This window comes from Streptomyces sp. NPDC043870 (assembly GCF_056435785.1).
Map to the genome: position 1 here is coordinate 1 of NZ_JBWKDT010000034.1, position 47,409 is coordinate 47,409.

Annotated in this window: 43 protein-coding genes; 19 read left to right on the top strand and 24 right to left on the bottom strand. The window is 71.6% G+C overall.

All coding sequences use genetic code 11. The features are described from left to right. Positions 1-172 precede the first annotated feature (172 nt). Entirely contained in the window at positions 173-1,750 is a 1,578-nt protein-coding gene (locus AC0699_RS30430; protein ID WP_478666764.1) for a FadD3 family acyl-CoA ligase, read from the bottom strand. 72 nt (positions 1,751-1,822) lie between these two features. Between AC0699_RS30430 and AC0699_RS30435 the strand changes: the two genes are divergently transcribed. Genes AC0699_RS30435 through AC0699_RS30445 form a run of 3 tightly spaced genes read left to right on the top strand, consistent with a single transcriptional unit; the run spans position 1,823 to position 4,252 of the window. Further along, positions 1,823-2,980 carry a lipid-transfer protein gene (locus AC0699_RS30435; RefSeq protein ID WP_478666768.1) on the top strand — a complete coding sequence of 386 codons (1,158 nt, stop codon included), beginning with the start codon at positions 1,823-1,825 and terminating at the stop codon, positions 2,978-2,980. A 1-nt stretch (position 2,981) separates the two neighbouring features. Further along, positions 2,982-3,413, top strand: a complete 432-nt coding sequence (locus tag AC0699_RS30440; RefSeq protein WP_478666772.1) for a Zn-ribbon domain-containing OB-fold protein — start codon at positions 2,982-2,984, stop codon at positions 3,411-3,413. Further along, the gene (locus AC0699_RS30445) at positions 3,410-4,252 is read left to right on the top strand and encodes an enoyl-CoA hydratase/isomerase family protein (RefSeq protein ID WP_478666775.1); all 843 of its coding nucleotides are present in this window, start codon (positions 3,410-3,412) and stop codon (positions 4,250-4,252) included. The genes AC0699_RS30440 and AC0699_RS30445 overlap by 4 nt, the downstream gene beginning before the upstream one ends. Positions 4,253-4,331: 79 nt before the next feature. Here AC0699_RS30445 and AC0699_RS30450 read toward each other — a convergent pair whose 3' ends face one another. Next, positions 4,332-4,895 (bottom strand): hypothetical protein, encoded by a 564-nt coding sequence (locus AC0699_RS30450; protein WP_478666780.1) that lies wholly within the window; start codon positions 4,893-4,895, stop codon positions 4,332-4,334. Positions 4,896-5,207: 312 nt separating this feature from the next. On the opposite strand from AC0699_RS30450, the gene AC0699_RS30455 reads away from it, so the two are divergent. Further along, entirely contained in the window at positions 5,208-5,831 is a 624-nt protein-coding gene (locus AC0699_RS30455; protein ID WP_478666783.1) for a hypothetical protein, read from the top strand. A gap of 178 nt (positions 5,832-6,009) precedes the next feature. Here the strand turns inward: AC0699_RS30455 and afsK are convergent, their stop codons facing one another. After that, on the bottom strand, positions 6,010-8,436 hold the full coding sequence (gene afsK / locus AC0699_RS30460; protein ID WP_478666786.1) for a protein serine/threonine kinase AfsK: 2,427 nt from the start codon (positions 8,434-8,436) through the stop codon (positions 6,010-6,012). 160 nt (positions 8,437-8,596) lie between these two features. Further along, positions 8,597-9,484, bottom strand: a complete 888-nt coding sequence (gene kbpA, locus AC0699_RS30465; protein ID WP_478666789.1) for an AfsK-binding protein KbpA — start codon at positions 9,482-9,484, stop codon at positions 8,597-8,599. A gap of 249 nt (positions 9,485-9,733) precedes the next feature. Here kbpA and AC0699_RS30470 point away from each other — a divergent pair, with 249 nt between their 5' ends. After that, a complete protein-coding gene (locus AC0699_RS30470; protein ID WP_453664246.1) occupies positions 9,734-10,381 on the top strand; it encodes a TetR family transcriptional regulator in 648 nt (215 codons plus the stop codon). 173 nt (positions 10,382-10,554) lie between these two features. On the opposite strand, the gene AC0699_RS30475 is transcribed toward AC0699_RS30470, so the two are convergent. The 3 genes from AC0699_RS30475 to AC0699_RS30485 all read right to left on the bottom strand — a co-directional run bounded on the left by AC0699_RS30475 (position 10,555) and on the right by AC0699_RS30485 (position 12,810). Continuing rightward, positions 10,555-11,037 (bottom strand): nitroreductase family deazaflavin-dependent oxidoreductase, encoded by a 483-nt coding sequence (locus tag AC0699_RS30475; RefSeq protein WP_453664244.1) that lies wholly within the window; start codon positions 11,035-11,037, stop codon positions 10,555-10,557. Continuing rightward, positions 11,037-12,326 carry an acyl-CoA dehydrogenase family protein gene (locus AC0699_RS30480; RefSeq protein ID WP_478666794.1) on the bottom strand — a complete coding sequence of 430 codons (1,290 nt, stop codon included), beginning with the start codon at positions 12,324-12,326 and terminating at the stop codon, positions 11,037-11,039. Before AC0699_RS30480 ends, AC0699_RS30475 begins: the two co-directional genes overlap by 1 nt. A gap of 109 nt (positions 12,327-12,435) precedes the next feature. Beyond that, positions 12,436-12,810, bottom strand: a complete 375-nt coding sequence (locus tag AC0699_RS30485) for an iron chaperone (protein WP_478666798.1) — start codon at positions 12,808-12,810, stop codon at positions 12,436-12,438. 48 nt (positions 12,811-12,858) lie between these two features. On the opposite strand from AC0699_RS30485, the gene AC0699_RS30490 reads away from it, so the two are divergent. From AC0699_RS30490 to AC0699_RS30510, 5 genes are all read left to right on the top strand, one after another. Then, positions 12,859-14,034: a thiolase C-terminal domain-containing protein gene (locus AC0699_RS30490; protein ID WP_478666801.1), complete on the top strand. Its 1,176-nt coding sequence runs from the start codon at positions 12,859-12,861 to the stop codon at positions 14,032-14,034. A 125-nt stretch (positions 14,035-14,159) separates the two neighbouring features. Then, positions 14,160-15,395, top strand: a complete 1,236-nt coding sequence (locus tag AC0699_RS30495; protein ID WP_478666804.1) for an FAD-dependent monooxygenase — start codon at positions 14,160-14,162, stop codon at positions 15,393-15,395. Positions 15,396-15,677: 282 nt separating this feature from the next. Beyond that, complete coding sequence (locus AC0699_RS30500) at positions 15,678-16,103, top strand: pyridoxamine 5'-phosphate oxidase family protein (protein ID WP_478666807.1); 426 nt, start codon at positions 15,678-15,680, stop codon at positions 16,101-16,103. 10 nt (positions 16,104-16,113) lie between these two features. Next, positions 16,114-16,800, top strand: coding sequence for a pyridoxine/pyridoxamine 5'-phosphate oxidase (locus AC0699_RS30505; protein WP_478666809.1), 687 nt, complete (start codon positions 16,114-16,116; stop codon positions 16,798-16,800). 194 nt (positions 16,801-16,994) lie between these two features. Further along, positions 16,995-18,599, top strand: coding sequence for an alpha/beta hydrolase (locus tag AC0699_RS30510; protein ID WP_478666810.1), 1,605 nt, complete (start codon positions 16,995-16,997; stop codon positions 18,597-18,599). Positions 18,600-18,781: 182 nt separating this feature from the next. Here the strand turns inward: AC0699_RS30510 and AC0699_RS30515 are convergent, their stop codons facing one another. Further along, positions 18,782-19,636 carry an endonuclease/exonuclease/phosphatase family protein gene (locus AC0699_RS30515; protein WP_478666812.1) on the bottom strand — a complete coding sequence of 285 codons (855 nt, stop codon included), beginning with the start codon at positions 19,634-19,636 and terminating at the stop codon, positions 18,782-18,784. A gap of 32 nt (positions 19,637-19,668) precedes the next feature. Next, a complete protein-coding gene (locus AC0699_RS30520) occupies positions 19,669-20,907 on the bottom strand; it encodes an FAD-dependent monooxygenase (RefSeq protein WP_478666816.1) in 1,239 nt (412 codons plus the stop codon). Positions 20,908-21,012: 105 nt separating this feature from the next. Between AC0699_RS30520 and AC0699_RS30525 the strand changes: the two genes are divergently transcribed. Both AC0699_RS30525 and AC0699_RS30530 read left to right on the top strand, forming a co-directional pair. Continuing rightward, entirely contained in the window at positions 21,013-21,783 is a 771-nt protein-coding gene (locus AC0699_RS30525; protein WP_478666819.1) for a TetR/AcrR family transcriptional regulator, read from the top strand. Between the two features lie 1,107 nt (positions 21,784-22,890). Further along, positions 22,891-23,034 carry a hypothetical protein gene (locus AC0699_RS30530; protein WP_478666822.1) on the top strand — a complete coding sequence of 48 codons (144 nt, stop codon included), beginning with the start codon at positions 22,891-22,893 and terminating at the stop codon, positions 23,032-23,034. On the opposite strand, the gene AC0699_RS30535 is transcribed toward AC0699_RS30530, so the two are convergent. Then, positions 23,006-23,488, bottom strand: coding sequence for a Zn-ribbon domain-containing OB-fold protein (locus tag AC0699_RS30535; protein ID WP_478666827.1), 483 nt, complete (start codon positions 23,486-23,488; stop codon positions 23,006-23,008). The two genes, AC0699_RS30530 and AC0699_RS30535, sit on opposite strands and share 29 nt — an antisense overlap. Next, positions 23,488-23,937 carry a DoxX family protein gene (locus AC0699_RS30540; protein WP_478666828.1) on the bottom strand — a complete coding sequence of 150 codons (450 nt, stop codon included), beginning with the start codon at positions 23,935-23,937 and terminating at the stop codon, positions 23,488-23,490. The genes AC0699_RS30535 and AC0699_RS30540 overlap by 1 nt, the downstream gene beginning before the upstream one ends. 130 nt (positions 23,938-24,067) lie before the next feature. Between AC0699_RS30540 and AC0699_RS30545 the strand changes: the two genes are divergently transcribed. The 3 genes from AC0699_RS30545 (at position 24,068) to AC0699_RS30555 (ending at position 28,525) form a co-directional block, all read left to right on the top strand. Further along, positions 24,068-25,216 (top strand): flavin-containing monooxygenase, encoded by a 1,149-nt coding sequence (locus AC0699_RS30545; RefSeq protein WP_478666832.1) that lies wholly within the window; start codon positions 24,068-24,070, stop codon positions 25,214-25,216. Between the two features lie 167 nt (positions 25,217-25,383). Continuing rightward, positions 25,384-27,615 carry an acetate--CoA ligase family protein gene (locus tag AC0699_RS30550; protein ID WP_478666834.1) on the top strand — a complete coding sequence of 744 codons (2,232 nt, stop codon included), beginning with the start codon at positions 25,384-25,386 and terminating at the stop codon, positions 27,613-27,615. Positions 27,616-27,712: 97 nt separating this feature from the next. Beyond that, positions 27,713-28,525: an enoyl-CoA hydratase/isomerase family protein gene (locus AC0699_RS30555; RefSeq protein WP_478666836.1), complete on the top strand. Its 813-nt coding sequence runs from the start codon at positions 27,713-27,715 to the stop codon at positions 28,523-28,525. 99 nt (positions 28,526-28,624) lie between these two features. On the opposite strand, the gene AC0699_RS30560 is transcribed toward AC0699_RS30555, so the two are convergent. Then, on the bottom strand, positions 28,625-30,034 hold the full coding sequence (locus AC0699_RS30560) for an RICIN domain-containing protein (protein WP_478666840.1): 1,410 nt from the start codon (positions 30,032-30,034) through the stop codon (positions 28,625-28,627). 116 nt (positions 30,035-30,150) lie between these two features. Next, a complete protein-coding gene (locus AC0699_RS30565; protein WP_478666843.1) occupies positions 30,151-31,095 on the bottom strand; it encodes a C40 family peptidase in 945 nt (314 codons plus the stop codon). 414 nt (positions 31,096-31,509) lie between these two features. Here AC0699_RS30565 and AC0699_RS30570 point away from each other — a divergent pair, with 414 nt between their 5' ends. Further along, positions 31,510-31,956, top strand: coding sequence for a hypothetical protein (locus AC0699_RS30570; protein WP_478666847.1), 447 nt, complete (start codon positions 31,510-31,512; stop codon positions 31,954-31,956). Positions 31,957-32,173: 217 nt separating this feature from the next. Beyond that, entirely contained in the window at positions 32,174-32,758 is a 585-nt protein-coding gene (locus AC0699_RS30575; RefSeq protein ID WP_478666851.1) for a hypothetical protein, read from the top strand. Between the two features lie 82 nt (positions 32,759-32,840). Here AC0699_RS30575 and AC0699_RS30580 read toward each other — a convergent pair whose 3' ends face one another. Beyond that, positions 32,841-33,074, bottom strand: a complete 234-nt coding sequence (locus AC0699_RS30580) for a hypothetical protein (RefSeq protein ID WP_478666854.1) — start codon at positions 33,072-33,074, stop codon at positions 32,841-32,843. A gap of 191 nt (positions 33,075-33,265) precedes the next feature. Continuing rightward, positions 33,266-33,892 (bottom strand): phosphoribosylanthranilate isomerase, encoded by a 627-nt coding sequence (locus AC0699_RS30585; RefSeq protein WP_478667005.1) that lies wholly within the window; start codon positions 33,890-33,892, stop codon positions 33,266-33,268. A 400-nt stretch (positions 33,893-34,292) separates the two neighbouring features. On the opposite strand from AC0699_RS30585, the gene AC0699_RS30590 reads away from it, so the two are divergent. Continuing rightward, positions 34,293-36,269, top strand: coding sequence for a YncE family protein (locus tag AC0699_RS30590; protein ID WP_478666858.1), 1,977 nt, complete (start codon positions 34,293-34,295; stop codon positions 36,267-36,269). 269 nt (positions 36,270-36,538) lie between these two features. Then, positions 36,539-37,135 (top strand): flavin reductase family protein, encoded by a 597-nt coding sequence (locus AC0699_RS30595; protein WP_478667009.1) that lies wholly within the window; start codon positions 36,539-36,541, stop codon positions 37,133-37,135. Positions 37,136-37,301: 166 nt separating this feature from the next. Here the strand turns inward: AC0699_RS30595 and AC0699_RS30600 are convergent, their stop codons facing one another. The 9 genes from AC0699_RS30600 to AC0699_RS30640 all read right to left on the bottom strand — a co-directional run bounded on the left by AC0699_RS30600 (position 37,302) and on the right by AC0699_RS30640 (position 47,004). Beyond that, positions 37,302-38,300 (bottom strand): hypothetical protein, encoded by a 999-nt coding sequence (locus AC0699_RS30600; protein WP_478666861.1) that lies wholly within the window; start codon positions 38,298-38,300, stop codon positions 37,302-37,304. Then, a complete protein-coding gene (locus tag AC0699_RS30605; RefSeq protein WP_478666865.1) occupies positions 38,297-39,964 on the bottom strand; it encodes a class I tRNA ligase family protein in 1,668 nt (555 codons plus the stop codon). The genes AC0699_RS30600 and AC0699_RS30605 overlap by 4 nt, the downstream gene beginning before the upstream one ends. Continuing rightward, positions 39,961-40,629: a serine O-acetyltransferase EpsC gene (gene epsC, locus AC0699_RS30610; protein ID WP_478666868.1), complete on the bottom strand. Its 669-nt coding sequence runs from the start codon at positions 40,627-40,629 to the stop codon at positions 39,961-39,963. Before epsC ends, AC0699_RS30605 begins: the two co-directional genes overlap by 4 nt. 49 nt (positions 40,630-40,678) lie before the next feature. Further along, complete coding sequence (locus tag AC0699_RS30615) at positions 40,679-41,881, bottom strand: NAD(P)/FAD-dependent oxidoreductase (RefSeq protein WP_478666872.1); 1,203 nt, start codon at positions 41,879-41,881, stop codon at positions 40,679-40,681. After that, the gene (locus tag AC0699_RS30620) at positions 41,878-42,297 is read right to left on the bottom strand and encodes a cupin domain-containing protein (RefSeq protein ID WP_478666876.1); all 420 of its coding nucleotides are present in this window, start codon (positions 42,295-42,297) and stop codon (positions 41,878-41,880) included. Before AC0699_RS30620 ends, AC0699_RS30615 begins: the two co-directional genes overlap by 4 nt. 27 nt (positions 42,298-42,324) lie before the next feature. After that, positions 42,325-43,650: a SidA/IucD/PvdA family monooxygenase gene (locus AC0699_RS30625; RefSeq protein ID WP_478666880.1), complete on the bottom strand. Its 1,326-nt coding sequence runs from the start codon at positions 43,648-43,650 to the stop codon at positions 42,325-42,327. 41 nt (positions 43,651-43,691) lie between these two features. Further along, positions 43,692-45,032 carry a SidA/IucD/PvdA family monooxygenase gene (locus AC0699_RS30630; protein WP_478666883.1) on the bottom strand — a complete coding sequence of 447 codons (1,341 nt, stop codon included), beginning with the start codon at positions 45,030-45,032 and terminating at the stop codon, positions 43,692-43,694. A 66-nt stretch (positions 45,033-45,098) separates the two neighbouring features. Next, positions 45,099-46,379 (bottom strand): MFS transporter, encoded by a 1,281-nt coding sequence (locus AC0699_RS30635; protein ID WP_478666885.1) that lies wholly within the window; start codon positions 46,377-46,379, stop codon positions 45,099-45,101. A gap of 52 nt (positions 46,380-46,431) precedes the next feature. Beyond that, on the bottom strand, positions 46,432-47,004 hold the full coding sequence (locus AC0699_RS30640) for a DUF3291 domain-containing protein (protein ID WP_478666888.1): 573 nt from the start codon (positions 47,002-47,004) through the stop codon (positions 46,432-46,434). Positions 47,005-47,409: the final 405 nt, after the last annotated feature.

Here is a 47,409-nt window from a genome sequence, read left to right on the forward strand (position 1 = left end):
CCCACCCCGAGCAACACCCCCCCCCCCCCCCCCCAGAAACCCCCGGGACCCGCCCTTAGACGGGGTATGGCCCCGGCGGGGGGGAGGGGGCCCCCCCCCCCCCGCGGCATGTTGTGGCAACGCGAAGGAGCCGGGCATCCAGCCCGGCTCCTTCGCGTCCTGGGAGCGGCGATCAGGTCGCCGCACTCCTCGACGCGCACCGCTCCCTGAGCTCCGTCTTGAGTACCTTCCCGCTCGCGTTCCGCGGCAGTTCCGGCACGAACTCCACCTCCCGCGGCACCTTGTAGTTCGCCATCTCCCTGCGCGACCAGGCGATGAGGTCGTCCGCCGTCAGTGTCGAGTCCGGCCGCCGCACCGCGTACGCCTTGCCGACCTCGCCGAGGCGGCCGTCCGGGACGCCGATGACGGCGACGTCCGCGATGTCCGGGTGCAGGCCGAGGAGTTGTTCGATCTCCGCCGGGTACGCGTTGAAGCCGCCGACGATGAACATGTCCTTGATCCGGTCGGTGATCCGGAGATTGCCGGCCGCGTCCAGGACGCCCACGTCGCCCGTGCGGAGCCAGCCGTCCGCGTCGAGGACCTCGGACGTCTCGTCCGGGTCCTCGAAGTAGCCCTGCATGACGTTGTGGCCGCGGACCAGGACCTCGCCGGGTTCGCCGGGGGCGGCCAGGACGCGGACCTCGGTGTCGGGGATGGCGCGGCCCGAGGTGGACGCGATCGTCGAGGGGGCGTCGCCGCGGCGGCACATGGTGACGATGCCGGACGCCTCGGAGAGGCCGTACGCCGTGAGGACCGTGGCTATGTGGAGTTCGTTGCGGAGGCGCTCCACGAGCTGGAGCGGGACGACGGCGGCACCGGTGACGACGAGCCGGAGCGCGGAGAGATCGTGGGTGTCGCGTGCCGGGTGGTCCAGGAGGGACTGGTGGAGGGTCGGCGGGCCGGGGAGGACGGAGATGCGTTCGGCCGCGATGTTCGCGAGCACCGTGTCCACGTTGAACACCGGCTGCGGCACCATCGTCGCGCCCCGCATCAGGCACGCGATGATGCCCGCCTTGTAGCCGAAGGTGTGGAAGAAGGGGTTCACGATCAGGTAGCGGTCGCCCTCCCGGAGGCCCGCCAGGTCGGACCAGATCGCGTAGCAGCGCAGGGTCTGGGCGTGTGTGATCATCGCGCCCTTGGGAGCGCCCGTCGTACCCGAGGTGAAGATGATGTCGGAGAGTGCGGACGAGGCCACGGAGTCGGCACGGGAGCGCACCTCGTCGGCGGTGACGGTGTCGCCGCCCGCCAGGAAGTCCTTCCACGTCCGGTAGTCCTCGGGCGCGCTGTCCCCCAGCACCACCACCTGCTCCAGATGCGGAAGCTCCACCTCCGCGCGTCGCAGCGACGCCACGTACGACGTCCCCAGGAACGTGCCCGTGATGAAGAGCAGTCTGGCGCGGGAGCGTTCCAGGACGTACGCCGCTTCCGTGCCCTTGAAGCGGGTGTTCAGCGGGACGAGCACGGCGCCCGCAGACACCGCACCGAGTGCGGAGACGATCCAGTCGAGGGTGTTCGGCGCCCAGACGGCGACGCGGTCGCCCGGCTCGACGCCTGCGGCCATGCAGGCCGCGGCCGCGCGTTCGACACGTTCGCCGAGCTCGGCGTACGAGACGCGCGTACGGCCCTCGACGACGGCTTCCCGCTCCCCGTACCGTTCCGCGGCACTCCGTACCAGCCTCGGGATGGAGCCCCACTCCAGGTCGCCGCGCATCGCTGAACCTCCCGCCGTCCGTCCCCGCCGCAGTAGCTGACTGTCCGTCAGATTAGCTGTACGCTCGCCCCCATGGCGAGCCTCAAGAGCCTCAAGGACGCGACCGCGATAGCCGGGATAGGACAGACCCCCTTCGCGAAACATCTCCCCGAATCCGAGAAGACCCTGGCCTGCCGGGCCATCCTCGCCGCGCTCGACGACGCGGGTCTGGCACCCGCCGAGGTCGACGGCTTCGCCTCGTACACGATGGAGGAGACCGACGAGGTCGAGGTGGCCAAGGCCATCGGTGCGGGCGATGTCACCTTCTTCAGCAAGGTGGGATACGGCGGCGGCGGCTCGTGCGCCACCCTCGCCCATCTCGCCGCCGCCATCGCGACCGGTCAGGCGAGTGTGGGGGTCGCCTGGCGGTCGCGCAAACGCGGCTCCGGGCCGAGGCCCTGGAAGAACACCGCCGTTCAGCTGCCCACCCCCGGCCAGTGGACCCGGCCCTCCGGGCTGCTGCGCCCCGCCGACGAGATCGGCATGCTGGCGCGGCGCTACATGCACGAGTACGGCGCCACCCGCGACCACCTCTTCAACGTCGCCCTGGCCTGCCGGAACCGCGCCAACCAGAACCCGGCCGCCATGATGTACGAGCGGCCGCTGACCCGCGAGATGTACATGACCTCCCGCTGGATCAGCGAGCCCCTCTGCCTCTTCGACAACTGCCTGGAGACGGACGGGGCGCTGGCCTGCGTGCTGGTCTCCGCCGAGCGGGCCCGGGACCTGCGCCACAAGCCGGTGTACGTGCACTCCGTCGCCCAGGGCCTGCCCGCCCAGCACCACGGCATGGTCAACTACTGGAACGACGACCCGCTCACCGGTCCCGCCTGGACGGCCGCCCGGCAGCTGTGGAAGTCCGCCGACTTCGGGCCGCAGGACATCGACGTCGCCCAGATCTACGACGCGTTCACCCCGCTCATCCCGCTGTCGCTCGAAGGCTACGGCTTCTGCGGAAGGGGCGAAGGAGCCGCGTTCACCGAAGGGGGCGCGCTGGAGATCGGCGGCCGGCTGCCCCTCAACACCGGTGGCGGCGGGCTCAGCGAGGCGTACGTCCACGGCTTCAACCTCATCAACGAGGGTGTGAAGCAGCTGCGCGGCACGAGCACCGCGCAGGTGCCCGATGCCGCGACCTGTCTCGTCACGGCGGGCGAAGGCGTTCCCACATCGGCCGTACTGCTCAGGAGTTGAGATGCTGACACCGGTTGTCGACGAGGACGGCGCCCCCTTCTGGGAGTACGCCGCCCAGCGGGAGCTGCGCATACAGGCCTGCACCGGCTGTGGCGAACTGCGGTTTCCGCCCCGCCCCTGCTGCCCGCACTGCCAGTCGTTCGACAGCGAGTGGCGCCGGATGAGCGGACGTGGCCGGATCTGGTCGTACGTACTCCCGCATCCGCCGCTGCTGCCGGCGTACGCCGAGCAGGCCCCGTACAACGCGGTCGTCGTCGAGCTCGCCGAAGCCCCGCGCATCAGGCTCGTCGGGAATGTGGTGGCTGCCCCCGACGCGCCGCTGAACTCGGTCGATCCGGCGCGGCTGCGTATCGGGGCTGCCGTGAGGGTGGCTTTCACCGAGCTCGGGGACGGCGGCCCGACCGTGCCGCGCTGGCTGCTGGAGCGCTCATGAGCGCACCCCGCACACCCGGCACACCCGGCGTACCTGGTGCACCCGACGCACCCCGTGTACCCGGCGCACCCGGCATCCGCGTCGAGCGGGACAAGGAGACCGGCGTCGCCGTCGTCACCCTCGACCGGCCCGCCAGGCACAACGCCGTCGACCTCGCCGCGGCTACGGAACTCTCCGCCGCGTGGCGGGAGTTCCGCTTCGACGACACCGTACGGGCCGTCGTCGTCACCGGCGCCGGCGGGAAGGCGTTCTGCACGGGCATCGACCGGACCGTGGAGGTGCCGCAGCCGTCGTCGCCGTACTCGATCGACGATCCGCTGATCGCGATCGGCCCGAAGACCAACGACCTGTGGAAACCGGTGATCGCGGCGGTGCGCGGGCTTGCCTGCGGCGGGGCGTTCTACCTGCTGGGTGAGGCGGAGTTCGTGATCGCGGCCGAGGACGCGCAATTCTTCGATCCGCATACGACGTACGGCATGGTCAGCGCGTACGAGTCGGTCCACATGGCGATGCGGATGCCGTTCGGGGAGGTGGCCCGGATGGCGCTGATGGGCACGGCCGAGCGGGTCTCGGCCCGGCGCGCGTACGAGACCGGGCTGGTCAGTGAGGTGACGCCGCCCGGCGAAGAGGTCGCTGCCGCGGTGCGGTGCGCGACGGTGATCGCGTCGTATCCGACGGAGGCGGTGCAGGGGACGGTACGGGCGGTCTGGTCGGCGAAGGAGGCGGCGCGCTCACAGGCGCTCGCGCACGCGCCGCAGCTGATCACGCTCGGCAATCTGCCGCCGGAGCGCCAGGCGGAGCTGTTCTCCGCCCGCCGTCCGGACTTCCGGGTGCGCTGACGCCCGCTGCCGCGAGGCGAGCACGCCGTGCGTACCCGGTCCGGTCCGGGCCGGGTACGCACGGGGGAGCGAAGCGGCGTTACGACGCGACGGTGCGGCTGACCTTGGTGAGCCGGCACTTGCCGCCGCTGCCGTCGCCCGAGGTGGGGACGTAGGAGGCGGCGACGTCGAGGGTGTCGGTGGTGCCGGGGCCGACCCACGGGATGGTGGAGTTGCTCTCCCGCACCAGAGTGCCCTGGGGGTCGGTGAACCGGACACTGAACTTGTAGTCGTAGCGCTCGGAGTCGCTCTTGTTGGTCGCACTGACCCGGGCGACCATGCCGCGCGACGGGTCGAAGACGCAGGACTCGATCTTGACGTCGTCCTCGGCGCGACCCTTGGCCTTGCTGCCTCCGCTGCTGCTGCCGGTGATCGAGCCCGAGCTGGAGCTGCTGCTGGAGTCGCCCGTGGTGGAGCCGGTCGACGAACTGCCGTCGTAGTCGCCGCTGGTGGAGCCGCTGCTGCTGGAACCGCCACTGCTGCTGGAGGAAGAGGACGAGTGCGAGCCGCTGGAACAGCCGCCGCCGTGGGAGCCGCGGGCTCCGGTGAGAGCGACGACGGCGATGCCGAAGACGGCGACAGCGCGGACATGACGAATCTTCACTTTGCAACCCCCGTTGAAAGTGTGGGAAGACGAAGCCCGACTTGACGGGCGCACGTCACCCTAACAGTGCTGCGAGACCGCTCAGAACTCCACGCTGACGTCGCTGATCAGGCACTCACCGACCCGCGAGGTGAGACGCAGGGTCGCGGCGGGCTTGTCGTTCCTGGACGTGGACGTGGACTTGGCGCCGGTACGGCCACACGCCGGCGAAACCTCGCCGCCCCCTTTGGCAAACTTGATGAACGCGCGACAATTTAGCAGTCGCGAACCACGACCCGCGGGCGTACCGTCTGCCCCGAGAGGAGGCCGGCCATGGTCCGCAATGTCGTCGGCTCGGTCATCGCTCTCGCCGGAGCGACGGCCGCCGTCTGGAGCCCCTTCCGTGCTTGGTACGGCGGCCGTCACGGCAGCGACTACCGGATTCAGGATCTGTTCGGGGGGATCACCGACGCGTCGGCGGGATCGGCCACGGCGTCGATCCTGCTGCCGTTCGCATTCGCCGCACTGGTGACCCTGGTCGGGGTGGTGCTGCGGTCGCGGATGCTGGTGGCGCTGGCCGGGCTCATCGTCCTCGGCTTCGTCGTCCTGTGGACGGTGCGCCAGGGGCAGGCCGCCGGCAGCATCACGGTCGGCGGTACCGGCCCCGCTCTCGGTGACGGTGTCGCGGCCGCGTTCGGCGGCGGCGTCCTCCTGCTGCTGGCCGCGGTGGTGATGAGCGGACGCGCCCCGAGGGTCGAATGGGTCGAGGAGCCCGAGCCCGCGTACCCGTCGCCGGCCGACGAGGCGCCTTACTACAGCCGGGCGCCGGCGCCCGATGACACCCGGCCGCTGCCGACGTACCCATCCGACCCCTCGGCCCCGCGCCGCCCGCGCCCCGACCCGTACGGAGCAGGCCCCGGCCAGGATCCGTTCCGCGACGAGTGGCGGCAGCCGTAGGACGCCTGCGGGGAGCCCACGCGGCGGAGCCGCACTGTGGATGCTGCCCCGCCTCGCCCCTTCCCGGCTGTGTCGATGTGCGGCTCCGCCGCGTGGGGGCGAGCCCCACCCCGTACGGCCTTCGGCCGTGTCCTCAATCTCCCCCGGAGCTTCGCCTGGGGGGGATCCCCGGACGGGCTCATTTCGAGCCCCGCCCCGTCGCCGTTCCCTTGACCGCGTCGAGCGCGTACACACAGCGGTCCTTGGAACAGGCGTACACGACGCCGCCCCGCGCGACCGGGGAGCCGGTGATCTCGCCGCCGGTCGCGAGCTTCCAGCGGAGCTGCCCGCCGCTCGCGTCCAGCGTGTACAGCACATGGTCGGCGGAGCCGAAGTGCACCCGGCCATCGGCGACGACCGGCGCGCCGATGACCTCGCCACCCGCGGCGAACCGCCACTTGGGCGTGCCGGTGACCGCGTCCAGCGTGTAGAGCGCGCTGCCGCTGCCGACATGGACGTTGCCGTCGGCGACGAGGACCGGCTCGATCGACTGGCGGGACTCGGTGGCGATGCGCCAGCGGTCCTTGCCGGTCGTGGCGTCGATCGCGTACACCGTGCCGAGATAGTCCGCGAGATAGACCCCGCCACCGGTCACGGCGGGCCCGGGCACGTAGGCCGGCGGGGAGAGGAAGACCGCGGGCGCCTCGAAGTGCCAGCGCACCTGGCCGCTCGCGGTGTCCACGCACAGGACGCGGGTGCCGGCCGCGACGTACGTACAGCCGTCGGGCGCCTGCGTCACCCGGACGGGCACACCGCCGCAGGACGCGGCGTCGCCCACGGGATACGACCAGCGCTCCGAGCCGGTCCGGGCGTCGAGGGCCTGGAGCCGGGCGTTGCGCCATACGTACACGGTGTCGTCGAACAGCGCGGGCCCGGCCTCGGGGGTCTCGAAGTCGGTCTGCGCTCCGGTGAGCTCCCACAGCTTCTCGCCGCTGGAGGCCTCCCGGCCCTGGACGCCGCCGCCCCGGGTGCCGGTGACGACCGTGCCACGGGCGGCCTTGAGGGAGTACACCCAGGCGTCGGTCTGCAGCCGCCACCGCTCGCTGCCGTCCGCCGCGTCCAGCGCGTAGAGCGTCGGCCCGTCGGAGCCGTGGATACGGCCGCCCGCGACGGCCATCGCCCAGGCGACGTCGCGGGTCTTGAACTGGCGGCGGCCGGTGCCCACGTCCAGGGCGTGGACCTCGAAGGAGGTGACGTACAGGAGGTCCCCGTCGACGACCGGGGTGCCCCAGACGTCGTTCGACATCCGGAACCGCCACGGCCGCCAGCGCGCCGGGCCGCCGTCCGGGGACGGCGTCGGCGCGGGGACGGGCTGGGACGCGGGGGCGGGCACGGCGCTGGTGGCGGCCTCGCCGCCGGGCGGGCGGACCCAGCCGGTGGCAGGACCGGCGTCCACGCCGACGGCACTGCGCCCCGCCGCCACACGCGGGCCGGGACCGATCGGGACCTTGGCTCCGGCCAGCCGTACGGGGCCGTCGGGCACGGGCTGCGCGCCCGGGCCGGGTGCAGGGCGGGCGTGTCCGGTACGGGGGTCGTTGCCGCCGCGCCAGGCCGCGTCCCAGTCGGCGCGGTCGGAGGCACGGTCAGGAACGCGGTCGGGCCGGGGCGGCACGGGAGGCGGCTCCGGCGCACGCGCACCAGCACCGGCACCCGCGCCACCGCCGCTCGACGGGCGGCCGCCGCGGCGCTGCTCGATCATCGACACGGCCCTGCCCGGCAGCCACGCCGACGCCGTACCGCTGTCGTCACTGCCGGACGAGAACAGGTGCGGCGCGAGCTGCGCCTGCAGATCCTCCGGAGAGGGCCGCAGCCCCGCCTCCATCTGCATGCAGGACTCGATCAGCGGCCGCAGCTCGTCGGGCAGCCCCGCCAGGTCCGGGCCCTCGCGCAGCAGCATGAAGACCGTCTCCACGGGGTTCGCACCGTGGAAGGGGGCGTGCCCGGTCGCCGCGAAGACCAGTGTCGAACCGAGCGAGAAGACATCACTCGCGCCGGTCACGCTCCGCGAGTCGCGGGCCTGCTCGGGCGACATGTAGGCGGGGGTGCCAACGGCGACGTTCGTCATGGTCAGACGGGTGTTGGAGACGCCCGACGCGATGCCGAAGTCGATCACGCGCGGCCCGTCCTCGACGACGAGGACGTTCGACGGCTTCAGGTCGCGGTGGACGAGGCCCGCGCTGTGGATGGACTGCAGCGCCTCGGCGATACCGGCCGCGAGCCAGCGCACCGCCTGGGCCGGCATGGGCCCGCACTCATTCACTATTTCTTCGAGGGAGGGCGCGGGAACATAGGCGGTGGCGAGCCACGGCACGGCGGCGCGCGGATCGGCGTCCACGACGGCCGCGGTGTAGAAGCCGGAGACCGCCCGGGCGGCCTCCACCTCGCGCGTGAAACGGACGCGGAACAGCTGGTCCTCGGCGAGCTCGGTGCGCACCGTCTTGATAGCCACACGCCGGCCCGACGCCGACCGTGCGAGATAGACCAGCCCCATGCCGCCGGCTCCGAGCCGTCCCAGCACTTCGAAGGGGCCGATCCGCCTCGGGTCATGCTGCGTCAGCTGCTCCACTTCGCCTGCCACCTCCCCGTACGGGCCATGTAGGTACGGCCCCGTCGCCCCTGATTGTTCCTGCCGAAGGCGACGGTTGCGAACCCGGGGGCGTTCCGGGGTGTCTCGGCTCATTTTGGGGTCGGTCCGGTGGCCTCCGGCCCCCGGTCACGGCCCTGCGTCAGGCCTCGGGTTCGGCCTCCGGCCCCGTCTCGGGCCTGGTCTCCGGCTTGGTCTCCGGCCCGGTGTCCTGCTTGGTCTGCTGCTCGGCCCCGGGCCGGGCCTCCGGCTCGGCCAGGACCGCGAAGGACGCGCCCTGGTTGTCGGTGACGACGGACATCCGTCCGTAGGGGATGTCGAAGGGCGGTGCCGTGACCCGGCCGCCGAGGCGGGTCACCGTCTCCACGGCGGCGTCGCAGTCCCCGACGGAGAAGTAGATGAGGAAATGGCCGGGCATCTCGGCCGGGAACGCATCGGTGATCACGCTTCGACCGCCGATCGCCGTCTCCTCGCCGGCCTCCGTCCCGGCGGGCGACCACATCAGATAGTCGACGGCGTCATCAGGCAGCGGGGTGCCCTGGAAGCCGAAGACCTCCTCGTAGAAGCGGTCGACCTGCTCCTTCTCCCTCGTATAGACCTCGGTCCAGCAGAACGAGCCTGGCTTGCCCTGGACCTCGAAGCCGGACCGCTCGCCCTTCTGCCAGAGCCCGAAGACCGCGCCGCCGGGGTCCGCGGCAAGTGCCATCGTGCCGAAGCGGCCCACCGGCACCGGGGCCGTGATCACCTGGCCGCCGGCGTCCCTGATCTTCGCCGCGGTCCTGACGGCGTCGTCGGTGGCGAAGTAGATGCCCCAGGTGGTGGGCATGCGGCCGTCGCGCTTGGGGACGAGGGCGGCCACGCGCTTCCCGTCGAGGAAGGCCTCGGTGTAGTGGCCGTACCGCTCAGCTGTGTCCTCTTCGTACGTGCCGTACGTCCAGCCGAAGAGCTCGGCGTAGAAACGCTTGCCCGCCTCGAGGTCGGGCAGCTGGGCGTCCACCCAGCACGGCATGCCCTCCGTGAATGCGGCCATGGCCTGATCCCTTCCTCAGCGCAGCGCATGGAGCACAGCGCGTGAAGCCCGGCATGTGAAGCACAGTCTGTGACGCCTGTCACAGTCAAGCGGAACGTGGTGCGCGCTGCACGCAGAGAAGTGCTTTTCGTTGAGTTGTCCACCGAAGTTATCCACAGGCTGTTGATAACACTATTAGCCCACACGGGGTCCCACCCCATTTGCAGTCGGCCGAATCGCGCGCCGATCACCCCTCGGTAAGCTGACGGCATGACAGGACAAGTACGCACCGTCGACGGCCGGGTTGCCGGTCGACGCGGCCAGGCGACGCGGCAGAAGCTGCTCGACTGCCTCAGCGAGATGCTCAGCTCCTCGCCGTACCGGGACGTCAAGGTCATCGACGTGGCCCGGAAGGCGGGGACTTCGCCCGCGACCTTCTACCAGTACTTCCCGGACGTCGAGGGCGCGGTCCTCGAGATCGCGGAGGAAATGGCCACCGAGGGCGCCGGGTTGACCGATCTGGTGTCCGGCCGCTCCTGGGTCGGCAAGGCCGGCTGGCAGACCGCGGAGCAGCTCGTCGAGGGATTCCTCGACTTCTGGCGCAAGCACGACGCGATTCTGCGCGTGGTGGACCTCGGCGCGGCCGAGGGCGACAAGCGCTTCTACAAGATCCGCATGAAAATCCTGAACTCGGTCACCAACTCCCTCACCGACGCCGTGAAGGAGCTCCAGTCCAAGGGCAAGGTCGACAAGGACGTGAGCCCGGCGGCGATGGCGGGCTCTCTGGTCGCGATGCTGGCGTCGGTCGCGTCGCACCAGAAGGGCTTCCAGACCTGGGGCGTCAAACAGGCCGAACTGAAGCCGAACCTGGCGCTGTTGGTGCATCTGGGCATCACGGGCAAGAAGCCCGTGAAGTAACGGGTCGGGCGCGAACACGGGCGCGCCCGCGCCACGTCCTGTCACGCCGGCGGACGGCTCACGAGGGTGACCGTCCGTCGGCGTTCCCGTGTCCCGGGCACCTGGGGGCCTGCCCGGCGGATCTTCCTGGGCACCTGGGCCCTGTCCGGGGACTGTCCAGGGGCCTGTCCGGCCTAGGCCTTGTCGCGGCGCGTGAGCCGGAAGAGCCGGATCTCCCGCTCCACCCGCGCCTGGTACGTCGCGTACGGCGGCCAGAACGCCAGCACCGCCCGCCAGGCCGCCTCCCGCTCCGCGCCGGCGAGAAGTTCCGCACGGACAGGGACGTCCTCGCCCTTCCAGCTGACCTCCGCCTCGGGATGCTTCAGCAGATTGCCCGTCCAGGCCGGATGGCCGGGCCGGCCGAAGTTCGAGCCGATCAGGATCCAGGTACCGGTCCGCTCCTCCGGCATACAGGCCAGTGGCGTACGGCGCGGCAGCCCGGATCTCGCTCCCCGGGCGGTGAGGACGACCCCCGGCAGCATCTGCGCGCTGAGCAGCACCTTTCCACGGGTGAGCCGGTGGACGGCGCGGTCCATGGCCGGGATGAAGTGCGGGGCGATCTTCGCGAAGACCCGGGTGGAGGACACCTTCTGCATCATGCGGAATCCGGGAGGCATCAGACGCCGACCACCTCTCGGCCGCCGGGCGCGAACAGCCCCGCCGCCTCCGCCGCGCGGTCCCGCAGCCGGTGGACCGGGCCGAAGAGCAGCTCGTCGGACGCGGCCCGCTTGAAGAACAGATGCGCCTCGTGTTCCCAGGTGAAGCCGATGCCGCCGTGCAGCTGGATCGCCTCACCGGTGACGACCCGCAGTGCCTCGAGGCACTGGGCGAGGGCCAGCCCGCCCTCCGACGGGTCCCAGGCCGCGTAGTACGCCGCGGAACGGGCCGACTGGACGCGTACGTACAGATCGGCGAGACGGTGCTTGACCGCCTGGAACGAGCCGATGGGCCGGCCGAACTGCTCGCGGTCCTTGACGTAGGCAACGGTCCGGTCCAGGGCGGAGGCGGCCGCGCCGACGGCTTCGGCGGCGAGCAGCACGGCGGCGGTGCGTCCGGTGGCTGCGAGCGCGGCGCGGACGGCCACGCCGTCGCCGTCAGCGGCACTGGCACTGGCACTGGCACGGGCACCGGCACCGGCACCGGCACCGGCACCGATGCGATCGCCATGACCGTCGTCGCCGCCGAGCAACTCCGCGCGGGCGTCCCGGAGTTCGACACGGGCCTGCGGCCGGGTCTCGTCGAGGGCGGTCCAGCGGGTGCGCCGCAGCCCGTCCGCGTCCGGCGTACGGACCAGGAAGAGCAGCGTGCGGCCGCGCGCGAAGCCGCCGGTGTGCGCGGCGACGAGGAGCAGCCCCGCGCTGTGTCCGTCCAGGACCTGCGCGGCCTCCCCGTACAGCAGCCACCCGCCGTCGCCGGCGGGCCTCGCCTGCACACCGCCGGCCCGGCCACCCCCGGCCCACGCACCGTCCGCGTTGTCACCGGTGAGGGCGAGCGCGGTGGCGAGGCTGCCGCCGGGCACCGCGAGGGTGGCGGTGAGCGAGCCGTCCGCGAGTCGCGGCAGGAGCGCCGAACGCTGCGCGTCCGTGCCGAGCGCACCGATCAGCGGGGCCACGAGCCCGGCCGTCGCGAACAGCGGCGACGGTACAAGCGCCCGCCCGAGCTCTTCGCACGCCGGCGCGAGCTCCGCGGTCCCGCACCCGACACCCCCGTACGCCTCGGGCACCGCCAGCCCGGGCAGCCCGAGCTCGGCCGACAGCCGCGCCCACAGCCCCGGGTCGTACCCGGGTCCGTCGCCGGCGGAGCCGGCCGCGGTACGCTCCGGCGGCCCGGGCGGCGCTCCCCGGGACAACGCCGCACGCAGCGTGGCGCGGATCTCGGTCTGCTCGGGCGTGAAGGCGGCGTCCATGGATGGCTCCCTCGTCATCTGACGGGCCGTCATGTTAAGCGGGAGAGCCCCAGATGCCCAGAGCCCGGCGCGCACCACCGGGACGCACCACCGGGACGCACCGCGGCCGTCAGCAGACGTCGCCGGGCCCGGCGCCCTGGGTCGCCTTCAACAGATCCCGCACGAGATCGAAGTCGACCCTCTCGACCCGGCGGAAGCGCAGGCACCCCTTGCCCATGTCCTGGTCGGCAAGCCGCCCTTCGAACGCCTCCCTGACGTCCGCACGCATCAGGTAGAAGGAGATGTACTGCTTCTGGTCGGCGAAGGCGATCTCGGGCTCGCCGCCCGCACGGCGGTAGGCGGGCATGCCGTACGCCATCACCTCTTCGTAGCTCCGGAGCTCGGTACGGCACAGCTCGCGGATGCGGACGAGCGCGGTCAGCCGGTCGGGCTGCGCCACCTCCGCGAGATAGCCGTCGACGTCTGCGGCAGAGGATCGGACCATGCCACGAGCGTACCTCCGGGCATCCGAATCTGATGTACCGTCAGATTCATGCCCACCACTCAGCGCAGCCCTCGCAAGGTCGCCATCGTCGGCATATCCCTCTCGGACTGCGGCCGCGTCGACGGCCCCACTCCCTACGCCCTGCACGGCCAGGCCGCCCGTCGCGCCCTCGCCGACTCCGGGCTCGACCGCTCGGTCGTCGACGGCCTCGCCTCGGCCGGCCTCGGCACGTTCGCCCCTGTCGAGGTGGCCGAATACCTGGGACTCAGGCCCCGGTGGGTGGATTCCACCGCCGTCGGCGGCGCCACCTGGGAGGTCATGGCCGCGCACGCCGCGGACGCCATAGCCGCGGGCCACGCCAACGCCGTCCTGCTCGTGTACGGCTCGACGGCCCGCGCCGACATCCGCGCCGGGCGCCGCACCTCCAACCTCTCCTTCGGCGCGCGCGGGCCGCTGCAGTTCGAGGCGCCGTACGGGCACACCCTGATCGCCAAGTACGCGATGGCCGCCCGCCGCCATATGCACGAGTACGGCACGACGGCGGCGCAGCTCGCCGAGGTCGCCGTCCAGGCGCGGGCGAACGCCTCGCACAACCCCGACGCGATGTTCCGCGACCCGGTCACGGTGGACGACGTGCTCGCGGGGCCGATGATCGCCGACCCGTTCACCAAGCTGCACTGCTGCATCCGCAGCGACGGCGGCTGTGCGGTGCTGCTGGCGGCCGAGGAGTACGTACCGGAGACGGCGAAGGCCCCGGTGTGGATTCTCGGCACGGGCGAACACGTCTCGCACACCACGATGTCGGAGTGGGAGGACTTCACGGTCTCCCCCGCCGCCGTCTCGGGGCGGCTGGCGTTCGAGCGGGCGGGGGTCCGGCCGCAGGACATCGACATCGCCGAGATCTACGACGCGTTCACGTACATGACGCTCGTGACCCTGGAGGACCTCGGCTTCTGCGCGAAGGGCGAGGGCGGGGCGTTCGTCGAGAAGGGGCGGCTACGGCTGGACGGGGAGCTGCCGGTGAACACGGACGGCGGGGGCCTGGCCGCCTGCCATCCGGGGATGCGGGGGCTGTTCCTGTTGGTGGAGGCGGTGCGGCAGCTGCGCGGCGAGGCGGGCGGACATCAGGTGCGACGGGCGGACGGAAGCGTTCCGGAGCTGGCGGTGGCGTCGGGCACGGGGGGCTGGTTCTGCTCGTCGGGGACGGTGGTGCTGGGCCGCTGATCCACGGCCCCCCAAGAATCCATACAAGCGTCATAGACAAGCGTGTAGGACATCCGTATAGTCGAGGCATCGGCAGGCGGCACCGCGGTGGCGCCGCCCCCACCCCCAACCCAACGGGAGTCCCGATGCACGCGAACCTGGTCAACAAGACGGTCCTGATCTCCGGCGCCTCCGTCGCGGGCCCCGCCCTCGCCCTCTGGCTGCACCGCTACGGCTTCGCCCCGACCGTCGTCGAGCGCGCGCCCGAACTGCGCACCGGGGGCTACAAGGTGGACCTGCGCGGCATCTCGATCGACGTGTGCGAGCGGATGGGCATCCTCGACGACATACGCCGCAACTCCACGGACATGGCCGGCGGCTCGTACGTCGACGGCGCAGGCCGCACCATCGCCGAGCTGCCCGCCGAGATCTTCGGCGGCCGCACCGAGGGCGACGACGAGATCATGCGCGGCGAACTGGCGCGGATCATGTACGAGAAGACCCGCGACGACGTCGAGTACGTCTTCGGCGACTCGATCGCCGCCCTCGACGAGGACGCGGACGGCGTCACCGTCACCTTCGAGTCCGGCACGGTCCGCCGCTTCGACCTCGTCGTCGGCGCCGACGGACTGCACTCGAACACCCGGCGGCTCGTCTTCGGGGACGAGAAGCAGTTCACGCGCCACCTCGGCGCCTACATCTCGATCTTCACCGCACCCAACGACCTGCGGCTCGACCGCTGGGAGACGTACCACGCGCTGCCCGGGAAGCTGGTGTGCGCATACAGCTCCAGCGGCGAGACGTCCGCGAAGAACTTCCTCGTCTTCCGCTCGCCCGAGCTCGCGTACGACCACCGCGACGCCGAGCGGCAGAAGCAGTTGCTCGCCGAGGCCTTCGCCGGCGACGGGTGGGAGATCCCGCGGATGCTGCAGAACGCCCGGGCCGCCGACGACTTCTACTTCGACTCCCTCACGCTGATCGAGATGGACCGCTGGTCGAAGGGGCGCGTCGTGCTGCTCGGCGACGCCGCGCACTGCGCGTCGCCCGCCTCGGGGCAGGGCACGGGCCTGGCGCTGACCGGGGCGTACGTCCTGGCCGGCGAGCTGGCGGCGGCGCGCGGCGACCACACGGTCGCGTACGAGAACTACGAGCGGGTGATGCGGCCGGGCATCGAGATGAACCAGCGGTTCGCGGAGCGGTTCGCCAAGGAGATGACGGTCGCCTCGCGCCGGGGCATCGCGATGCGGCTGTGGATGCTCCGCATCCTGCCGCGCACACCGTGGAAGAACCTCGTCGCGAAGAAGATCCGCGAGGACATCCAGAAGGCTGCCCGGGCGGTCCCGGTCGAGGACTACACGGCGTACGTCGCCGCGCGGGTCTGACCCGGCGTACGTCGCCGCGCGGGTCTGACCCGGCGTACGACCCGAGCAGGTCCTACCCGGCGTACGAAACCACGGGGTCCGGACCGGCGTACGGCCCCGGGCGGAGCCGGCTCTGGCCGAAACCGAACACGCCGCCCGGGCGGAGCGCGAAACGCCGCGCACCCGTACGGCACAGTGGAGGAACGATCTCGTTGCCGTGCGAGACCGTGTGAAACCGTGCGCGATCGCGCTCGATCCCGCTCGATCTCGCTCGATCCCGCTCGACCTGTGAAGGAGACTCCCGTGGCCCTGACCCGTGAAGAGCGTGAGCAGTTCCTGGCGCAGCCCCATGTCGCGGCGTTCGCGGTGGACGGCGGAGCGGGGCGAGGGCCCCTCACCGTGCCGATCTGGTACCAGTACGAGCCGGGCGGCGAGGTGTGGATCCTGACCGGCCTCGACTCCCGGAAGCACCAGCTGATCAGCGCGGCAGGACGCTTCTCGCTGCTGGTCGACCGCCTCGAACCCACCATCCGGTACGTCTCCGTCGAGGGCCCGGTGACCCGGACGGCTCCCGGGACCCGCGAACTGCTCCGGGAGATGTCGGCGCGCTACCTCCCGGCGGAGAAGGTCGACGGCTACCTCGAGTTCGCCGAGAAGGCCCACGGCGAGCAGGTGGTGATCCACATGCGTCCGGAGAAGTGGCTGTCGGCGGAACTGGGCCAGGTGTGAGGATCGGCGCATGACACACGCGCCCGACGACGCCGACGAGTTCCACGAGCTGCTCAGGTCCCTGCGGGTCTGGGACACCGAGCTGCCCTCCTTCTCGCCCGACAGCGCCCCCGCCGAGCCGTTGCCGCTCTTCCGCCGGTGGTTCGCCGAGGCCGCGGCGGCCGGCCAGCCCGAGCCGCACACGATGAACCTCGCCACCGTCGACGAGGACGGCCGCCCCGACGTCCGGACGCTGATGCTGCACGACGCGGACGACCGCGGCTGGCACTTCGCCTCGCACGCCACCAGCACCAAGGGCCGCCAGCTCGCCGCCCACCCCGAAGCCGCGCTCGGCTTCTACTGGTCCGCGCAGGGCCGCCAGGTCCGGGTGCGCGGACGGGTGGTGCCGGGCACTCCGGAGGAGGCGTACACCGATCTGCACGCGCGATCGACGGGCGCGCTGGCCTCCGCGCTGGTCGGCCGTCAGAGCGAAGTGCTCGGCTCGTACGAGGAGTTGGTGCGGGCGAGCGAGGCGGCCTGGGAGCGTGCGACCGCCGAGCCGGACGCGACGGCGAAGACGTGGACGGTGTACGTCCTCGACCCGTACGAGGTCGAGTTCTTCCAGGGCGACGCACGCAGGCGGCACGTGCGGCTGCGGTACCGGCGCGAGGGCGAGGGCCAGGACGTCGGCTGGGTGCGCGAGCTGCTCTGGCCGTAGCTCCGCAGCCCAACTGAGCAAGACGGGCCGGGGCCCGTCGCGGCTGTCCGACTCCAGGACCAACTGCGGCCCCGGTCCGTCCCCCCAAGGTCTGACGAATCCCGGACCCTTCGAGGGATTCGCCCCAACTGCTGTGCACGAAAGGGTTGGTGCGCCCACTCGCACTGATCCGAAAGGGCCTTCCCCACGTGCGCATGAGACGAATAGCCCCCCTCCTGGCGGTGAGCGCCGTCGCCACCCTGATTCCGGTCCTCGCCCCTGCGACAGCTTCCGCCGCCCCGAACCCCGGGACCGCGCCGAACCTGCCGAAGGCGCCGAACTCCCTCAAGCAGTACCTCGAACAGAAGCCCCGGTGGCACCGCTGCGACAGCGGATCCCCGGCCGGCTACCAGTGCGCCACGATCAAGGTGCCGCTCGACTACAACCGCCCCGGCGGCAAGAAGATCGACATCGCGATGTCGCGGATGCGGACGAGCAGCGCCGCAGAGCGCCGCGGGGTGCTGCTGCTCAACCCGGGCGGACCGGGTGGTGAGGGTCTCGCCATGCCGCTGATCATGGCGACCGAGCTGCCCGCGTCCGTGCGGAAGACGTACGACCTCATCGGCTTCGATCCGCGCGGTGTCGGCAAGAGTTCCCCCGTCAGCTGCGGTCTGAGCGAAGACGAGCGGAACTGGGAGCGGCCCTACAAGGCGGCGGCGTTCGCCAAGGACGTGAAGTGGGCCCGGACGGTCGCCGAGAAGTGCGCCGCCAGGAACGGCGACAAGCTGAGTCACATCACCACCCGCAACACGGCCCGCGACATGGACGTGATCCGGGCCGTGCTGGGCGAGAAGAAGATCTCCTACCTCGGCTACTCCTACGGCACCTATCTCGGAGCCGTCTACACCCAGATGTTCCCCCGGCGCGCCGACCGGTTCGTGCTGGACAGCGCCGTCGACCCGCAGCGGATCTGGCGCGGAATGATCCAGGTGTGGGCCGAGGGTGCCGAGCCCGCGTTCGCGCGGTGGACCGAGTGGACCGCCCAGCGGCACGCGACGTACAAGCTGGGCAAGACTCCGGGTGCGGTCCGCAAGACCTTCTGGGACCTGGTGGCCCAGGCCGACCGCAAGCCCATCGAGTTCGACGGAATGTCCCTCACCGGCGACGACATCCGCGCCGGGCGCGCCGGCTTCTTCAGCGTGCGCGAGGCCGCGGAGAAGGTCGCCGAGCTGAAGAAGGCCGCCGCGGGCAAGCCGTCGGCTCTCACCCGTGAGTCCACGGCACCCGAGCGCCCGGCGCCGTCGGCCTTCGGCCCGGCCGTGCCCTCGGACAACGGCGAGGCCGCCTTCTGGTCCGTCCTCTGCTCCGACACCCGCGCCTGGCCGCGCGACCCCGAGCAGTACCGCCGCGACGCGATCCGGGACAAGGCGAAGTACCCGCTGTACGGCGACTTCGCGTCCAACATCATGCCGTGCGCGTTCTGGAAGAAGAGCGGCAGCGAGCCCGCCACCACGATCGACAACAAGACGGGTGTGCTCGTCCTGCAGAACGAGTGGGACTCCCAGACTCCGCTGTCCAGCGGACTCGGCCTGCACCGGGCCCTGAAGGGCTCGCGGATGGTCACCGTCGCCGGCGGTGAGGGCCACGGCATCTACGGCAACAAGTCGTGCGCCGACAAGCCGGCGACCGCCTATCTGACCACCGGCAAGCTCCCGTCGAAGGACGTGACCTGCCAGGCCGCGGCCGGACAGGAGAGGGACGCGAGCCGGCTTCCGGTGCCCACGCCCCGGGGCATCCCTGGGATGGCCGGCCGCTTCTGATCCTGGTCCTGATCCTGGTTCTGATCCCGGTACAGCTGGGGTGACGTGAGTGGACGTGGGGCTTCCGCAGAGCGGGAGCCCCACGTCGCGACGCGAGGGCGACGGCTGAGTCCGCAACGACCCCGCGGTCTACTTCCCGCCCTTATCGGCGAGGGCGTACGCGACAAGGCTGCGACCCTGCGTCACATGCACGACGTGCGGGTCGCGTTCGGGACCTCCGGCAGTACGAGGTCCGCGACGACCGCGGCGTGGTCGGAGGGCCAGATCCCGTCGACGGGCCCGTCGCCCGCGCGGCGGACGGAGCGGACGTGGCCGATTCCGCCGGGGCCCGGCGGCCCGACGTGGATGTGGTCGATACGGGCGCTCGGCCCGAAGCCGGCGGCGACATAGGGGTTGGCCGCATCCCAGGTGGGCGGGGGCGTCGTCGCCGGCTCCGCGTACTCCCAGGCGTCGAAGAGCACGAGGCCGGGTACGGCGGGTGCGGTCTTGTAGCCGCCGAGGAGCCGGATCTCGTCGGAGTCCGGGAAGGCGTTGAAGTCGCCGGTGACCACGGGAGGGAACGCGGTCCCTTGCGAGTGACCGGCGACGAAGCGGGCGAGGGTCTCGACCTGCCGGCAGCGCACGGCCGACGCATGGGCCACGGAGGTCAGGTGGGCGGTGAAGAACGGCACCTGGTGGTGCGGGGCGTCCAAACGCGCGTACAGCCCCAGCCGTCCGTCGTCGATGTCCTCGGGCGCCGGCAGCCGCACCACGTCCTGGTCCACGACGGGCCACCGGCTGAGCACGGCGTTGCCGATGTCGACCGTCGCGTCCCCGATCCGCCGCCGCCACCGCTGCGGGGCGGGCGAGGCCGCCCAGGTCCAGTGCAGGCCCAGCTCGTCCGCGAGCCACCGCGCCAGGTTCTCCCCGTCGTCCGCCCACACTTCCTGCAGGCCGACGACATCGGGCCGCAGCTCGCGCAGCACGGCCAGGATCGCCTTGCTGCGTGCTTCCCACGGGCCGAACCGCCACCACACGTTCCACGTCACCACGTGCATGGTCCGCATCCTCGCCGTCGGCGGCCTCGCTGTCACCGGTGCCTGGCGATGCCACCTTCCGCCGTCCGGCGGCGGCTCAGCTCCGGCGCGTAGTCCGGCAGGTCGATCACACTGGTGACCTTCTTGCCCTCCCTGAGCATCCAGTTGAGGAAGAAGCGGCGGCTCAGCATCCAGTTGCGCAGCCGCAGAGCGGTCGTGCTGCCGGGGGCGAGGAACGGGCCCGTGCGGTCGCCGCCCTTCTGGCAGCCCTCCGCGTAGCCGCGGATGAGGCTCTCGTACCGGGTGAAGGCGGTGGTGTGGTCGCCGCTGTGGTCGCCGCCCGCGCGGGCGAGCTCTCCGGCGAGTACGTAGGCGGCCACGATGCCCGTCCCCGAGCCCATGCCACCGATGGTGGCGCCGCAGGCGGCGTCGCCGACCAGGGCGATGCGGCCCGTGGACCAGGTCGGGACGTCGGCCCGGCTGATCGAGTCGAAGTAGAGGTCCGGGGCGTCCTTCAGGGATGCGAGGAGTCGCGGCACATCCCAGCCGAGTCCGGCGAAGGCGTCCGCGATCAGCGCCTTCTGCTGCTCCTGGTCGTGGCGGTCGTACGTCAGCTCGTCGGAGGCGAACACGAAGAAGGCGCCGGCCCGTTCGGGGTGGCGGTTGTCGGTGCCGACGGACGCGAGGCGCCCGGGTGCGTTGTAGCCGACGGAGCCTTCGCCGAAGCCGGCTCCGAGGTAGTTGGGCAGGCTCCAGCAGGCGGCGTAGTGGCCGAGGTGGCTGACGTACTTCTCCTCGGGCCCGAAGGCGAGGCGGCGGACGTTCGAGTGGAGCCCGTCGGCGCCGATGACGAGGTCGAACTCGCGGGGCGCGCCGTGCCGGAAGGCGACCCGTACGCCGGCACCGGTCTCGTCGAGCGCGGTGATCGTGTCCCCGAAGACGTACTCGGCGTACGGGAGGCTGTGCCGGTGGAGCACGCGGGCGAGGTCACCGCGCAGGACTTCGAGGTCGCCGCCCGCGAAATCGCCGGGCAGGAGCAGCTGCCGCTTCCCCCGCTCGTCGACGAAGAGCATCGGGCTGCCTCCGGTCCGGATCCGGCACAGCTCGTCGAGTACGCCCATGCGCTCCAGCACCGTGAGGTGTGTGTCACCGCGGAAGTCGACGGCCTGGCCGCCCTCGCGGAGGGCGGGGGCGAGCTCGACGACGGTGACCTCGAAGCCGTAGCGGCCGAGCCAGTACGCGAGCGCGGGACCGGCGATGCTCGCACCCGAGATCAGGACTTTCCTGTCCATTCTTTCCCACTCCCCTAGAACTGTGTCCATCGGAAACTGTTTCTTGCTGTGTACGGTAGACACAGTTTTTGCGCCTGGCAAGAGCGAAAGGCTGGAGAGCGAGCCATGACCGACCGTCCGAACGAGCTGATGCGACTCCTCTGGGGCCTGCATCCACAGCCCAAGCGGGGCCCGAAGCCGGCGCTGAGCCTGGACCGCATCGCGCGGGCGGGCATCGGGATCGCGGACACCGAGGGGCTCGCGGCTCTGTCGATGCAGCGGGTGGCGGAGCTGCTCGGCTTCACGAAGATGTCGCTCTACCGGTACGTGCCCGGCAAGGCGGAGCTCGTGGCACTGATGGTGGAGACCGCGATCGACGAGGCCCCGGCCGGGTCAGCGGCGCCGACCGCGGGAGCCGCACGGTTCAAGGCCGCCGCACAGGCCGAGGCAGGCGCACCGGCCGACTGGCGGACAGGTCTCGCGGACTGGTCCCGCCGCCTGGTCGCGGTCTTCCAGCGCCACCCCTGGCTGCTCGACGCCACGGTCGGCCCGCGGCTCATGGGCCCGAAGGAGCTGGCCTGGATGGAACAGGCCCTCACCGCCCTGGACGACACCGGCCTCACCGGAGGCGAGCGGATGGACGCGGTGGTCCTGCTCACCAGCCACGTCCGCGGCATTGCCCAACAGGCCCGCGCGGCCGGCCCCTCCGGCAGTCCCGAGGCCGAACTGGCCGCCGCGCTGGGCACGGTGATGCGCGACCACGGCGACCGCTACCCGGCGCTGCTGTCCGCGATGCGGTCGGCGGCCGAGTCGGGCGGCCAGGACCAGGCCCTGGAGTTCGGCCTGGAACGCATCCTGGACGGGCTGGGGGCGCTCATCGAACGACGCGCGGCATAGGGCCTGGGACAGGCCCTGGCGCATGATGGCTCCCATGACGGGGTGGAGAGAAGAGTTCGCCGGACTGATGCGGCGCGCCGGGCTGGAGATCGTGGGCGACTGGCCCCGGGACGAGAACGTACTGCCGCCGCGGGCCGCGTGGCAGCCGGTCGCCGCTGTGAGTACCGAACCGACCGCCACCGTGCGGGAGGACCACCCCGACCCGGTCGCCGAGATCAACGCGCAGTGGCACCGGCTCGCGACCGAGTACGGAGTGATCGATGAGGACGGTGTGTTCCTCATCAATGCCGCCGGCTCTTGCTGCGGGCCATGGGTGCGGGTACGGCTCGGCGAGCAGTGGGACCTCGCCGGGGTGCTCGGGGACCGGCCGGGGCAGCCGGAGTTCCTCACCGTCTCGACCGACGGGGACGCGCTGCTGGGGGTGACGTCCGAGGAGTACGAGATCTGGCTCATCGCCGTGGACCGGATCAAGGAGCGCCAGGAACAGGCCGCGCAGGAGGCGGCGCGGGAGACACCGGAGGAGCGGGAGGCCGCCTGGGAGTGGCTGTTCCGGGGGCCCGCACCCACGAGGCGGGTGCGCGGGACGTGGCTGGAGTGGCTGGAATGCAACCGTGCCGCACCCGACGACGTGCTGCTGCGGCTGCTCGTCATGGAGCCGGGGTTCCTCTGGGGCAGTGATCTGCCGGCTCCGGTGGTCGAAGCGGCCGTCTCCCACCCGGACGTCAACGTACGGGGACGTCTGGTGGAGAGGCGCGTGGCCATGACCGCGGAACAGTGGACGCGGCTGGTCCTCGGCGAGCCGCGCCCTGCGCACCGGGTCCTCCTCGCCGGGGAGGCCGCCGACAGAGGCGCGCAGCTGACCGACGACGGGTACGAGCAGCTCGCCACGAGCCCCGACGCCCGCCTCCGCGCCGAGGCGGCCCGTTTCCCTGAGCTGCCGCAGCGGCTGCTGACCTCACTCGTCGCGGACGAAGACCCGCGCGTGCGCGCCTCGGCCGCCCCGCACGCCTGGCCCCGTCTGGGCGCCGCGGCACGGGAGGCACTGCTCGCCGACCCCGACGGCGGCGTGCGCGTACGGTACGACTGCTGGACGATCCCCGGGAGAGCGTGCGGTGGGCCGCGGCCCGGCACCCCCGGCTGCCCGCGCAGGTGCTGGTCCGGCTGCTACGGGACCCGGAGACCGCGCGCAACGCGGTCGGCAACCCGGCGCTGCCCGTCGCGGTCATGCACCGGATGATCGACGCCTGGTGAACACCGGCACCGCAGTCGCGCCCTCGCTCTCATCCTCTCCCCCGCCCCCGACCCCGCCCCCGACCTCGCCCTCGCCCTCGCCCTCGCCCTCGCCCTCGCGCCGGAAGGTCACCTGCAGCTCCATCCCGATGCGCAGGTCCGCCTCCGCGCACTCCACGATCTCTGTCATCATGCGCGGGCCCTCGGCAAGATCGACGACGGCCGCCGTGTAGGGCGTGCGGGCGCCGAACGGCGGGAGGTCGTTGCGGTGGACGACGGACCAGGTGTAGAGCGTGGCGCGGCCGCTCGCCCGCTCCCAGGTGACGTCCTCGCTCCAGCAGTACGGGCAGAACTCGCGCGGATAGTGGTGAGCCCGCCCGCACCCGCCGCAGCGACGGATCAGCAGATGGCCTCCGGCCGCCGCGTCCCAGTAGGGCCGCGTGAAGTCGTCGATGCCGGGCGTCGCCGCGGTCATCAGAACAGACCGATCGCGTGGTCGAGGGACCAGGTCTGCCAGGACATGGCGAAGAGGGCGACGAGCGAGATCAGCGCCATCATCGCGTTCTGCCCCTGCTCGGCCCAGTCGTGGATCATCAGGACCAGGTAGAGGAGGTTGAGGAGCAGGCCGCCGACGAGGGCGACCGGGGTGAGGAAGCCGGCGATCAGGCCGAGGCCGAGGGCGAGCTCGGCGTAGACCACGACGTACGCCATGGTCTTCGGGCGGGGCGCCACGACCGTGTCGAAGCCGGATCGCACCAGTTCCCACCGGTGCTTGGCGGCGACGTCGGCCGCCCAGGCGATGCCGGTGCCGCGTTCGAACCAGCCCTTCTTGTCCTTGTGCCGCCAGCTCTCCAGCCACCACAGGCCGAGGCCGATGCGGAGGACGGCAAGCCATTCGGCACCGGTGAGCCAGACGGTCTGCATTCCGGGCCCCTCCCCTCGCGTCTCCCACTCTCATCTGACGGTACGTCAGTTCACCGGATGGAACATCGGAAGCGCAAGAGGTAGCCCACCGTGACCGATTCGCAACAGCACCCCGTTACGCTCAGCACCCATGCCCGACCACAGACCCATGGCTCTCACGAACGACCGCCCCGTGTACGTCATCGGCGCAGGTCCCGGCGGCCTCGCCGTCGCGGCCGCGCTGCGGAGGCGGGGCGTACGGGCCGTCGTCCTGGAGAAGTCGGAGTCCGTCGGGGCGTCCTGGCGCGGACACTACGACCGGCTGCGGCTGCACACGACCCGGCGGCTGTCGGCACTGCCGGGGCTCGCCATACCCCGGAAGTCCGGACGGTGGGTGGCCCGGGACGATGTGATCCGCTACCTGGAGAAGTACGCGGAGTTCCACGAGCTGGAGCTGATCACCGGGGTGGAGGTCTCCCGGATCGAGCCCGTCGGCACCGACTGGGTGCTGCACGCGAGCGGCGGGCGCCGGCTCACCGGGCGGGCCGTCGTCGTGGCCACCGGCTACAACCACACCCCGCGCATACCGGACTGGCCGGGCCGGGACACGTACCCGGGCGAGCTGCTGCACGCCTCCGCGTACCGCGATCCGGCTCCGTACGCGGGCAAGGACGTCCTGGTCGTCGGCGTCGGCAACACGGGTGCCGAGATCGCCGTCGACCTCGTGGCGGGCGGCGCGGCGCGGGTACGGCTGGCCGTGCGCACCGTCCCGCACATCGTGCGCCGCTCCACGGCGGGCTGGCCCGCCCAGCGCACCGGGATCCTGGTGCGCCGCCTCCCGGTCCGGCTGGTCGACAAGGCGGGCGACCTCATGTGCCGGATATCCGTGCCCGATCTGTCGGCGCACGGGCTGCCCCGACCGGACACGGGGCTCTACTCCCGGGTCCGCCAGGGGGCCATCCCGGTCCAGGACGTCGGCCTGATCGACGCGGTGCGGGCGGGCCGGGTGGAACCGGTCGCCGCGGTCGACTCCTTCGACGACGGCAAAGTGGTCCTGGCGGACGGCTCGCACCTCGCCCCGGACGCGGTGATCGCGGCCACCGGCTACGACCGCGCCCTGGAACCCCTGGTGGGTCACCTCGGCGTCCTGGACGGCCGGGGCCGCCCGACGGTCCACGGGGCCCGCACCCCGCGCGAGACCCCGGGCCTGTACTTCACGGGCTTCACCAATCCGATCAGCGGCATGTTCCGCGAAATGGCGCTGGACGCAAGGAAGATCGCCAAGGCCCTGGCGCGCTGAAGCCACCGAGCACAGGAGACCGGTAGCCACTGGACACAGGACGGAGTCCCGCGCGGACCAGGCGCCCGGTAGCCAGTACGTGCACGACCGTTCCTGACTGTTCGTCAGTTCTGTAATCTGACTATGCGTCAGTTGACTTGGCCGACGAGCAAGGAGCGGGCGGAACGATGCTTGGATCGACCCACGGCACCCTTACGACCGATCTCCGCGCCCGGGTGGTGGCCTGCGGAGAGCAGCCCCGTAACGCCGTCCACGACACCGCGGCGATCACCGCCGTCGCCGGTGATCTGGACGTCAGCGGCCGCCCCCTGTACGCGCCCGTCCCTGATCTCGACCGGTTCTTCCGGCCCGAGTCCGTCGCCGTCATCGGCGCCTCCGACGCCGAGGGCAGGCCGAACACCGGGATCACCCGGCAGCTGATCGGCTGGGCCGAGCGCGTGGGCGCCCGGCTGCATCCGGTGCATCCGACCCGCACCGTCGTCTTCGGGCTGCCCTGCGTCCCCTCCGTCGCGGACCTGCCCGAGCCGGTCGACCTGGCCGTGCTGCTCGTCGGCGACCCGCTGCCCGTGATCGAGGAACTCGCCCAGGCAAAGGTGAAATTCGCCGTGGCCTTCGCGTCAGGGTTCGCCGAGACAGGTGAGGCGGGCGCGGCCGCCCAGCGGCGGCTCGCCGCGGCCGTGGAGCGGTCCGGGCTGCGCCTGCTCGGGCCGAACACCAACCTCAATGCCTTCGAGCAGTTCCGCGACGACCTCGAAGGGCCCGCCATCGCGCTGATCACCCAGTCCGGCCACCAGGGCCGCCCGGTGTTCACCCTGCAGGAGCTGGGCGTACGGCTCTCCCACTGGGCGCCCACCGGCAACGAGGCCGACCTGGAGACCGCCGACTTCATCTCGTACTTCGCGGGGCGGCCCGAGGTCGGGGCCATCGCCTGCTACGTGGAGGGGCTCAAGGACGGCCGCTCCTTCCTGCTCGCCGCCGACCGGGCGGCCCGCGCGGGCGTCCCGGTCGTGGCGGTCAAGGTCGGCAGGACCGAGACCGGTGCACGGACGGCCGCCTCACACACCGGCAAGCTCACCGGCGCCGACCAGGTCGTGGACGCGGCGATGCGGCAGTTCGGAGTGATCCGCGTCGACGGACTCGACGAACTCCAGGACACCGCCGCCCTGCTGGCCCGGGCACGCAAACCGCGGACCGACGGCGTCGTCGTCTATTCGATCTCCGGCGGCACGGGCGCGCACTTCTCGGATCTCGCGACCGCGGCCGGACTGCGGCTGCCGCCGCTGTCCGAGGCCAAGCAGGCAGAGCTGCACCAGTGGATACCGGAGTATCTGAACGTCGCCAACCCCGTGGACAACGGCGGCCACCCGGTAGGCGACTGGCGCGGCCGGAAGATCATCGACGCGATCCTCGCCGACCCGCAGGTCGGCGTGCTGATCTGCCCGATCACCGGCCCCTTCCCGCCCATGAGCGACAAGCTCGCCCAGGACCTCGTGGACGCGGCCGAGTCGACGGACAAGCTGGTGTGCGTGGTGTGGGGCTCGCCGGTCGGTACGGAGGAGGCGTACCGCACCACACTGCTCGGCTCCTCGCGGGTTGCCACCTTCCGCACGTTCGGCAACTGCATCACCGCGGTCAAGGCCTACCTCGACCACCACCGCTTCACCACCGGCTACCGCTCCCCCATCGACGAGGCGCCCCGCACCCTCTCCCCCTCCTTCCGCAAGGCGCAGGCCCTGCTCCGCCCCGGCCACCGCCTCAGCGAGCACTCCGCCAAGCAGTTGCTGCGGGCGTACGGCATTCGCGTACCGCGCGAGCAGCTGGTGACCAGCGCGGCGGCGGCGGTACGGGCCGCGGGCCTGGTCGGCTATCCGGTGGTGATGAAGGCGTCCGGCACCCGGCTCGCGCACAAGACCGAGCTCGGCCTGGTGAAGATCGGGCTGACCTCGGCCAGCCAGGTGCGCGACGCGTATCGCGATCTGACCGACATCGCCCGCTACGAGAACGTCGACCTGGACGGGATCCTGGTCTGCCAGATGGTCGAGCGGGGCGTCGAGATGGTCGTCGGCGTCACCCAGGACGCCCTTTTCGGGCCGACGGTGACGGTCGGCCTGGGCGGGGTGCTGGTGGAGGTGCTCCAGGACGTGGCGGTCCGCGTCCCGCCGTTCGGCGAGGACCAGGCCCGCTCGATGCTCGGCGAACTGCGCGGGCGGGCGCTGCTGGACGGGGTCAGGGGCGGGCCTCCGGTGGATGTGGACGCGCTCGTCGAGGTCGTCCTGCGGGTCCAGCGGATGGCGCTCGAGCTCGGCGGGGACCTCTCCGAGCTGGACATCAACCCGCTGATGGTGCTGCCGCGCGGGCAGGGAGCGGTGGCGCTGGACGCGCTTGCCGTTTGCCGCTGAGCGAAGGACGACCGCCAGGCCGACGAGCACCAACAGGCCGAACACGACGACGATCAAAACGAGAACGAAGACGAAGACGAACCGGAGCCGCACCCCCATGACTTCCTCCCCCGAAGAGTCCGTTGAGTCATTGGTACTGCACGCCACTGACAACGGCGTCTCGTGGATCACCCTCAACCGGCCCGCGGCCATGAACGCCGTCACCTGGGCCCAGCGGGAGCGGATCATCGCGCTGCTCTCCGACGCCTCGGCCGACCCGGAGGTACGGGCCGTCGTGATCACCGCGACCGGCAAGGGCTTCTGCGCCGGAGCGGACCTGCGCGGGGCGCCCTCGTCCGGGGAGCGCGTACCGGGCGATGTCGCCCGTACGATCCGGCTCGGCGCACAGCGCTTCATCGCGGCCGTACTGGACTGCGAGAAGCCGGTGATCGCAGCGGTGAACGGGACGGCCGCGGGAATCGGCGCCCATCTCGCGTTCGCCTGCGATCTGGTCCTGGCCGCCGAATCCGCCCGGTTCATCGAGGTGTTCGTACGGCGCGGGCTCGTCCCGGACGGTGGCGGCGCGTATCTCCTGCCGCGGCTGATCGGGCCGCAGCGCGCCAAGGAGCTGATGTTCTTCGGGGACGCGCTGCCGGCGGCGGACGCCGAGCGGATGGGGCTGGTCAACCGGGTCGTGGCGGCGGAGGACCTGGAGAAGACGGCCCGCGAATGGGGCGAACGGCTCGCCCAGGGCCCGACGCGGGCCCTCGCCCTCACCAAGCAGCTCGTGAACGCGTCTCTCGACACCGACCGCGCCACCGCGTTCGCCGCCGAGGCGTCGGCGGTGGAGATCAACATGACCACCGGCGACGCGAACGAGGGCGTGGCGGCCTTCGTCGAACGCCGCACGCCCACGTACCGCGGGCGCTAGACAGCGTCGGCACCACCTGACTTGCGTCCTCGCCGAGCAGGCCGAGCACGCCGAGCGCGCCGGAACTCGGGTTCTGGCTCAGCTTCTGGCTGAGGCCGTTCACAGCGGGCTGAAGCGGAAGACCTGGTCGCCGGCCCCGGTGCATTCGGCCTGGATCGCCTCGGCTCCTTCTGTGCGGGGAGGCAGGATGCCGATGCACATGCCGCTGTCCATGGGATGCAGTTGGTATCCGCTGCCGGAGGGCTCCAGGCGGTACTGCTGGCCGAGGGCGTCGGTGCAATCGCCCGGGGACAGCAGTTCCGAGCCCTCAACGGGAGCTTCATCGACACCCAGGCAGCCCGGTCCGTGCTGCGGGTGGTTCCACTGGATGCGGTAGATCTGCTTGCCGAGGGATTCGAGGTAGACCCGCGGCTGGGGTGCCTCGGCGCAGGAGCGCTGTACGGCGATCTCGCGATCGGTAGTGCCGTTGCGTTCCCGGCCTTCGGTGATGCACAGGCTGGAGGAGCTCGCCGGGTGCATTCTCACGAAGCCGGCCTTGGGCATTCCCGCAGGGGCGGGGGTAGTGGGCGCAGGGTTCTTGGTCGGGGCCTTGGTGGGCCGGGTTGTGGGGCCGGGCAGCGGCGCAGTGTCCGTCTCGTTGCTGCCGGACGGGGAGGCATTGGGCGACGTGGAGAGCGACGGCGAGGCGGAGGAAGAATCGGACGGCGTGGGGGCCGAGGGGCTGATGCGGGTGGGCGGGGCGGCATCCGTCTTGTCGCCGCCGGGTTCGGCCCCGGGCAACAGGGCGAACAGGAGGACCCCCGCGACGGCGCAGGCGCTGGTGATGGCCACGGGCAGGGTGCGGTTGCGGCGTCTGGGTTCGTCGGCCTCGGACATCGGCCGGGGAGGCGACGGCGTGGTGGGCGCGGTCTCCTCCTCGGGGCCCTCCGTGGTGGTGGATGCCTGGGCAGTCGTGCTGATGTCGGCGCCGGCGGCCGTGTCCGAGGGTGTCTCGCTGCCGGAACCTGTTGCACGGTCCGTGCCCATGTCGGCGCCGGCGGCCGTGTCCGGGAGTGTCTCGCTGTCCGAAGCGGTTGCGGTGTCCGTGCTGGTGGCGGCGCCGGCGGCCGTACCCGAGGGTCTCTCGCCGTCCGGAGCTGTTGCGGTGTCCGTGCTGGTGGCGGTGGCGGCCCTGCCCTTCGGCGGGCCATCTTCCCTACCGCCGACGCCGTTTGGGGCCGCGCGTTCCATGCTCATCGCGAGCCGGCGGCGGGCCTGCACCCAGGCGTCGATGGTGGCGGCGTCGCCGCCGCAGGCGCGGACGAAGGCGATCAGGAGCTCTTCGCGGGGGAGGTCCTGCCGTGCCAGAGCGCCGGAGATCGTGGCGCGTGGCAGCGCGTCGCCGGCGTCGTCGGCCTTGCGTTCCAGCTGCCGGTAACTCAGGTCGGCCCAGCTGCGTAACTGGCGCATCGTGGCCACGAATTCCGCCGGTGTACGGGCGGTCTTCGGGTCCGGCCCGGCTTCCCCCATGTCCCCTCCTCGATCACACGTGCTGAGGAGAGTAGTGCGCAGGCGAGGGGAGAGAGGAACCGGCACGGGCAGCTGGAGCACGGCGGTATACGTCTTCATCGTCGTCCTCTCCGCGATCAGTGGATGATGTGCCGGTAGCTGACGACGTCGGAGGGATCGGTCAGCGGTGCGATGGTGACGGTGCGGCCGAGGCGGGGGGCGTGGATGACCTTGCCGTCGCCGATGTAGAGCTGGACGTGGCCGCCGCCGCGGGTGATGACGAGGTCGCCGGGGAGGAGCTTGGCGCGGGTGGTGGCCTTCCCGGCGTCGACCTGGTCCCAGGTGGTGCGGGGCAGCTTCACCCCGGCCTTCTGCCACGCGCGCATCACCAGGCCCGAGCAGTCGAAGCCGCGCGGTCCGGTGCCGCCCCAGACGTAGGGCTTGCCCACTTGGGCCTTGGCGAAGGCGACCGCCGCGGCGCCGCCCTTCGGGGGCCGCTTCTTGCCCGCGGTACCGGGCTTCTTCGGCGCAGGCGCGGGCCGGTGGGATGCATCGCCCCTCGGCTCGTGACCGGTGGGGCCGGCCGCGGACGGCACGCGCAGCGTGTCGCCGGCGTAGATCAGGGTCGAGGCGCCCAGGTTGTTCAGCTTCTGGAGGGCTTTGACGCTCGTGCCGTGCTTGTGGGCCAGGGCGTAGAGGGTGTCACCGGGCCGCAGCGCGACCTTCTTCACCGCGGCGGGCCTGGCCGCGTCCCGGCCGGGGCGGGGCTCGGCCGGCTTGTCGGGGTTCTCCACCGGATGCGGCAGTGGCGGCAGCGGCGGCTCGGGGGCGGTGGGGTCCTGGGGCTCGAGACTCGCCGGCGGCCGCCCAGCTGACGACGACCCGTCCGGCTCGTGTACGGCCAGGCCCGCACCGAGCAACAGGAACAGCGCGAAGAGCACCATCAGGAACGGAATCGCCCACCACACCTCCCGCTCGCCGCTCCTGCGCGAGGTGCGGGCCCTCGGGCGCCTGTGGGAAACGAGGGCCCCTGCGCGCCTCGGCGCCTGTCGACCGCGCATCGTCAACGTCTGCTGTGTCATCACAACCTCCTTCACCGGCCACGGAGTTCGCGGCCCGAAAAGGAGGCTCTTCCGCCTCGAAGGTGTCCCGCCAGATCTTCAGGAGTCCCGGACAGTCCGGGTCCGTCCGGCGGTGGAAAACCGTTGGCGACGGTGGGCGAAATAGACGCGGACACCGCATCTGACCAGCACAGACGAGTCCGGACTGTCTCGGCCGCCGGATTCCCTTGCCCGGCCCCGGACCTGGCGGCGACGCTTCTTGCACCGCCCCGCACGGCCAGGCGGCGCCCCCAGTCGAAGGCGCCGCCACGCGCTGCCGGGCCGGCCCTGCCGCCCGCTGGTGTCGACGACCGCAGGCAGGCGCAACCACAGCCGAGGCCACGTCAACAAGCCCGGCTCATCCCGCACCAAGCCCTCAGCTCAAGGAGCATCAGCATGCGTATCGCACGATCCCGGAAGACCCGCTCGCTGGCGGTGGCCGTAGCTGCCGCGGGCCTCTTGGCCGGCGGCGTCACCGCCGCTGCCGCGGGTGTCTTCACCACCGACGAGGCCGCCGAGAAGGCTACCGACACAGTCGCCGTCGCGGCCGCGGAGCACTCGCAGAGGCAGTCCAGGTTCTACGGTACGTTCCGGGCCTTCGACGGGTGCCCGTACCTCGTGACCTCGGGCGGCAAGCACTACTACCTGCCGGGCTACACGATCGGCGGCAACGGCGCCCTGTACAAGGAGTCGACCGGCGGATTCATCGCCCATCGCGGCTGGAAGATCCAGGCCAACGGAACCAAGTACTTCAAGCCCCTTGGCCGCCGCACCACGCTCTGCACGACGTGGGGCGACCAGTGGCGCATCAAGGCGAAGTCGATCTACGCCCTCGAGCACTGAGCCAGGCGGCAGCCAGGGGTCCCCGCCTCGCTGCGAAGGACCCCGAACCCGCCCCGCCGCGCCCCGTCCTGTCGCCGCCGCCACGCGCTGCCCGGCCGACCCTGCCGCCCGCTGGTGTCGACGACCGGGGCGAGCAGCCGTCCACAGGGCCGCCCCGGGGCGGGCGCCCCGGGGCCGTTACAGCATCCACTCGTTTCCCGAAGGAGCGTGCATCAGCATGCGTATCGCACGAGCACGAAAGACCCGAAAGCTGGCGGTGGCCATTGCTGCCGTCGGCCTGCTGGCCGGCGGCATCACCACCGCCACCACGGGCGCCGCCACCAACGAAAAGTCCACCGACACGATCGTCAACACGGCGGCGCAACAGTCACAGAAGCAGTCCAAGGCCCGGGGCCGGAAGGCAGAGCGCTGCCTGACCGACACCGCGCACTACGAGGTTCGCAATCACTGGGTGAACATCAAGACCGCCGATCTCAAGATACGCATCACGCGGTGCGTGAATGCGTCCGGGGCGCTGACATCAGGCACCACATCTCGCATCTTCGCCACGACGACGACAGCCGGCGACTTGCTGTACGGAGTCACGGTCACACCAGAGACCGCTCCCGCCGTCATCAAGGCGACAGGAAGCCAGTACATCCTGCAACAGGACGTCGAGCACAAGACCTGCCTGGGCACCAAGTACGGCCCGTGGTGCTACCACAACAACATCACGTTCACGATCACGGTGAACAAGACAGGCACCAAGTGGGAGGTGAGCAGCAAGGACACGAGCGGCGACGACGACATCGTGCCTGCCTGACCCGTCCCAAGGCGGGTTCACCCTCGCCGTCGCCGGACTGCTCGGGGCTTCGGCCCCGAGCCACTTCAGAGCCTCGGCGCTGTCAGAACAGCGGGATCACCTCGGTCGTCGGCGCCTCGCCGTCGGCGTCAGGGAGCTCGTCCTGATACGCCGTGGCGTCGACGGCCGGGACCCTGGTCATGCTGCCCTCGCAGAGGACCAGGGCCCGGCGGTTGCGCTTGTGGTCGTGTACGGACACCATCCCGAGCGCGCTCGTCGGCGCGCCGGCGTAGATGCCGCCGCACACAGGGCACTCCACCCGCGGATACCTGGCCATGTGCCCAGTGTCGTACAGGACACTGACAACCGGCGGAGCAACCGGCGCCACGGCATCGCGGTCACTCACCGGGCTCGGGCTCCGGGCCGGAGGTGCCGGGCGAGCCGAGCGGCACTCCGCTCCCTGCTCGCCGCCGAGGCCGCGCACGACAAGTACGCCGCGGCAACGAGCCGGACGGCGCCCAGCATCCGTCACTTCCTGTTCGACACCTCCTGTTCGGCGCTGCGGGCGGCGGCGATGAACGCCGTGATCAGCTCGGGGCTCTTGACGCCCCGGCTGATCTCGATCCCGCTGGAGACGTCCACACCCCACGGACGGGCCCCACGCACCGCCTCCGCCACATTGTGCGGACCGAGTCCCCCGGCGAGCAGCCACGGCAGGCCGGGCGCCGGCAGCCGGCTCCGCGACCAGTCCCATACTTCGCCCGCGCCCGGCACCGGAGCGTCGAGCAGCAGGATGTCCTCGCCGCGCTCCCCGTGACGCGGCACGTCGCCCCGTACGGCGACCCCGCGGATCAGGGTCCGTCCGGCCGGCCGCAGCGCGTCGTAGAAGGCGAGATCCTCGTGCCCGTGCAGCTGTACGGCGCGCATCCCGCTCGCGTCCAGCAACTCCCGGACCTCCTCCAGGGGCTGGTCGCGGAAGACTCCGACCGTCATGATCCCCTCCGGTACCCGCCGCGCCAGCCTGCGCGCGGTCCCGGCGTCGACGCGGCGCGGGCTCTCGGCGAAGACGAAACCGATCGCGTCGGCGCCCGCCTCCACGGCGGTGTCCACGTCCTGCTCGGTCCGCAGACCACAGACCTTGATGAACAATGCGATGCCCTTCTGCTGCTCCGCGGCTGCTGCGGTCGCGCCCGTCCCACCGCTGCTCCACAGCCGCCGCAGCCCTCCGCCGCCACGCTACTCGGCTTCCGCCGCAGGACCCACGCCGTCAGTCCTTCCACAGGATCCACAGGTCCCCCGCGTCCGGATCCGCCTCGCTCGAACAGGCGTGGGCGCGGGCGCTCCTGATCAGGCGTTCGCCGCCTCTGCTGCGGAAAGCTCGGGCCTGCTGCCCACCGGCACGAAAACCGGCTCCTCAGGTGTCATTGCCATGCCATAGGCTGCGCTCGGCCGCGCATCACGCGTCGATGAGCGACGTGGGGGGATCGCGCGCTGCCTTTCTTCTTCTCCCGGCCTTACGCCGGATTTCTTCGTGGGGGTACGAATCACTGTGCGCATGCGCAGCATCTCGGCCGCGACCGCGCTCGCGGTCCTCTTCAGCTCGGTGGCACTGGCCGCGAGCACGGCGGGCACGGCAGCAGCCGACTCCGCCAAGGCCCTTCCGCTCTCCGCCGTCGGCGACATGGTGGTGGACGGCGTGCACCAGCGCGTCTTCATCAGCGATCCGCAGCGGGGCCAGATCATCTCCACCGACTATGCCGGCACGGTCCTCGCGACTGTCAGCGCGCTGCCCGGCGTGGAGGGACTCGCTCTCAACTCTGCGTCGGACCGCCTGTACGCGGCCGTCCCGGGCAGCGACGCCATCGTGGCGCTCGACACGGCGACTGCCGCCGTGAGCGGCCGGTTTCCCATCGGCAGCGGTACCGACCCGCGCAGCCTCGCCGTCATCGGTGACAAGGTCTGGTTCGGGTACGGCCCGGCCGGCGACGGGGACATCGGCTCTCTGGACGTAGCGGGTACCGAGCCGGTCGTGGCTCTCGACCAGGCGCAGACCAGCGGCTGGTACAGCGCGCCGCTGCTGGTCGCGCCTCCGGGCGCGCCCGGCAAGCTCGCGGCGGCGGACCGGCACGGCTCGCCCGGCGTGCTGCGCGTGTACGACGTCACGTCGGGCCAGGCGACCCAGACCGCGGCGGCCGGTGCCTCCGGCCGGATCGCCGACGCCGCGTTCACCCCGGACGGCAGCAAGATCATCACCGCGACGCCGGGTGGCACCCACACGGTCTGGCAGAGCTCCGACCTGTCCGAGGCCGGCGCGTACGAGACCAAGACGCACTACGCGAACGGTGTTGCCGTCGCCGCCGACGGCGCGATCGCGGCCGGCACCGACTCGTGGTACGAGCCGGACGTGCACGTCTTCCTGCCCGGTGGCACGAGCCCGGTGCGGCGTTACGACTTCCCCAACACCGGGACCTCCAGCGGCGCCGACACCCTCGCCGAAGGTGCCCTGGCCTGGGAGCCGGCGGGCCACCGCCTGTTCGCGGTGTCCGGCAACAACCAGGGCGTGTACTCGCTGCGCTCCTTCACCGACGCCACCAAGTCGGTGCCGCAGATCACGGTGACCGCCCCGTCCACTGCCAACCGGGCGCAGGCGCTCACGGTCAAGGGCAAGGTCACCGCGACCGTGCCGCTGCCGGCCGGGACGCCGCTGACCGTGACCCGGTTCGACGTGGAGACCCCGGCGGGCAAGGCGCTGGCTCCGGTGAAGACGGACGCCGCGGGCGCGTTCTCGTTCGCCGACACCCCGCTGGCCGGCGGAAAGGTCACCTACAAGGTGTCGTTCGCGGGCGACGCGACGCGCACCGCGGCCTCCGGCTCCGCGTCGGTCGAGGTCTCCCGTGCGGCGGTCTCGCTCACGCTGAACCAGAACGGCAGCGTCCACGCACAGGGCGCCGACGTGAAGTTCACGGCCCGGCTCGGCAACACGTACAAGAACCGCGTCGTCGAGATCTGGACCGACCCGTACGGTGCCGACGCTCCCAAGCGGCTGCTCAGGCGGGGGACGGTCGACGCCAACGGCTACCTGTCGGTGGTGGTGGACATGACCCGTGACACCACAGTCACGGCCGTGTTCGCGGGCGACGCCCGCTACGCATCGAAGACCGTGAAGTCGACCGCTTACGCGAAGGTGCGGATCGCGACGACGCTGTCCGGGCACTACAAGACCGGCACGATCAACGGCGTCGGGCACCACTACTTCCGCAAGACCGCGAACCCGCTTGTCACCACGACCATGTCGTACTACGCGGGCCGCAAGCAGCGGCTGGAGCTCCAGGTGTACTACCAGGGCCAGTGGTACAGCAGCAGCGAGTACTTCGCGCTGAGCACCAGCGGGGTCTCCCGGGTGAACCTCGGGGCGCCGGGGCAAGCCGGAATCCGCGCCCGCGTGCGCTCGTCGTACATCGACCCCTCGTCGGGCGACAGCGCCAACTACACCACGCACGGCGGCTGGAAGTACCTGTACTTCACCAACTGACCGTCGTGGAGCCCGGCTCCGCGTGCTTCACAGCTCCGCTCCACAGCTCCGCTCCGCGGGCGGTCATGCCGCCGCCTGCGGAGCGGCCGAGCCGGCGACGGCTGCCCAGCGCGTGTGCGGGTCGGGGCCGTGTCAGTAGGCGGAGACCTTTCCAGGCGCAGGCCGGCCGGACCGGAAGGTGCGTGCCGGACACCGGCACAGCCGGCGGCACACCCCTTCCTATCTGACGATCCGTCAGCTTCAATGGAGGGGTGATGGGACATGCCGGGATGGCGGCCACCGCCGTCCGCTACCTCAGGTCGGTGGGCGCCCCCGCGGCCACCGAGCCCTTCGACGCCCTGCCGCGCCCGGAGCTGCGCACCGTCGGCGACGACGAGCGGCTGCCGGTCGACTCCGGCGAATTCCGCCGCGTGCTCGGCCACTTCGCGAGCGGCGTCACCGTGATCACGGCCCAGGACCCCGAGGGCGCCGGCCCCGCCGGCTTCGCCTGCCAGTCCTTCGCCTCCCTGTCCCTCGACCCGCCCCTGGTCGCCTTCATGGTCGCCCGTACGTCGACGACCTGGCCGCGCATCGCCCGCGCAGGGGCGTTCTGCGTCAACATCCTGGGCGCGGACCAGGGCGAGCTGTGCCGCGCCTTCGCGGTGAGCGGCGCGGACAAGTTCGCGGGCGTCTCCCACGCGCCGGCCCCCGTGACGGGATCACCGCGGCTCGACTCCGTACCGGCCTGGATCGACTGCACGATCCGCACGGTCCACACGGGCGGTGACCATCTGATCGTGGTGGGGCGGGTGGAGGCGCTGGGCGCGGAGCGGGAAGGGGAGCCCCTCCTGTTCCACCGGGGGCGCTTCGGGCGGTTCAGCGCCTGAGGGTCAGCGCCGCGTCAGCTCCTCACGTGCCATGCGAAAACCCTTGTTCGTGGCCCCGGTTGGGGCGTTGAACACGACCGTACGAGGGTCACGCACAGCCGTCCATGCACGAACGTGGGTATCCACGTTGTTGCATGAAGTGCCCGAGGGCGGATCAGTCGGGCGTCTACCTAGGCGCCCAGCACGAACGCGGCCGTCGCGACGAACCAGGCCCGGTGGATGCGGCCAGGCGCACGGCCGCCACGGCGAGCACGGTGTAGATCGCCGCTGTGGCGGCGCCGGGCCCGAGGAGCAGGAGCCCCACGCTCCAGTCGAAGCTCCCTGCCAGAACCAGTACGACGAGAGCCAGAACGGCGGCGATCGCGATACCGCACCGTGTGCCGGCCTCGCCGGCGGCATCAGTGCCGCTGACGGCCGGCCACCTGGCACCGGCCGCACTCAGGTTCGTGACGCAGTAGAGGCCCAGCACCACGGCCGCGGCGTATCCGGCGGCGGCTCGCTCGGCTCCGGCAGGCGGGGTGTGGCTGAGCAGCAACGCATACAGCACCACCGGCGGCGCCAGAGCGGCGGCCGCACGCCCCGCTGTCTTCATCGCCGTGGAGGAGGGCCCTGCCACCACGCCCTCCAGCCCCACCCACCCGAAGAGCAGCGGCACCACCGCGAGGGGACCGAGCCAGGCGGTCTCCAGGGAGAGCCATCCCAGCCACCATGCCCCGACCAGCACCAGCACCATGACCAGGCGAAGCCGCAGCATCCAGACCGGCGGCTTCACCTGGAGCAGTGCCAGCGCCGCCGCGACGGCCAGCACCGCCCCCGCGGTGACTCGGGCGGCGGCGCCGTCGGCGGAGAACTCGCCCGCCGCCGCCACCACCGCCGCCTGACCCACCGCGAAGCCCGCGAAGTACAGCCCCTGCACGGCGCGGGCGGCGGCGGGTCCCAACCCTGCGTGCACGAAGGCAACTTGCCCACCGGCCTGCGTGCCCCCCGCCCTTGCCAGCACCAGGCACCACAGGTAGACCAGCCCGGCGACCGCGAGGGCGGCACCGGACGCCGGTGCCAGGGCGGCCGGCACCAACAAGGTTCCACCGCCCAGGACCGCGCCCGTGGTGCCGAGCGAGGACGGCGGACGCGACTTCGCCACCGGTGCCGCGGGTGCGTGGCTCACAGTTGACGGAAGAACGTGGGCAGCTGGGCGGTGACCTCCTGTCCCGCGGCGACCAGCGGCCCGTCGGCACGGTCCGGCCACCCGGGCATCCGGGTCTCGGCGGACACCTCAAGACCCAAGTGCGGGGCCAGGAAGGCTGACCAGCCCGGCATCAGCGGCGCCGACAGCGACGTCACCAGTGCCAGCGCCTCCACATGCGTGACCAGGCGCCGGGCGTACGCGTCCTTCGCGTCGTCGCTGTGCTCCGCGGCGGCCCGCGACCGCGCCAGCGCCGGCAGATCGCCGACGCCACGATCGACGGCGTGGGCGAGGGCGGCGGCCGCGGCCTGCGGCGACAGCGACTCCGCGGCCAGGGTCGACGCGATCTCGTCGGCCAGTCCGTCGAGTACTTCCGCGAGCGGCCCCGTGTACGCCCCTGCGGCGGCGACGGCGGGCACGGCGGAGCCGAAGTCCTCACCGAGCAGGTGGAGCACGGATTCGGCCCACCGCTCCGCACCGTCGACGAGGAGCGTCTCGACAGTGTCCGCGAACTCCTTGGCCGCGAAGTTGGTCTGCTCACGCTCCGGGCCGGTCAGGCACAGGTGGAAGCGCAGTGCGTCCGCGGAGACCTGACGCAGGAACTCCCCTCCCCACACCGCGTGGTTACGGCTGGTGGAGAACTTCTCGCCCTCCAGCCGGTAGAACTCGTTCGTCACGACCTGGCTCGGCAGGGTGAGCGTGCCCTGCGCCATCAGCAGAGCGGGCCACAGCACCGCATGGGAGAACGAGCAGTCGAAACCGATGAAGTTGACGATCTTCGTCTCGGGATCGGTCCACTGCCGGCGCCACAGCTCCGGTTCGCCCTCGGCCCCGGTGAGGCAGGCCGTGGCCGCGATGTATCCGAAGATGCCGCTGAACCACGTGTCGAGGATGTGCCCGTCCCACTCGGCGAGCGGCACCGGGATGCCGTAGTCGGCGATCCGGCTGATCGGGGTCAGCGGCAGCTCGCGGCTCAGCAGCGTCTCCAGGTAGGCGGTCAGGCGGGGACGCCATTCGGCCTGGGCCTGGGCCCGCTCGTAGTAGTCGAGGAGCTGCCCGCGGTAGTCCTCCAGCGGGAAGCAGATCCGGTCCAGGGTGCGCAGCTCGGGCTCTTCCCAGCAGCTGGTGCAGCGCGGCGCGGCGAGGCCCGCCGGCTCCTGCGGCAGGCCGCACGCCTCGCAGTAGACGCCGTCGGACGGGTCGCCGCAGAACTGGCACTCGCCGCGTACCTCTGCCTCGTACAGGTGCCGCTCGCAGCCGGCGCAGTAGAAGACCGGCAGGTTCCGGACCACCAGCCGGTCCTGCTCCCACAGCGAGGTGAAGAACTCCTGGACGACGGCGGTGTGGCGGGGGTTGGTCAGCGGGCGGGTGAACCAGTCGTGGTGCATAGCCCCCAGGGACAGCGTCTCCTCCATCCGGTTGCCGAACCGGAACGCCGTCTCGTAGGCGGTGGAGCCGATTTCGGCGGCGCGCCGCGGGACGTAGCAGGAGTGCTCATCGGAGTAGCCGACGTGGCGGACGTGGTGGCCGCGCTGGCGCAGGTGACGGGTGAGGACGTCGGCACCGAGGAAGGGCCCGGACAGATGCCCCAGGTGCAGGTCGCCGTTGGGGTTGGGCGGGGCGCTGGTGACGATGTAGGTGCTCATGAGGCTGTGGTTCCTTCAGGTATACGGAGGACGTCGCCCTCGGGGCGGTCGGTGTCGTCGGGCAGCAAGGCCAGGGCGCCGGCCTCGGCCGTCGGGGCCTCGATCGGCGGCTGCGGAGGTCGCAGCACGCGAGAAGCGGCTGCCGTGACGCGGGCGTGGGGCGGCAGGTCGTCGAGGACCACGGAGTGCGCGCCGATGCGGGCATCGATGCCGACGGTGACGGGACCCAGCACACTGGCTCCGGTACCGATGATCACGCCGTCCTCGATGACGGGATGCCGACGGGAGCCGGCCGGCCGGCGCAGGTCCTTCCACCAGCCCACCGAGCCGAGCGTGACTTGGTGGTAGAGCATCACGTCGTCGCCGATCCGTACGGTTTCTCCGATGACCACGGCGCTGCCGTGGTCGATGAAGAAGCGGCGGCCGATCTCCGCGCCGGGATGGATCTCGATCCCGCTGACGGACCGCGCGGTCATCGACACCGCGCGTGCCGTGATGCGGTGCCCGCGCCGCCACAGCCAGTGCGCGAAGCGGTAGCTCCACAGGGCGTGGATGTGCGGATACAACAGGGCCTCGCGTCTGCTGCGGGCGGCCGGATCCTTCGACAGGATCGTCTCCAGGTCCTCACGCATCAGGAACAGCACCGACGGCCGTGCCTCACGCACCGTGCGCTTCCTGCGTGCCCTTTTCGACTCCCGTCGGCCCGTGGGGCGCTCACATGTGGTCATAGGGCGCCTCCGGCACGATCGGCCGGCCACCGAGGAACCGCTGAGGCCGGTAGGGCTCGAGCAGCTCCTGGGTGGCCTTGCCGATGACCGCACCGCCCTCCGTGATCTCTCGGACGGCCAGCTCCGCCACGGCCGGGGCCAGCTTGAAGCCCCCACCGCTGAAGCCCAGCGCCAGATACAGGCCCTCGGGTCCCGCGGCGCCGACGACGGGCCGTCTGTCGGGGGTGTACCCGTCCAGGCCGGAGCGGGTCCCGACCAGCGGGGCCTTGGCCGCGGCGGGCACCCGGCGGGAGATCGCGGCGACCGCCGCGTCGACCTCCTGCGGCGTCAGCGGGGCCACATCGTGGTCCAGCCGCACGTCCGGGTTGCTCGGCACACCGAAGTAGAACCGGTCCAGGCCTTCGGGCCGGAAGTAGCCGCCCGTGGTGTCGTCGATGCAGGTCGGCACGGACGCCAGCGAGCCGCGTCGGCCCGCACCGGGCAGTGAGGCCTGGGCCAGGCCGATACGGCGCGCGGTCACCGGAATCTGAATGCCCAGATGCGCGGCCGGAGCGGACCCCCAGGCCCCGCTGGCCAGGATCACGAGCGGCGACTCGATCAGCCCGATCGAGGTCTGCACGCCGGTGACGGCGCCGCACCGCTCCACGACCCGTTCCGCCCGCACCCCCTCGGACGGGCTGACGCCCAGGCGGCGGGCCGCCGCGAACAGCGCGCCCGCCGTCGCTGCCGGGTCGGCGTAGCCGCCCTCGGGCTCGTACGCGGCCGCGCCCACCCCCTCAACACTGAGTCCCGGGTACAGGGTGCGGACCTCGTCGGTGCCGATGACCTCGGACCGGCGGTGGCCGGCGACCGCGCCGACCCGCTCGCAGTTCTCCCGCAGGGCCTCCGTGTGCTGCTCGCCGACGAGCATCACGAAACCGGTGCGGCGGTATCCGCAGTCCCCGCCGATGACCTCGGCCCAGTGCTCGAACACGGGCAGGCTGCGCGCAGTGAGCGCGGTGTCCGGGCTCACGGTGTGGTGCAGGCGCAGCAAACCGCCGGAGCGTGACGTCGCTCCCTGGGCGGCGGTGCGTCCCTGATCGCACAGGACGACACGTCCCAGGCCGGAGAGGCCGAGGTGGTAGGCGATGGCAGCTCCGATGACTCCACCGCCGATGACGACGGCGTCCGCCGGCTGCGGGGCGCTCACCGGTCCGTCCCGGTTCCGGCCACTGCATCGGCGATGCCGAACTCGGCCGCCCAGTACGCGCGTTCGGCGGCGACCGCGTCCGCGCCGCCCCACCAGATGCTGACGAACCGCAGCCGGGTGCTGCCGTCGTTGGTCAGGTCGTGATCGAGGAACGGCGTGATGAACACGGTGTCGCCCGCGCCCACCCGGCGCGTCTCCTCGCCGATGCGCATGACGCCGCTGCCTTCGGTGATGAAGAACATCTCATTCTCGTCGTGCGAGTGCGCCGTCGAGGTGTCGCCGGGCGCCACATCGACCCAGGCTCCGCCCCAGAAGGGCTCCTTGACCGCCCCGTCCCACGGGAAGATCCGCCGACCGCTGACGTTGTACTCCGCCTCGAACGTCATGTCCTCGGGGCGGGTGGTGAATATGTGCATGGTGTCTCCGTTTCGAAGCGGCGTGCGTCAGACGGTGGCCGGCTGCGGCGACAGCGGCCGGCGGTCGAGGACGCGGCGCAGGTCCCGGTGGATGGTGTCGGCCTTGTCACACATCTGGCTGAAGGACGTGGCACTGCCGATGCCGTGCCGCCACTCCGTCATTCCGTCGAGGTAGATCCCGACTTCGCAGTCGGCGGTGGTCTCGGCGCGAAACGCCCGTGTGACGTTCACGCGGCCCTCCCCGTCTCGCCGGAGGTAGTCCGTGAACGGCTCCAGCTGGGAGGGAAGCTTCGGCTCCCGGTAGCCGGTGCAGAGGATCACCGCGTCCACGTCGAGCGTGCCCGTCGCACCGGTGAAGACCTCCGTGGTGGTCAGGCGCACCCCGGAATCGGTGACGTCCACCCGCGTGACGTCGGTACGCCGGTGCATGTGCAGGCGCTGGACGCCGGTCAGCCGGTCCTGGTAGACCGCCTGGTACAGGGCGGTGGACACGTCGGGATCGACGGCCGAGTAGTTCGTGGCACGTGCCTGGTCGAGGGCCTTCTCCCGCACGGCGCCGTCCAGCGAGTAGAAGTAGTCGGTCGACTCGGGGAAGTAGACCTCGTTGCTGAAGTGGCCCAGCTCGTACATCTTGAAGCCGCCGTGCCGCACGAGCGAGTGGATCTGCGCGCCCGGATCCTCGCCGGACAGATGCAGCACGATCTCGCCGGCGGTCTGCCCGGCGCCGATGACCGCGAACCGCTTCGGCTCCCGGTCCGAGCCGCGCAGGGCGGCCATGCGGGGCAGGTACTGCGCCGCATGGAAGACACGCTCACCGACGGCGTCGGCGAAGACCGCCGGCACGTGGGGCCGGTGCCCGGTGGCGAGGGCCACGTTGCGCCCGTAGTGCTCGTGCACGCTGCCGTCGCGGGGGTCGCGGCTGACCACTCGCGCGGTCCGCACCACGCCGTCGGCGTCCGCGACCGGCTCGATCAGCAGGACCTCGCGGTGGTACTCCGCGGGCGTCCTGACCTGCTCGGCGGCCCACTGCACGTACTCCGACCACTCGAGCCGGCTCACATAGCCGCCCAGCAGCGTGAACGGGTAGAAACGGCCGCTCTGCTGAAGGAAGTTGGGGAAGGTGAAGCGCGAGCGCGGATCGCGCGGGGTGGCCAGATCGCGCAGGAAGTGATGCTGGATGTCGGTGCCGGGCAGCACCTGGTGGGGCTGCCACGCGGAGGTGGCGGCACGCTCCAGGTACGCGGCACGCAGCGCGGGTGTCGCCGGATGGGCGTCGTCGTGGTCCTCGATGGCCGCGGCCAGGGCGATGCCGGACGGGCCGAAGCCGGCCACCACGATGTCATTGATCTGCACGGTGAGTACCTCTGTCGGAAGTCGCGTCGGCGGCGGGCGGATCAAGCCGCGACGGGCGCCGGCACGTCGACGTCGGCGAGGGCCGCGGAGGCGGCGCTCAGGCGGGTGGCGAGAGCGTCGGACAGCGTCCCGGCGCGCAGCGACAGGAGGCTGAAGGATCCGGCGTCACCGATGCCGTGGCTCGACTCGCACAGACCGTTCAGGAACAGCGGGGGCAGCGTCTCGCCCTCGCGCGGGGCGAGCGCGTAGTCGTATCCGACCCGCAGGCGGCCGTCGTCCTCGGTGGCCAGCCGGTCGTGCAGCGGCTTGAGCAGGGCCGGGCAGAGCTCCTCGTGGGCGCCGGGGCCCAGGTTGCGGAAGCCGGTGGCCAGGACCGCGAAGTCGACGCTGTCCGCGGTGGACTCGCCCGTGATCAGTTCGGTGAAGTCGAGGCGGACCTTGTCTCCGGTGACGGCCACCTTCGTGGCCTGGTGATTGCCGCGGACGAAGACCCGCTGATCGCCGTCGAGCTCCTGCTCGTAGATCGTCGTGTACAGCTCCTCCAGCACGTCGCCGTCGGCCGAGGAGTAGTTGGTCGGCTGCATGTACCGGTCCAGGGCTCGGCGGTTCTCGGCCGAGGCGTTGAAGTAGTAGCGCGTGAACTCGGGGAAGTAGCCCTCTTCGCTGAAGGGGCTGGTGTCCTTCTGCCGCAGCGAGTGCGAGCGGCTGTAGGTGACCACCCGCGTCCGCGGGAAGCGGCGGTGCAGGTCGAGGGCGAGTTCCACGGCGCTCTGGCTGCCGCCGACGACCGCGACGGCCTCCGGGGCGCCGCCGGCGGTGAGCTGCTCCAGGCGCGGCAGGTACTGAGTGAGGTGGAACACCCGCGAACCGAGGGCGGTGTCGTACGGCTCCGGGATGTACGGGGTACGGCCGGGAGCGACCACGAGCGTGCGTCCCAGGTAACGGTCGCCGCGCTCGGTAAGCACCTCGTACAGCCGCTCGCCGTACTGCTCCACCGTCCGGATGGAGGCGGCGCGCTGGTCGCAGTCGACCTGGTGCGAGAAGAACGAGGCGGCCCAGCGTATGTAGCCGGCGTACTCCTTGCGCAGCGGGAACGGCACGGGCTGGTTCAGGTGACGCAGCAGCCTGCCCTGCTCGTGCAGGTAGTTCAGCCAGCTGTAACGGCTGCGCGGGTTGCGCAGGGTCACGAGGTCGCGGCTGGGGTGGTTCTGGATGTCGGACCCGTCGAGCAGCATGCCGGGCTGCCACTCGGGGGTGGGGCGGGCCTCCAGGAAGCGGGCCGTCAGATGCGGGTACCGCTCTTCGAGCGCGATGGCGAGGGCGATGTTGGCGGGGCCGAAGCCGATGCCGAGGATGTCATGGACGGGAGTGCTGGTGGTCACGCGAGCCTCCGAGGGGCGAGCAGGTGTGATGCCGGGCCGAGTACGGGAATGCGACAGGGCGCGCGGTCAGCGCTTCGCCTCGGCGGCGGGCGGTGCGGGCATCGCGCACACCAGCAGGCAGGCACAGCCCGCCAGGGCGGCGCTGGCCAGGGTGGCGGCGGTGTAGTTGCCCGTCAGGTCGGCGAGGCTGGCACCGGCCTGGCTGCCGATCGCGGTGCCGGCCGCGTGGATGGCCCAGACGAGACCCATGGCGGTACCGCGGATGGAGACGGGCAGGGACTTCGCGGCCCACATGGTGGTGGCCACCACGGTGGCCAGGTAGCTGATGCCGAAGACGACGCCGAAGGCCATGGCGGGGACGGGTTCGGCCGAGACGCTCACCAGGAGCATCGCGCTACCGCGCAGGGCGTAGGCCGCGATGAGTACCGACTTGATCAGACCGCGGTCGCACAGCCAGCCGGCGAGGAGGCCGCCGGCGACCTCGAAGACGCCCAGCAGAACCAGAGCCGTCGAACTGGTCGAGTGGCTGCCGCCGTGGTCGTGCACCATCGGCACGAAGTGCACGTCGATGAAGGCCATCGTGACACCGCACGAGAAGAACGCCAGCGCCAGGGCACGCAGTTCACGAGCGGCGACGGCCTTGCGCAGCCGCTCGACGAAGGACACCGGCCGCGCGGGCTCCGGTGCGGTGTCGGCCACGGCGGGCGCGTCCTGCGACGCGCTGGTGACCTTGGACGCCTGGCGGGCGGTCAGCATCGCGAGCGGAGCCAGGACCAGGAGGAACACCAGTCCCGTGACGAGCAGCACCGATTCCCAGGACGCCTTGGTGTCCAGCCAGGACCACAGCGGCACCAGCACGATGAACCCGACGGCCGCGCCGTTGGTGAGCAGGGCGTACAGCAGGCCCTTGCGTCCGTCACGGAACAGCTCGTCGACCAGGACGCCGAGCGGCACGAACGACAGCATGGCGAAGGCGAACGCCGCCACGATGCCGTAGACGGTGACGAACAGCCACAGCTCCCCGGACAGCGCACAGCCGATGAAGGCGGCGCCCGCCAGAGCGGTGCCGAGGGCGAGCGTCGCCGCACCCCCGATGCGGTCGGCCAGGCCGCCGACCAGCGGTGAGGCCACCGCGGTGGCGATGGCGAAAAGGGTCGTGGCCGTGGCCAGAGCACCACGCGAGCTGTCGAAGGAGTCGGCGATCGGCAGGAAGTACACCTGCACGGTGTTCTTGAGCGCCGAGCCCGCGAGGGAGAGGAGGAAGGCCGCCGTGGCGAGAACGATCAGCAGGATCCGGGTGCGTGCCTGATTCGAGGTCGGCGACGGCCTGGTTGCCGTGGTGGTCATGTCAGTTCCTGGGGTCGATGTGGTGGGGTCCCGTGTACATGGGCCGGCCGGATCAGGCGTGCACCGCGCCGGCGGGCTGCGCGGCGTTGCGGGCGTTGCGCAGCCGGTAGGGGCTGCCGTCCGCGGTGAAGGGCTTGATGAAGTCGAAGGCTTCCGGCGACGGACCGCGGTTGTTGAGGAGTTCCAGCCGGTCGCAGGCCTCCTGCCAGGTCGGTACGGTGCCCTCCGGAACCCACCAGGCCGCGTACAGCCGGTGGGGAAGGTGCACGAACCACTCGCGGCGGTTGCGCAGCGCGTGCAGGTGCACGTCCGAGTAGGCGTAGGCGTGCACCGACTCCAGGTCCTCCCAGACCGAGAGGGTGGAGGCGCGGGTGTCGGTGTCGTCCTCGCGGCCGCCGGTGTAGAAGGACGGAGCGGCGAACATGCCCCACTCCCCGTAGTCCCGGCCGAAGTTGGTCCACTTCGTGGTCACCGTGTCCACGGCGGTGGCCCGCGCGACGAATCCGGGGCTGGTCTCGGAGGCGCCGAAGACGATGGGCTCCAGCTCATTGAACGTGTCGTTGTCCACATGCGCGTAGGGCTGCTTGAGCACGGCGAAAGTGGTGAAGGCGACGTAATGCTTCATGACGGGACTCCAGCAGGCAGAGGGCAGGGGCACGCGAAAGAGAGCAGGCGGAGGCCGGCATCCGAGGGTGCCGGGAGGGAAGGCGCGGACGTTCACATGCCGGCTTCCGGTCTGCCGCGATCTCCCTGACGGAATCTCCGTGTTCACGGCGACGGGCATCAGTCTTGCCGGAGCGGGACAGCCGTGTCACCCGTGAGGGGCGGCACACAAGTGTCATGGCAAGAGCATGCCTCGCCCGGGCAACGCCGCTGGTAGGGCCGTTTCGAGTGCGATATCGGGCGGTGGGTCCCGGCACGGGGGGGGGGGGGGGGGGGGGGGGGGGGGGGGGGAGGGGGGGGGGGGGGGGGGGGGGGGGGGTTGGGGGGGTTTTTTTTGTGGGGAGGCGGACCCACGTCTCGGCGCGGT

Coding starts and splice junctions, on each gene's coding strand:
- AC0699_RS30430 (WP_478666764.1), bottom strand. CDS start 1,750: ATGCGCGGCGACCTGGAGTGGGGCTCCATCCCGAGGCTGGTACGGAGT.
- AC0699_RS30435 (WP_478666768.1), top strand. CDS start 1,823: ATGGCGAGCCTCAAGAGCCTCAAGGACGCGACCGCGATAGCCGGGATA.
- AC0699_RS30440 (WP_478666772.1), top strand. CDS start 2,982: ATGCTGACACCGGTTGTCGACGAGGACGGCGCCCCCTTCTGGGAGTAC.
- AC0699_RS30445 (WP_478666775.1), top strand. CDS start 3,410: ATGAGCGCACCCCGCACACCCGGCACACCCGGCGTACCTGGTGCACCC.
- AC0699_RS30455 (WP_478666783.1), top strand. CDS start 5,208: ATGGTCCGCAATGTCGTCGGCTCGGTCATCGCTCTCGCCGGAGCGACG.
- kbpA (WP_478666789.1), bottom strand. CDS start 9,484: ATGGCCGCATTCACGGAGGGCATGCCGTGCTGGGTGGACGCCCAGCTG.
- AC0699_RS30470 (WP_453664246.1), top strand. CDS start 9,734: ATGACAGGACAAGTACGCACCGTCGACGGCCGGGTTGCCGGTCGACGC.
- AC0699_RS30475 (WP_453664244.1), bottom strand. CDS start 11,037: ATGCCTCCCGGATTCCGCATGATGCAGAAGGTGTCCTCCACCCGGGTC.
- AC0699_RS30480 (WP_478666794.1), bottom strand. CDS start 12,326: ATGGACGCCGCCTTCACGCCCGAGCAGACCGAGATCCGCGCCACGCTG.
- AC0699_RS30485 (WP_478666798.1), bottom strand. CDS start 12,810: ATGGTCCGATCCTCTGCCGCAGACGTCGACGGCTATCTCGCGGAGGTG.
- AC0699_RS30490 (WP_478666801.1), top strand. CDS start 12,859: ATGCCCACCACTCAGCGCAGCCCTCGCAAGGTCGCCATCGTCGGCATA.
- AC0699_RS30495 (WP_478666804.1), top strand. CDS start 14,160: ATGCACGCGAACCTGGTCAACAAGACGGTCCTGATCTCCGGCGCCTCC.
- AC0699_RS30505 (WP_478666809.1), top strand. CDS start 16,114: ATGACACACGCGCCCGACGACGCCGACGAGTTCCACGAGCTGCTCAGG.
- AC0699_RS30510 (WP_478666810.1), top strand. CDS start 16,995: ATGAGACGAATAGCCCCCCTCCTGGCGGTGAGCGCCGTCGCCACCCTG.
- AC0699_RS30515 (WP_478666812.1), bottom strand. CDS start 19,636: ATGCACGTGGTGACGTGGAACGTGTGGTGGCGGTTCGGCCCGTGGGAA.
- AC0699_RS30520 (WP_478666816.1), bottom strand. CDS start 20,907: ATGGACAGGAAAGTCCTGATCTCGGGTGCGAGCATCGCCGGTCCCGCG.
- AC0699_RS30525 (WP_478666819.1), top strand. CDS start 21,013: ATGACCGACCGTCCGAACGAGCTGATGCGACTCCTCTGGGGCCTGCAT.
- AC0699_RS30535 (WP_478666827.1), bottom strand. CDS start 23,488: ATGACCGCGGCGACGCCCGGCATCGACGACTTCACGCGGCCCTACTGG.
- AC0699_RS30540 (WP_478666828.1), bottom strand. CDS start 23,937: ATGCAGACCGTCTGGCTCACCGGTGCCGAATGGCTTGCCGTCCTCCGC.
- AC0699_RS30545 (WP_478666832.1), top strand. CDS start 24,068: ATGCCCGACCACAGACCCATGGCTCTCACGAACGACCGCCCCGTGTAC.
- AC0699_RS30550 (WP_478666834.1), top strand. CDS start 25,384: ATGCTTGGATCGACCCACGGCACCCTTACGACCGATCTCCGCGCCCGG.
- AC0699_RS30555 (WP_478666836.1), top strand. CDS start 27,713: ATGACTTCCTCCCCCGAAGAGTCCGTTGAGTCATTGGTACTGCACGCC.
- AC0699_RS30560 (WP_478666840.1), bottom strand. CDS start 30,034: ATGGGGGAAGCCGGGCCGGACCCGAAGACCGCCCGTACACCGGCGGAA.
- AC0699_RS30565 (WP_478666843.1), bottom strand. CDS start 31,095: ATGACACAGCAGACGTTGACGATGCGCGGTCGACAGGCGCCGAGGCGC.
- AC0699_RS30570 (WP_478666847.1), top strand. CDS start 31,510: ATGCGTATCGCACGATCCCGGAAGACCCGCTCGCTGGCGGTGGCCGTA.
- AC0699_RS30575 (WP_478666851.1), top strand. CDS start 32,174: ATGCGTATCGCACGAGCACGAAAGACCCGAAAGCTGGCGGTGGCCATT.
- AC0699_RS30580 (WP_478666854.1), bottom strand. CDS start 33,074: ATGGCCAGGTATCCGCGGGTGGAGTGCCCTGTGTGCGGCGGCATCTAC.
- AC0699_RS30590 (WP_478666858.1), top strand. CDS start 34,293: ATGCGCAGCATCTCGGCCGCGACCGCGCTCGCGGTCCTCTTCAGCTCG.
- AC0699_RS30595 (WP_478667009.1), top strand. CDS start 36,539: ATGGCGGCCACCGCCGTCCGCTACCTCAGGTCGGTGGGCGCCCCCGCG.
- AC0699_RS30605 (WP_478666865.1), bottom strand. CDS start 39,964: ATGAGCACCTACATCGTCACCAGCGCCCCGCCCAACCCCAACGGCGAC.
- AC0699_RS30620 (WP_478666876.1), bottom strand. CDS start 42,297: ATGCACATATTCACCACCCGCCCCGAGGACATGACGTTCGAGGCGGAG.
- AC0699_RS30635 (WP_478666885.1), bottom strand. CDS start 46,379: ATGACCACCACGGCAACCAGGCCGTCGCCGACCTCGAATCAGGCACGC.
- AC0699_RS30640 (WP_478666888.1), bottom strand. CDS start 47,004: ATGAAGCATTACGTCGCCTTCACCACTTTCGCCGTGCTCAAGCAGCCC.